The sequence below is a fragment of the Streptantibioticus silvisoli genome (assembly GCF_027947535.2).
Classification (GTDB): domain Bacteria; phylum Actinomycetota; class Actinomycetes; order Streptomycetales; family Streptomycetaceae; genus Streptantibioticus_C; species Streptantibioticus_C silvisoli.
In genome coordinates this window covers 57,672-115,342 of sequence record NZ_JAAGKO020000022.1, presented here as the reverse complement: position 1 = coordinate 115,342, position 57,671 = coordinate 57,672, and the positions used below count along the sequence as shown (strand labels likewise).

Below are 57,671 nucleotides of genomic sequence, written 5' to 3'. Positions count from 1 at the left end.
CTCACCGGCGGCGAGACCGTGTCGCTGGCGCTGTCCGGCTCCGGCGCGGGCGAGGGGCTGATCGGCTTCGAGGGCGCGGGACGCCGCACCACCACGCGGCTGCTGGAGGGCGACCTGCCCAAGTACCGCACGCTGTTCCCCACCGAGTTCGCCTCGGTGGCCGTCATCGAGACCGGGCCGTTCGTCGAGGCCGTCAAGCGCGTCGCGCTGGTCGCCGAGCGCAACACGCCGATCCGGCTGAGCTTCACCTCCGGTGTCCTCACCCTGGAGGCCGGCTCCAGTGACGACGCACAGGCGGTGGAAAGGGTCGACGCCACGCTCGACGGCGACGACATCTCCACCGCGTTCAACCCGACGTTCCTGCTGGACGGGCTGAAGGAGATCGACTCCCCGTTCGCCCAGCTGTCGTTCACCACCGCGACCAAGCCCGCGCTGCTCAACGGCCGTCCGGCGGCCGACGCGGAGGCCGTCGAGGCGTACAAGTACCTGATCATGCCGGTCCGCCTGGCCGGCTGACGCGGTGAGCGGTCCGGAGCGCGGGTAGCCGTGCTCCGGACCCGCCGCGCGACCCGGCCCGTGAGTACTCGCACGGGTACGGGACGTAGGCTCGGGCCCTAGGTCAGGCACAGGCACGCTTCTAACGAAGGATCTGAGATGGAGCTCGGTCTCATCGGCCTCGGCAAGATGGGCGGCAACATGCGCGAGCGCATCCGCCGCGCGGGCCACACGGTCGTGGGTTACGACCGCAACCCCGACCTCGCCGATGTCCACAGCCTCAAGGACCTGGTGGACGCCCTTCCGGCGCCGCGCGTGGTCTGGGTCATGGTCCCGTCCGGCGAGCCGACGCAGGCCACCATCGACGAGCTGGGCGAACTGCTGGACGCCGGCGACCTCGTGGTCGACGGCGGCAACTCCCGCTGGAGCGACGACGAGAAGCACGCCGAACAGCTGGCCGCCAAGAACATCGGCTTCGTCGACTGCGGCGTCTCCGGTGGCGTGTGGGGCCTGCAGAACGGCTACGCGCTGATGTACGGCGGCGACGACGAGCAGGTCGCCAAGGCCCAGCCGATCTTCGACGCGCTCAAGCCCGAGGGCGACTCCGGCGCGGTGCACGCGGGCAAGGTCGGCGCCGGCCACTTCTCCAAGATGGTCCACAACGGCATCGAGTACGCCATGATGCAGGCCTACGCCGAGGGCTGGGAGCTGCTGGAGGCGGTCGGCTCGGTCACCGACGTGCGCGAGATCTTCCGCTCCTGGAAGGAAGGCACGGTCATCCGCTCCTGGCTGCTCGACCTGGCCGTCGACGCCCTGGACAAGGACGAGCACCTCGGCAAGCTGCGCGGCTACGCCGCCGACTCCGGCGAGGGCCGCTGGACCGTCGAGGCGGCCATCGACAACGCCGTGCCGATGCCCGCCATCACCGCCTCCCTCTTCGCGCGCTTCTCCTCCCGCCAGGACGACTCGCCGCAGATGAAGATGATCGCGGCGCTGCGCAACGAGTTCGGCGGCCACGCGGTCACCGCCGCCGAGTAACGCACGACACCAGCAGGGAGGCCGGCGCACCGCGCCAAGCACACGATGCACGTCGCGCACCTGTCGCTCGCCGACTTCCGCTCCTACGCCCGGGTCGAGGTTCCCCTCGACCCGGGCGTCAGCGCGTTCGTGGGCCCCAACGGCCAGGGCAAGACCAACCTGGTCGAGGCGATCGGCTACCTGGCCACCCTCGGCAGCCACCGGGTCGCCAACGACGCCCCGCTGGTCCGGGCCGGCGCCGGCAGCGCGATCGTGCGCGCCGCCGTCGAGCACGGCGAGCGCCGGCAGACCGTCGAGCTGGAGATCAACCCCGGCCGGGCCAACCGCGCCCGGATCAACCGCGCCTCGCCGGTGCGGCCGCGCGACGTGCTGGGGATCGTACGCACCGTGCTGTTCGCCCCGGAGGACCTGGCGCTGGTCAAGGGCGACCCCGGCGAGCGGCGCCGGTTCCTCGACGAGCTGGTCACCGCCCGGTCCCCCCGGATGGCCGGGGTGCGCCAGGAGTACGACCGGGTCCTGCGCCAGCGCAACACCCTGCTGAAGTCCGCCGCCCTGGCCCGGCGGCACGGCGCACGCCGGACGGCGGCCGGTGCCGGCGCGGCGGACGACCTGTCGACGCTGGACGTGTGGGACCAGCACCTGGCCCGCGCCGGCGGCGAACTGCTGGCGCACCGCCTGGACCTGGTGACCAGCCTGGAACCGCTGACCGGCAAGGCCTACGACCAGCTCGCCCCGGGCGGCGGCGGCATCGGCCTGCGGTACCGGCGCGGCGGCGGCGAGGAGTCCGCGGACGCGCTGCCGCGCACCCGGGAGGAGCTGTACGGCGTGCTCCTGGCGGACCTGGCCGGCGCCCGCAGGCAGGAGATCGAACGCGGCGTCACCCTCGTCGGCCCGCACCGCGACGACCTGCTGCTCGACCTCGGCGACCTGCCCGCCAAGGGGTACGCCAGCCACGGCGAGTCCTGGTCCTACGCGCTGGCGCTGCGCCTGGCGTCCTACGAACTGCTGCGGGCCGAGGGCGCGCACGGTGGAGGCGACCCGGTGCTGATCCTGGACGACGTCTTCGCGGAACTCGACGCGACCCGGCGCGAGAAGCTGGCGGAGCTGGTGGCCCCCGGTGAGCAGGTGCTGGTCACCGCCGCGGTGGCCGAGGACGTGCCGCCCGCGCTGGCCGGCGCCCGCTTCTCGGTCAGCGGCGGCACGGTGGAGCGCCGGTGACCGCCGACCGGCCCGCTCCCCCGCCCGGCGACCGGCCCTCCGCCGAACTGTCCGGCGTCGACCTCGCCCGGGTGGCGTTGCGGGCGGCGAAGGAGCAGGCCAGGGCGCGGGGTGCGGCCGCGCAGGACAAGCAGCGCGCCCGCCGGGGCGGTCTGCGCTCCGGTGCCCGTTCCGACGGCCGCGATCCGCTGCCGCTGGGCGCCGCGATCAGCCGGCTGCTGGTGGAGCGCGGCTGGGAGACCCCGGCCGCGGTCAGCGGCGTCATGGGCCGCTGGCCGCAGATCGTCGGCGCCGACGTCGCCAAGCACTGCGACCCGCAGCGGTACGACGAGGACGACAAGACCCTCACCGTCCGCTGCGACTCCACCGCCTGGGCCACCCAACTGCGCCTGATGGCACCGCAGTTGGTCGCCCGCCTCAACGCCGACCTGGGCCACGGCACGGTGCTGCTCATCAAGGTCCTCGGCCCCGGCGGCCCCGAGCGCTCCTACGGCCGCCTCCGCGCCCCCGGCAGCCGCGGCCCCGGCGACACGTACGGGTAGGCCGCTCCTCCCGGCGCCCGGCCCGCAGCCGGCGCGTGTCCGGTCTGCGGCCGGGCCACCAGCGGCCGGGCCTCCGCCAACCGGTCAACCCCCGGCCGGGCCCACGCCGACCTGCCTCCGTCCCCGGCCGACCCGCGGCCGGTTCGCCGGCGGGCCCCGCTCCCGTCCGTCCGCCCCGTCCGCCGCCGCGCGCCGGTGCCCGGGTCGCGAGCAGCGAGCCACCTCACCCGCCGCCGTCTGCTCCCGCTCCCGCCTCGGCGCGCTCCGGGCACCGGCCCGTTCTCCGGCCGGCCCACCCCGCGCTGTCCGGCCGCCGCCGGCGATCCAGGCCCTCCGGCGCCCGCCTCCCCGCGCGGTCCGGCCTCCGCTCGGGTCCGCCCCTACGCGCTCCGGCCCCGCCAGCCGTCCGGCTCCCGCGCGCTCCGGCCCCGCCGGGGTCCACCTCCGCGCGGTCCCCCCACGCGGTCCACCCTCCGCGCGCTCCGGCCCCGCCGGCGCTCCGGCCTCCGCGCGGTCCGGCCCCGCGACGACCGCCGCGAAGGACCGCCGCCGATCCCCGTTCAGGCGGTGAATCCGCCCGTACCCGGCAGTCGTCAACGCGCGTCGCGTCCGTTTCGCGCCGGAATTGCCGGGGTGTGCGGACCGGAAATCGGGAGTGTGACGAACGCGACACCCGGCGGTAGCGGAGGGTTGACCGCTGGAAGCCCTGAGCGCCTGCGTGAGCCGCTTCGGGCCCAGGTCCGCGTATGGGGAGTCGGTGCATGCCCTTGTCGGGCGGCACATCGGAACTGAGGCCCCGGCAAAGCCCCATCGATGTCGTCGCTACCGGTAGACTGAGCAGCAACCCGCCCACTTGCGGAACATGTCAACGACGCAGCCGCTCCGGCACGCCTGGAGTCGGCTCGTGCAGTGCCAGAAAGGGCGCTTCGTGGCCGATTCCGGCAACCCCACCGAGACCCCCACCCCCACCGGTTCCGCCGTGCCGCCGAACGGCGCCTCGTACGACGCCAGCGCGATCACCGTCCTCGAAGGACTGGACGCGGTCCGCAAGCGCCCCGGCATGTACATCGGCTCGACCGGTGAGCGCGGCCTGCACCACCTCGTGTACGAGGTCGTCGACAACTCCGTCGACGAGGCGCTGGCCGGCCACGCGGACACCATCGACGTCCGGCTCCTCGCCGACGGCGGCGTGCGCGTCATCGACAACGGCCGTGGCATCCCGGTCGGCATCGTGGCGTCGGAGGGCAAGCCGGCGGTCGAGGTCGTGCTCACCGTGCTGCACGCCGGCGGCAAGTTCGGCGGTGGCGGCTACGCCGTCTCCGGCGGCCTGCACGGCGTCGGCGTCTCCGTGGTCAACGCGCTGTCCACCAGGGTCTCGGTGGAGGTGCACACCGAGGGGTTCCGCTGGACGCAGGACTACAAGCTCGGCGTCCCCACCGCCCCGCTGGCCAAGAACGAGGCGGTCACCAGGACCGGCACCTCCGTGACGTTCTGGGCCGACGGCGACATCTTCGAGACCACCGACTACTCCTTCGAGACGCTCTCGCGGCGCTTCCAGGAGATGGCGTTCCTCAACAAGGGCCTGACGATCGCCCTGACCGACGAGCGCGTCGACCATGTGGACGAGGAGGGCAAGCCGCTGGCGGTGCGGTACTACTACGAGGGCGGCATCGTCGACTTCGTGAAGTACCTCAACTCCCGCAAGGGCGAGGTCATCCACCCCTCGGTGATCGACATCGAAGCCGAGGACAAGGAGCGCATGCTGTCGGTCGAGATCGCCATGCAGTGGAACACTCAGTACACCGAGGGTGTCTACTCGTTCGCGAACACGATCCACACGCACGAGGGCGGCACCCACGAAGAGGGCTTCCGCGCGGCGATGACCGGCCTGGTCAACCGCTACGCGCGGGAGAAGAAGCTGCTGCGCGAGAAGGACGAGAACCTCAGCGGTGAGGACATCCGCGAGGGTCTGACGGCGATCATCTCGGTCAAGCTGGGCGAGCCGCAGTTCGAGGGCCAGACCAAGACCAAGCTGGGCAACACCGAGGCCAAGACCTTCGTGCAGAAGGTGGTCCACGAGCACCTCACCGACTGGCTGGACCGCAACCCGAACGAGGCGGCGGACATCGTCCGCAAGTCGATCCAGGCGGCCACCGCCCGGGTCGCCGCCCGCAAGGCCCGCGACCTGACCCGCCGCAAGGGCCTGCTGGAGAGCGCGTCGCTGCCCGGCAAGCTCAGCGACTGCCAGTCCAACGACCCGGCCAAGTGCGAGATCTTCATCGTCGAGGGCGACTCGGCCGGCGGCTCCGCCAAGTCCGGCCGCAACCCCGAGTACCAGGCCATCCTGCCGATCCGCGGCAAGATCCTGAACGTGGAGAAGGCCAGGATCGACAAGATCCTGCAGAACAACGAGGTCCAGGCGCTCATCTCGGCCTTCGGCACCGGGGTGCACGAGGACTTCGACATCTCGAAGCTGCGCTATCACAAGATCATCTTGATGGCGGACGCCGACGTCGACGGCCAGCACATCACCACGCTGCTGCTGACCTTCCTGTTCCGCTTCATGCGGCCGCTGGTCGAGGGCGGTCACGTGTACCTGTCGCGCCCGCCGCTGTACAAGATCAAGTGGGGCCGCGACGACTTCGAGTACGCGTACTCCGACCGCGAGCGCGACGCCCTGATCCAGCTGGGCCGGCAGTCCGGCAAGCGGGTCCGCGAGGACTCCATCCAGCGCTTCAAGGGTCTCGGTGAGATGAACGCCGAGGAACTGCGCGTCACCACCATGGACATCGACCACCGTGTCCTCGGCCAGGTCAGCCTGGACGACGCCGCGCAGGCGGACGACCTGTTCTCCGTGCTGATGGGCGAGGACGTCGAGGCCCGGCGCTCGTTCATCCAGCGCAACGCCAAGGACGTCCGCTTCCTCGACATCTGAGTCCGGCCACCCGCGCCGTACTGCGAAAGGACTTCAACCAGCGATGGCCGACGAGACCCCCATCACCCCGGAAGGCTCCGCCACCCCCGTCACGCCCGAGGGCGGCCCCGCCGCCGTCGAGGGCGTCGGGATGCGCGTCGAGCCGGTCGGGCTCGAGACCGAGATGCAGCGCAGCTACCTCGACTACGCGATGAGCGTGATCGTGGCCCGTGCGCTGCCCGACGTGCGCGACGGCCTCAAGCCGGTGCACCGCCGCGTGCTGTACGCGATGTACGACGGCGGCTACCGGCCCGAGAAGGGCTTCTACAAGTGCGCCCGCGTCGTCGGTGACGTGATGGGTACCTACCACCCGCACGGCGACGCCTCCATCTACGACGCCCTGGTCCGCCTCGCGCAGTCCTGGTCGATGCGCATGCCGCTGGTGGACTCCAACGGCAACTTCGGCTCTCCGGGCAACGACCCGGCCGCCGCCATGCGGTACACCGAGTGCAAGATGGCGCCGCTGTCCATGGAGATGGTCCGGGACATCGACGAGGACACCGTCGACTTCCAGGACAACTACGACGGCCGCAACAAGGAACCGACGGTCCTGCCGGCCCGGTTCCCCAACCTGCTGATCAACGGATCGGCCGGCATCGCGGTCGGCATGGCGACCAACATCCCGCCGCACAACCTGCGCGAGGTCGCCGACGGCGCCCAGTGGTTCCTGGCCAACCCGGGCGTGCCCAACGAAGAGCTGCTCGAAGCCCTGATGGACCGCATCAAGGGCCCCGACTTCCCCACCGGCGCCCTGGTGGTGGGCCGCCGCGGCATCGAGGACGCGTACCGCACCGGGCGCGGCTCGATCACCATGCGGGCGGTCGTGGAGGTCGAGGAGATCCAGAACCGGCAGTGCCTGGTGGTCACCGAGCTGCCGTACCAGGTCAACCCGGACAACCTCGCGCAGAAGATCGCCGACCTCGTCAAGGACGGCCGCGTCGGGGGCATCGCCGACGTGCGCGACGAGACCTCCTCGCGCACCGGCCAGCGCCTGGTCATCGTGCTCAAGCGCGACGCGGTCGCCAAGGTCGTGCTGAACAACCTCTACAAGCACACCGACCTGCAGTCCAACTTCTCCGCCAACATGCTGGCCCTGGTCGACGGGGTGCCGCGCACCCTGTCGCTGGATGCCTTCATCCGGCACTGGGTGACCCACCAGATCGAGGTCATCGTCCGGCGCACCCGCTTCCGGCTGCGCAAGGCCGAGGAGCGCGCCCACATCCTGCGCGGCCTGCTGAAGGCCCTGGACGCCATCGACGAGGTCATCGCGCTGATCCGGCGCAGCGACACCGTCGACGTCGCCCGTGAGGGCCTGATGGGCCTGCTGGCGATCGACGAGATCCAGGCCAACGCCATCCTGGAGATGCAGCTGCGGCGCCTGGCGGCCCTGGAGCGGCAGAAGATCGTCCAGGAGCACGACGAACTCCAGACGAAGATCAACGAGTACAACGCGATCCTCGCCTCGCCCGAGCGGCAGCGCGGCATCATCAGCGACGAGCTGAACGCCATCGTGGAGAAGTTCGGCGACGACCGGCGCAGCCAGCTGGTGCCCTTCGACGGTGACATGTCCATCGAGGACCTGATCGCCGAGGAGGACATCGTCGTCACGATCACCCGTGGCGGCTACGTCAAGCGCACCAAGACCGAGCACTACCGGTCGCAGAAGCGCGGCGGCAAGGGCGTGCGCGGCGCGCACCTGAAGCAGGACGACATCGTCGACCACTTCTTCGTCACCACCACGCACAACTGGCTGCTGTTCTTCACCAACAAGGGCCGGGTCTACCGGGCCAAGGCCTACGAGCTGCCGGACGCCGGCCGGGACGCGCGCGGCCAGCACGTGGCCAACCTGCTGGCGTTCCAGCCGGACGAGTCCATCGCCCAGATCATGGCGATCCGCAACTACGAGGCGGCGCCCTACCTGGTGCTGGCCACCAAGTCCGGCCTGGTGAAGAAGACCTCGCTGAAGGACTACGACTCGCCGCGGGCCGGCGGCGTCATCGCGATCAACCTCCGTGAGATGGACGACGGCCGCGAGGACGAGCTGATCGGCGCCGAGCTGGTCTCCGCCGAGGACGACCTGCTGCTGATCAGCCGCAAGGCGCAGTCCATCCGCTTCACCGCCACCGACGACGCGCTGCGCCCGATGGGCCGCGCCACATCGGGAGTGAAGGGGATGAGTTTCCGCGGCAGTGACGAGCTGCTGTCGATGAACGTGGTGCGGGCGGGTACCTTCGTCTTCACCGCCACCGACGGCGGTTACGCCAAGCGGACCCCGGTCGACGAATACCGCGTCCAGGGCCGGGGCGGCCTGGGCATCAAGGCGGCGAAGATCGTGGAGGACCGAGGTTCGCTGGTCGGCGCGCTGGTGGTCGACACGACGGACGAGATCCTCGCGATCACCCTGGGTGGTGGCGTGATCCGGACCCGGGTGAACGAGGTCCGGGAGACGGGTCGTGACACCATGGGTGTTCAACTGATCAACCTGGGCAAGCGCGACGCCGTCGTCGGCATCGCGCGCAACGCCGAAGCCGGTGCCGAAGCCGAGGAAGTCGACGCGGACCTGTCCGCGGAGGGCGCCGCGGACGGTACCGCAGAGGGTGCCGGATCGGTCGTGGGCGCCAGCCCCGCGGCCGACGAATCTGAGGAGTAGAGACCGTGAACGGAGCCACGGGCGCCGCGGGGAGCGGCGCGGGGACCGGGTCCCCCCTGCCGGAGGCCAGGGACGGCCGCCCGCCCCAACCGCACCACCCCGCGCAGGCCTACCAGCCACCGCAGGGAGCCCCGGCGCTGCCGGGGCCCCAGTGGGGCCAGGCCGATGAGGGGTACGGCCCCGGGACCACCCACGGGCAGGGGACGCGCAAGCCGCGTCCGGCGGCCCGTCCCGCGGCGGCCGCGCTGGGGGGCGCGGCGCCGCGTACCCGCATGGCGAGGCTGCGGGTTTCCAAGGCCGACCCCTGGTCGGTCATGAAGGTCAGCTTCGTGCTGTCCCTGGCACTCGGCATCGTCACGATCGTGGCGGTGGCGGTGCTCTGGCTGGTGCTGGACGCCCTGGGCGTCTTCTCCACCGTCAGCGCGACGCTTTCCGACGCCACCGGGGCCGGCGGCCAGGGCGGGTTCGACCTCCAGTCGTTCCTGTCCTTGGGCCGCGTGATGATGTTCACGACGGTGATCGCGGTCATCGACGTGGTGCTCGCGACGGCCCTGGCGACCCTGTCGTCCTTCCTGTACAACCTCTCCACGGGCTTTGTGGGCGGCATCGAGCTGACCCTCGCCGAGGACGAGTAGGGCGGCGCGACAACCGATTTGGGGCAACGGCCCGGGTGCGCTAATCTTTCGATGCAGCGCGGGGCTATAGCTCAGACGGTTAGAGCGCTTCCCTGATAAGGAAGAGGCCACAGGTTCAAGTCCTGTTAGCCCCACCGAACGAAGGCCATCTGCCGACCGGCAGATGGCCTTCGTCGTTTCCGGTGTGTCGCCGCCGCGCGCGCCCTCAGGTTTCCCCGCCGCGACCCGCGCAGTAAGTTGTGCACGCAGGCAGGTTTAAAGGGCCGTCAGTAGGTCACCGTTCGATATCGACCGGTGTGTATCATCGGGCCCATCGGACGACTCCCAACGTAAGAAGGACGAGGTCGCGCGGTGAAGAAGTTTCTCCTGGTCGCACTGGTCGCCGTCGGCGGGCTCCTCGTGTACCGCCAGATCCAGGCGGACCGCGCCGAGCAGGACCTGTGGACGGAGGCGACCGACTCCGTGCCCGCAGGTACCGGCACGAGCGCCTGAACCCCCGTATTTCGGCTGAGGCCCCGATCACCTCGTGATCGGGGCCTCGCTCTCTTCCCGGCGCTTTCCGGCCGTTTCCGGCCGCCGCCGGCCCGGAGCGGGGGACGGCGCGGGGCGCCCGGGCGCGACCGCTCTTGTGCCGGGCGGCGCGGGTCAATAGCTTGGCTAGCTTCGCTTTCCACGGGCGCCCGCCGGGGTGCGCCGGACAGGACACCAGGGGGCCGGAGACGTGTTGCGGCGGCAGCTGGGCGGACGGACGGCCGCTGTGGCGGCCCTGGCGGCCGTACTGACGGTCCCTGCCGGGCCGGCGGCGGCAACGGGCCTCCTGACCGCCCCGGCGGCCCCTGCGGCCTCCTCGGGCCCCTCGGCGCGCTGGGTGCCGGACGGCATACCCGTGCGGGGCGCGTCGTCCGCCGCGGACGCGCCACCGCTGACCGCCGGGCAGGACTACCAGGACACGCTGGCCAAGGGGCAGGTGCGCTTCTACGCGGTCCGGCTGCCGGCCACCGGCACCGCCGCCGCGCCGGCCACCGCGTACCTGTCCGCCTTCGCGGTGCCCGGCGCCGGCAGCCACGTCGGGGTCTTCGACGGCCTCGACCTTCAGTTGCTGGCCGGCAACGGCACGCTGTGCGGCTCCGACCACCCGCGGTTCACCGGCCCGGACACCGCGGCGCCGGTCGGCGGGGTGGTGCGGCGGCCCGGCACCGCCGGCTCGGTCTGCCGGGAGGCCGGCACCTACCTGCTGTCGGTGGCACGGGTGAGCGCCGTCCCCTCCAGCGCCGACGTCTGGCCGCTCGACGTCTCCTACGCCGCCGAACCCGCGCTGACCTCCGCCCCGACCGCCTCCGGGGGCGCGGCGGTGCCCGGTTACGCGCCGGCCACCGCCGCCCCGCCGACCGGCGCCGGCCACCCGGTCGACGGCGCCGCGGGCATGGACGGCACCGGCACCCGGCTGTCCGGCACCGGCGTCTACACCGACCACCTGGTGCCCGGCCAGACCCGCTTCTACCGCGTCCCGGTCGGCTGGGGGCAACGCCTGCTGGCCGACGCCGCGTTCGGCCGCGCCGACGTGACCCGGCCCGGCGGCTTCACGGTCGGCGCGCTGAGCGTCGCGCTGTACAGCCCGGTGCGCGGTGCCGTGGCCCAGGAGACGATGCCCTACACCGGCCAGGCCACCACCTTGGACGCGCAGACCCCGCGCGTCCTGTACGACAACCGGCTGGCCAACGACACCCGCGTCAGCTCGGCGGCCGTCGCCGGCTACTACTACCTCGCCGTCGGCCTGCATCCCGACGTCGCCCGGTGGACCTCCGGCGGCGTGGACGTCACGCTGCGGCTGCGGGTCCTGGGCAGCCAGCAGGCGGCGCCGGACTACGCGGGCGACGCGGCGGCGGCCGGACTGACGGTGCCGCACGCCCCGGGGCCCACCGCGGGCGGTTCCGGGGGTGGCGGCGGCACGGCGCCCGGTACGGCACCGGCGGCGACCGGGGCCGCCGCGGGCGCGACCGGGCCGGCGGCGGCCCGCCCGGTGGCGTACGGCGCCTTCGGGCTCGCGGCGGTGTTCACGGTGTGGCCGACGGTGCTGCTGCTGCGCGGCCGGCGCCGTCCGGTCAGGCCGTGAGCGCCCAGATCCCGATCGCCAGGAACACCGCCGCCGCCAGGTACATCCCGGCGACCAGCCGCAGCGCCGGGCGCGGACGCGAGGCCCTGCGGGCGGCGTGACCCCGCGACCGCGCCCGCGCCGGCGGCGTCACCGGCGTGCCGGGACGGTCCGCGACCGGTGTACCGGCGGGCTCCGGCATCGCCCCGGGCAGCGCCGACAGCGCGGTGTACGGCGCCGTGTGCCCGGTGGCGTGCGGCGCCGCGGCAACGGGGACGGGCAGCGGGACACCGGTCGGCGGCGTCGGCGGCACCGGCGCGGGAGGCGTTCGCGCCGGTGCCGGGGGCGTGAACGGCGGCGCGGCGGCCGGTCCTGCGGGCCGGGGCGGTGCCAGCGGGAACCCGGTCTCGCTGCCCGGTGCGGCAGCCACCGGCCCGGCCGCGCCGACGGAATCCGCCGGACCGGCCGGCCGCCCACCGGTGTCCGGCGATCCGCCGTCGAGGAACTCGCCGTCCTCCAGCGCCTCGTCCCCGGCCGGGCGGCGCCGCAGCCCGGCCGGCGAAACCGCGGGCCCGCGCGGCCCGAACCCGGCGGGCAGCGGTCCGAGCTGGTCGAAGACCTCGATCGGCTCGTCGTCGAACGACGGCTCCGGCAGCAACTCCGCCGCCCGCGCCAGCGCCTTGCGGGCCCCGGTCGCCGACCGGAACCGCAATTCCGGGTTCGGGTGCAGCAGGGTCGCCGCCACCTCCCACAGCGCGTCGGGAACGTTCACCGGCGCGTGCGGCATGCCGCCGAGGGCCGTGAACCGCTCCACCAGCGCCCGGGCGTCCGGCTTGCGCCCGGTCAGCAGGTACAGCGCGACCAGGCCCACCGCGTACAGGTCGGCGGGGAAGTCCGGCTCCGCGCCCAGCAGTTGCTCCGGCGCGAAGTAGCCCGGCGTGCCCACCACGTGGTCGACGCCGGTCAGCCGGGGCTCACCCTTGCGCATGGCTATCCCGAAGTCCGACAGCCGCACGTGCGGACGCCCGGTGCCGGTGGACTCCAGCAGGATGTTGGCCGGCTTCACGTCCCGGTGCACCACGTTCTCGTCGTGCACCGCGGACAGCCCGGACAGCAACTGGTCCAGCAGCGCGCACACATAGCGCGGCGGCAGCGGCCCGTAGTCCCCGATCAGATGGGCCAGCGAACCGCCGCGCACCAACTCCATGGTGAACAGCACCTGTTCGTCGTCGGCCGCCCAACTGCGCGGCGCCAGCACGTGCGGATGGTCGATCCGCAGCGCCTGCTCCCGTACGAACCGGATCAGCGAGTGCGCGTCGCTCTGCCGCAGCACCTTCGCCGCGACATACGCGTGACGCCGGTGGTCCCACGCCCGCCACACCGCCCCCGCCCCGCCCCGGCCGATCGGGTCGACCAGCTCGTAGCGGCCGGCGAACAGCTCACCCATGCAGTGCGCCCCTCGTGCGTCGTCCAACGTCGTCACCGCTCCCGGCCCGCGTGCGGAACGGGAGCGTCAGTCCTGGTGCGCCTCGAAGTGCGCGACGGCCTCGTCGGTCCGCCCGGTGCCGTACACCCGCAGGAACTCTGCCAGTTCGGGATGGTCGGCCGCGAGGGCACCCGCTGCGGCCAGCAGGCCGTCGGCCGACGACAGGGACCGCAGCAACGCCTGGATCTCCCGCGCCACCCGGCGCGGCGGCAGCGGCTGACCCGCGGTGGGGGCCGTCGTGACACTGCCCGTGCCGGCCAGCGCCGAACCCGCCGACGCCCGGATCTCCGCCATGCGCCCGGCCGCCGCCTGCGCCGTGACCCGCCCGTCGGTCACCTCGCCGGCGAGTTCCCGCAACGCCGCCAGCCGGGCCACCACGGCCGGATTGCCGATCTTCGCGCGGTGGCCGCTCATCAGCTGCGACAGCATCGGGGCCGACAGCCCCAGCAGGGCGGCCAGCCGCGCCTGGTTCAGGCCGAGGGCGTCCATCAGGCCGCGGAACAGCTCGCCCAGCGACTCGCCGTACCACCCCTGCTGCTGCGCGCGCGCCCGTCCGGCCGCGTCCTGCGGCGAGGTCTCCATGCCGGCTCCCGTCAGCCCCGTGCGGCCCGCGCCGCTCCCGGCGGCACGCGGCCTGTGACGGCCCCGGGCCCGCCGGGCCGACCCGCACCCGCGGCCCCGCAGCCGCACCCCGCATCCTACGAATCCCGGCGATTCGAGATTCCGCCGATTCCCGGTACGGATCGACCCCTCATAACCGGTACCCTGTTCTGCGGTGCGGACCCGTTCGCACCGAGGGGCCTTAGCTCAGTTGGTAGAGCGCTGTCTTTGCATGGCAGATGTCAGGGGTTCGACTCCCCTAGGCTCCACCCCTTCTTTCTTCGTACCCGGCTCGCTGCCCGGCCGCTCCTTTCGATTCGGCTCGCCGCCGGGTGCATTTCCCGGGGCCCGTCCCTTCGCTGCCCCCGGTCGCGGCTTCCCGGATTTCCCGCTCCCGCGGTTTCGTCGTTCTCCCGCCTCCGGCGCGTCGCGTGCCACCGCGGCCTCTTCCTGCGCACGATGCCCTCTGTCCGCCGCTCGACCGCGGTGTGCGCTGCGTGCGCGGCGGGATGGGCTGCCGGCGTCAGGCGGGGCGCGGGGCGGGCGGACACGGTAGGGGGCTTCCCGGATGGAGCGGCCGGCGGTGAGCGCGGACAATGTGGCCGTGCGATTCGGGATTCTGGGGGAGACGCTGGCGTACGGGCCGGACGGGCGGCCGCTGGCGCTGGGCGGGCCGCGCCGGCGGGCCGTGCTGGCGTTGCTGCTGCTCGACGCGGGCCGGTTCGTTCCGGTGGACCGGCTGGTCGACGCGCTGTACGGGGAGCAGCCGCCGGCCGGGGTGGCCAACGCCGTGCAGTCGCAGGTGTCGCGGTTGCGGGCGGTGCTGGGCGACGTCATCGAGCGGCACCCGGCCGGATACCGGCTTGCCGTCGATCCCGCCGAGGTCGACGTCCACCGCTTCGCCCGGTTGGCCGCCGAAGGCCGCCGGGCGCTCGCGGCGGAAGAGCCGGCCCGTGCCGCCCGGGTGCTGGCGGAGGCGCTGGCGTTGTGGCGTGGGCCGGCGCTGGCCGACGTGCGGGAGGCGCCGTTCGCCGCCGCGCAGGTGACACGGCTGACGGAGGCGCGGGCCGGGGCGCTGGAGAACCGGATGGCGGCCGGGCTGGCGCTGGGTGACCACGCGGCCCTGGTGCCGGAGCTGCGCGAACTCGTCGCGGAGTTCCCGTTGCGCGAACGGCCGCTGGCCCAGTTGATGCGCGCGCTGGCGGGCAGTGGCCGGCAGGTCGAGGCCCTGGAGGTCTACGACAGCGCCCGCCGCGAACTGGCGGAGACGTTGGGGGCCGACCCCGGCCCCGAACTGTCCGGTGCGCAACTGGCGGTGCTGCGAGGTGATGTTTCACGTGAAACATCGACGCCGGTCCCGGGGGGTTCGACGGCGGGTGTTTCACGTGAAACATCGCTCACGCGAACGTCCGGACCTGTTTCACGTGAAACATCGAGCGTCCGGAGCGCTGTTTCACGTGAAACAGCGCTGCCCGCCCAGCTGACCAGTTTCGTCGGCCGGGCGCCGGAGCTCGCCCGGATCGCGGAACGGCTCACCGTCGCGCGACTGGTCACGCTGACCGGCCCCGGGGGTGCCGGGAAGACCCGCCTGTCGATCGAGGCGGCCGCGCGGCACGCCGACGACGTGTGCTTCGTGCCGTTGGCCGGAGTCACCGACGGCGACGATGTGCCGCAGGCGGTGCTCGGTGCGCTGGGGCTGCGCGAGGTCGGCCTGATGCCGTCGGCGGGACCGGTGCAGGAACCGCTGGACCGGATGGTCGCCGCACTGTCCCACCGGTCGATGCTGCTGGTGCTGGACAACTGCGAACACGTCATCGACGCCGCCGCCGCGCTGGCCGCCGGACTCCTCGCCGGGTGCCCGTCCTTGCGGGTGCTGGCGACCAGCCGGGCGGCGCTGGGCATCACCGGCGAGACGCTCTGCCCGGTGCCGATGCTCAGCGTGCCGCCGCCGGAGGCCGGGGACGCCCGGCTGGAGGACTTCCCCGCGGTGCGGTTGTTCGTGGAGCGGGCGGTCGCGGTGCGGCCCGACTTCACCCTGGTGGCCGAGCGCGACGCGGTCCTGCGGATCTGCGCGGCGCTCGACGGGCTGCCGCTGGCCATCGAACTGGCCGCCGCCCGGCTGCGATCGCTGTCGGCCGCGGAGATCGCCGACCGGCTGGGCGCCGCTGCCGCCGAGGGGATCGGCGCCGGGGGCCGTGCCGGCGGCGATCAGCGGTTCCGGCTGCTGTCGCGCGGCAGTCGCGCCGCCCAGCCCCGGCAGCGCACCCTGCGCGGCGTGGTGGACTGGAGCTGGGACCTGCTGACGCCGTCCGAACGGGCGGTGCTGCGCCGGGTCTCCGTCTTCGCCGGTGGCTGGACGCCGGACGCGGCCGAGGCGGTCTGCGCCGACGGCCGGGAGACGGACGGCGAGGGGATCGCGCCGGAGGACGTGCTCGACCTCATCGACTCCCTGGTGGACAAGTCCCTGGTGGTCGCCGACCGGACGCGCCACGGTTCGTCGCGCTACCGGATGCTGGAGACCATCCGCGCCTACGGTGCCGAACGCCTGGAGGAGGCCGGTGAGTCCGCCCGGGTGCGCCGCGGTCACCTCGCCCACTTCCTCGACCTGGCCATCGCCGCCGAACCCCGGCTGCGCCGCGCCGAGCAACTCGACTGGCTCGCCCGGCTGTCCGCCGAGCACGACAACCTCACCGCCGCCCTGCACCGCGCCGTCAGCGACGGCGACCACCCCTCCGCCCTGCGGATGCTGGCCTGCCTCACCACCTACTGGATGCTGCGCGGCATCCGCTACGAGGGCGCCGGCCCGGCCCGGCGGCTGCTGGACGCGGTCGGTACCACGCCGCCGGCGGACCTGGCGGACGAGTACGCCATGTGCGTGATCAACGCAGCCCCGGCGGCGCACGGCGCGCAGGAACTCGCCGGGCACCTGGACAGCGCCCAGCGCATCATCGAGCGGGGCCTGGTGCGCTACCCGGTGCTCTGGCTGCTGTGGGCGGTCATCGCCGGCGTGCCGGACAACGCCACCTACGCCTCGTACCGGCGCGCGATCGACCTGGTGGAAGGCGACGCCTGGTTCGAGGGGCTCCGCCAGGTCGGCGAGGGGTACCAGAACTGGCTGGTGCTGGGCCGGGCCGCCGAGGCCGACCGGGCGTTCACCGCGTCGCTGAAGCAGTTCCGGGCGATCGGCGACCGCTGGGGGACCACCTTGGCGCTGACCCACCTGGCCGGGTTCGTGCTGGCCACCGGTGAGCTGACGCGGGCCGTCGCCCTGGTCGACGAGGCGCTGGTGCTGGCGGATGAGATGGGGGCGACCGAGAACCGGGCCGAGTTGTCGTGCCACCGCGGACAGTGCGGCCTGCTGACCGGTGACCTGGACGCGGCGCGGACCGACTACACGCGGGCGGTGGAGCTCGCGCGGGCGTCCGGCGCGCCGGAGTTCCAGGCCGTCGGGCACCTCGGGCTGGCGGAGTGCGCGCGGCTCGGCGGCGATCCGGCCGCGGCCCGGGAGCTGGCGATGACGGCGATGTCGCAGTGCCTGCCGCAGTGGTTCACCGGTGAGGGCACCCGCGGTGAGGCGATGCTGGCCCTGGGCCGGATCAGCCTGGCCGAGGGCGATCCGGCCGGGGCGCTGGAACGCTTCCGTGCGTCGCTGGCGTCACCGATGAACGCGCGCAGCCGGGTCTTCACCGCCGCCGTCGCCGAAGCGCTCGCCGACCTCGCCCTCCACCGCGCCGACCCCGCACGGGCCGCCGAACTCCTCGGGCTCGCGCGGGCGTTGCGGGGCATGGACGTCCGCGAGGGTCCGGACGCCGACCGGGTGCGCGCCGCCGCCAGGACCGCGCTGGGTGGGACCCGGTTCGGCACAGCCCACGCCCGGGGGGCCGCCCTCGGCGCCGACGCCGCGGTCGAGGCGCTGCGGGTCGCGCTCGGCGAGGACTGACGGCGGCGGGCCGGGCCGGGTGCCGTTGCCGGGCGCGGTGCGCGGGCGGTCAGCGGGCGGTGCGCGCGCGGTCAGCGGGACCGCCCACGCTGACCGGCATGACGACGACACCCGCCCCACCGGTCGACGCACCGGTCACTCCCCCCGGCCCCGGCGACCCCGGCGGCCGGCTGCGCTGGGCCACGCTGGCGGTCTGCGGGCTGGCCTCCATGCTGCTCGGCATCGACAACAGCGTCCTGAACTACGCGATCCCCTCCCTGGTGCGCGACCTCGACCCGTCGGCCACCCAGGTGCTGTGGATCGCCGACATCTACGGCTTCGCGATGGGCGGCCTGCTGCTCGTCATGGGCAACGTCGGCGACCGCTACGGCCGCAAGCGGCTGATGATGGCCGGCGCCGTGCTGTTCGGCGCCGCCTCACTGGTCACCGCCTACGCCGACAGCGCCGCGACGCTCATCGCCGCCCGGGCGGTGCTCGGCGTGGCCGGCGCGATGATCCTGCCCAGCACCCTGTCGCTGGTGCGGCACGCGTTCACCGTGCCGAAGGAGCGCACCCTGGCCATCGGCATCAGCGGTGGCGTGGCCGCCGCCAGCTTCGCCCTGGGCCCGGTGGTCGGCGGCTTCCTGCTGGACCGGTTCTGGTGGGGCTCGGTCTTCCTGGTCAACGTGCCGATCATGGCCGTGGTGCTGGTGTCGGGCCTGGTCGTGCTGCGCGAGTCCCGCAGCCCGCTGCCCGGCCGCCTGGACCGGATCAGCGTGCCGCTGTCGGTGGCCGCGATGCTGGGCCTGATCTACGCGGTCAAGACGCTGGCCCGCAGCGGGGTGCACGACACGTCCGCCTGGCTGGCCGCCGGCGTCGGCCTGCTGTGCGGGACGGTCTTCCTGCGCCGCCAGACCCGGCTGGCCGAACCGCTGCTCGACGTGCGGCTGTTCCGCAACCCGGCGTTCTCCGGGGCGATCAGCTCCAACGTCATCGGCATCTTCGCCTCCACCACGCTGTCGCTGGCCTTCTCGCTCTACCTCCAGGTGGTTCGCGGCTGGTCCCCGCTGCTGTCCGGCCTCGCGCTGCTGCCCGGCCCGTTGTCCGCCGCTGTCGCCGCCCCCGCCGCGGCGGTGCTGATCCCCCGCCTGGGCCGGGCCCGGGTGGTCTCGCTGGGCCTGGCCCTGATGACGGTCAGCTCGGTGGCGCTGGCCACGCTGGGGGTGGGCACGCCGTACTGGCCGGTGATCCTGCCCGGCCTGGTGGTGAACGGCACGGGGATCGTGCTGCTGTTCTCCGTCACCTCCGACACCGTGCTGGCCAGCGTGCCCAGGGGCCGCACCGGCACCGCCGCCGGGATCTCGGAGTCCGCGCAGGAGGTCGGTGGCGCGCTGGGCATCGCCGTCCTGGGCTCGGTGCTCAACGCCTTCTACCGCGGCGCCCTCACCCTGCCCGCCGGACTGCCCGCCGGCGCGGCCCGCACCGCCCGCGACTCGGTCACCGGTGGTGTGCAGGTCGGCTCGCGCCTGCCGGGCCGGGCCGGCGCGCTGCTCGTCAACGGCGCGAAGCACGCGTTCACCCACAGCATGCACGTGACGCTGCTGACCACCGCGGTGCTGCTCGCGGCCGGCGCGGTCGCGGCGCTGTTCACCCTGCGCGGTGTCCCGGCCGAGATCCCCGACCCGGACGCGACGACGGACACGGCCCCTGCCCCGGCCGGTGCGGCGACGCCGCTGCCGCACCCCGCCCGCGGCTGACGCCGGCGTCGTCCGGCGGCGTCACGCGTTGCGCACCGGCGCCGACCCGCCCGGGCCGGACACGCGGGAGGGTCCGGAGCACCTCGCTCCGGACCCTCCCGCCGAACGGTTCGCGTGGATCGGCTGCGGCTCAGGTGTCCGAACCACCGCCGCGACGCCCGTTGTTCCGGCGCCGGTCGGTGGCTCCGTCGCCGTCCTGCTTGGCACGGACCTCCGGGTCGAGGCCGTCGTGGCCGTCGACCACCGAACCCAGCGTGGTGCGGCTGGGGGAGGCGACCGAACCGGGCGCGGCGCGCTCGTCCTCGGCCGTCTCGGTGGCGGACGGCGCCTCGACCAGCCAGTCGGGGTTGGCCTGCCGGCTCCACCAGCGGTAGGCGGCGAAACCGGCGCCGGCGATCGCGCCGAAGACCAGGACACGCTTGGTGACCCGGCCGGCCCGCCCGCGCCGCTGGTGGCGCTTGACCAGCTTCTCCACCTCGGCCGCGGTCACCTGGCCGCGCAGCGCGGCGAACGCGGCGCCCGCCCGGGCCACCGCCTCGTCGCGCACCGGCTCGGCGGCGGCACGGGCGCTCTCCACCGCCTGTTCCACCCGGGGCGCGGTGTAGCGGGCCGCCTTGCGAGCGGCTCGCCGGGTGCGCTGGGCGGCGGCCGCGGTGGAGGCGACCACCTTGGGCGGTACCGCGTCCCGGGCCTGCGCCAGCCGTGGCGCCAGCAGGGCGTCGTACTGGGCGGCTGCGGCGTCCATGGCCTGGTCGGCGGCCGCGGAGACCTTGGGCACGATCAGCCGCCGGGCCTCCTCCGCGTAATGCGTGGCGTACTGGGCGGCGGTGTCCTTCGCCGAGTCGGCATACGGTGCCACCACCTCCGCCGCGTGCCGCACGCTGTCCTTCGTCGTCGTGGCTGCGTGGCGCACGCTGTCCTTGCGGGTCACGAGAACCTCCTCCTCGGTGGCGTACGACGGTGGCGTACGACATATCGTCTTACCGCCCGAATAGAGATCATGCCTGTCGGCACGCCACAAGGCATGCCTGCTCGCGCATCCTGGTCACAAACACCACCGTTGCGGTCGGCATCCGGTCGGGGGACGGCAGGCCCGCCGCAGCGGTCGCCGACCGTGCGAGGATTCGCGGGTCAGTACTGTCTAGGGAAGGTACGTCGTGGCCGAGCACCTCTTCGCCACTCTGAGGACCAACCACGGGGAGATCGCGATCCGGCTGCTGCCGAACCACGCTCCGAAGACCGTGAAGAACTTCGTGGAACTCGCCGAAGGCACGCGTGAGTGGACCGACCCGACCACGGGCAAGCCGAGCAACGCCCGGCTGTTCGACGGCACGGTCTTCCACCGCGTCATCGCCGGTTTCATGCTTCAGGGCGGCGACCCGCTGGGCAACGGCACCGGCGGGCCGGGGTACAAGTTCGCCGACGAGTTCCACCCGGACCTCCAGTTCGACCGGCCCTACCTGCTGGCGATGGCCAACTCCGGCCCGGGCACCAACGGCTCGCAGTTCTTCATCACCGTGGCCCCTTCGACGTGGCTGAACCGCAAGCACACGATCTTCGGCGAGGTCGAGGGCCCGGCGAGCCGGCAGGTCGTGGACGCCATCGCGGCCACCCCGACCAACCCGCGCACCGACCGCCCGGTCAAGGAGGTCGTCATCGAGTCCGTGGCGGTCGAGCGCCGCGAGGGCTGAGCCCCGCGATCCCGCCCTTCCCGGTTCCGGGCCGGCGGGAACTGCGGCACCCCGCCCGTCCGTCGGACGGGTGGGGACAGCGTGCCGCCGGTGCCTCGGGTGCCGTCGGCGCAAGACCTTCCCGGCGGTCCACGATGGACCGGGGGATTCGACAGCGTCCGGGAAACGTTCGGTGAAGAGCCCGGGAAACGTCCGACAGCATCCGACAGCGTCCGAGAAAGAGGAGCCATGGAACAGGTGGTGAGCTGCTACCGGCACCCCGACCGGGAGACCGGCGTCAGCTGCGCGCGCTGCGGGCGGCCGATATGCCCGGACTGCATGGTCAGTGCCTCGGTCGGCTTCCAGTGCCCCAGCTGTCTCAACGAGGGCCGGCAGACCGCGCCGCCCCCGCCGCGCACGGTGGCGGGAGCCGTCCTGGCCAAGCGGCCGCCGCTGGTCACCATCGCCCTCATCCTGGCGAACGTGGCGCTCTTCGCCGCGGTGCACAGCAACGCCGCGCTGGTCCAGCAGCTCGCGCTGAACCCGGCGGAGATCGCCCAGGGCCAGTACTACCGGCTGATCACCGCGGTCTTCCTGCACCAGGCGCTGGCCCACATCGGCATGAACATGCTGTCGCTGTGGTGGATCGGCCCGGCGGTGGAGAACGCGCTGGGCCGCGCCCGGTACCTCGCGCTGTACCTGGTGGCCGGACTGGGCGGCAGCGCGCTGTCGTTCCTGCTGCTGCCGGCGAACGAGTACGGGCTCGGCGCGTCGGGCGCGATCTTCGGTCTGCTGGGCGCGCTGTTCGTCCTGGTGCGCCGGGTCGGCGGCGACCTGCGGCAGGTCGTCATCGTGATCGTGCTGAACCTGGTGCTGACCTTCTCGATCAGCGGCATCGACTGGCGGGCGCACGTCGGCGGTCTGATCACCGGCGCGGCCATCGCGTACGGCATGGTGCACGCGCCGCGGGCCCGCCGGGCGCTGGTGCAGTGGGGGACCTGCGCGGGGATGCTGGTGGTGGTGCTCGTGGTGATCACCGTGGGTGTGGTCGTCCGCTGACGCGGCCCGTCCCGGGCTGGGGATCGAGCCCCGCTGCCCCATGGCGTTCATACGACTTATCCACAGCGTGAAGGCTGCCCTGTGCACAGCGTGACGCCACGCCCGGGATGTCGGTCACTCGGTGCCACCACGGCCGTTTTCCCAGCAAGATCAACGAGTTGACGGACAAACCGAGGGGTTCGGCGGAGCGGCGGGAGTCACGCGGACGGCCGCTCGGCCGAAGTTATCCACAGATCTTCCGACCTTTTCCCCACTGTGGATTCAGCTGTGGATAACTCTGTGGACAACAGAGGCGCCAAGTTGACGCGAGCCCCGCCCGGCAGGCGTCACCGCAGGCCGCGAGGGTACGCCGCAGCACGCGACCCACGCCGGACCGGCACCCGGAAGGACGCCACCGGGGTCCTGGGGCCCGCCGCCGAGGCCTCCCCGGGCCACACCGGGACCGGCGGGAGCACACCGGCACCGGCAGCCAGCCGCTCCGCCGGAACGTCAGCCCTCCCGGCGCACGCGACGGCGCCGGGCATGCGAAGGCGCGTCGGGAAACGTGAAGACTCCTGGCCACGTGAAGACGCCGCCGGGCGCGTGAAAGGGCCCCTGGGAGCGCGAAAGCCGCTGCCGGGCACGCGAAGGCGCCCTGGGAACGTGAGAATCCGGCGCCCGGCGTAGACCCGGACGCCCGGCGAAGACCCCGGCGCCCGGCGAAGAGCCCGGCGAGGCGAAGACCCCGGTGCGTACCGAAGACCCCGCCCCGCGCCCCAGGCCCCCGGCGCGCACAGCGAAGCCCTCCGACACGCACGAGGACGTCCCGAACCGCAACCGGGGTCACCCGAAAGCATGCCGAACACCGGTGCGGTGACTCCGGCGCGCCGGTGCCCGCCCCTGCCTGCGGGCGGACACCGTGGACGGGCCTACGACGCGCGGCGTGCCGCGGTCGGGACGACGACCGGGGAGCCGGCTACTTCCACTGCGTGGAGACGACGAACCCGCCGGCGATGAAGCCGAAGCCGATGACGATGTTCCAGTTGCCGATCGCCTCGATCGGCAGGCTGCCGGTCGTCACGTAGAAGATGACGATCCACGCGAGCCCGACGAGGAAGAGCGCCAGCATGAGGGGCGCGACCCAGTTGCGGCCCGAGCTCATCTTGAACGTGGTGGTCTTCTCCGGCGGCGGGGTGTAGTCCGCCTTCTTGCGAATCCGTGACTTCGGCACGAGGGACTCTCCTGTCGATGCGCTGCGGGACCGGGACGCGCAGGCGGATGTATGGATGTCGCCGGGCGGGGAGCGTACCTGATCGCCCCCGGGCGTCCGTTAGCGTAGTGCTTCCGCGGGTGCGAAGGAGATAAGGGTCCCATGGGAATCTCACGGGATCCGGAACTTTCCTGTCCCGGGGGCCGGTGAACGCGCCACGGGGAGCACGGCGGAAACCCGCGCGCGGCCACCACCACTTCGTTCCCCCAAGGTACTCCCGGCGGCGCCCGTGCGGCGGCCGCTCGTCACACCATGGTCAAGGGATGTCAAGAGCTGCCCAGGTGTCCCTCAAGACCCGGCGGTCTCCCCTTAGTCTGGTGCGGAACAGGAAGGAAGGCACCGTATGTACGCCTGGATCTGGCGGCAACTGCCCGGAAGTGTGTGGGTCAAGGCCCTCCTCTCCCTGGTACTGGTCCTCGCCGTCGTCTTCGTCCTGTTCCAGTGGGTCTTCCCGTGGGCGGAGCCGCTGCTGCCGTTCAACGACGTGACGGTCAACGGCGGGGGGAACGCGGGCTGATGAGTGCGGACACCCCGGGCACACGACGTGCCCGCATCCTCGTCGTCGACAACTACGACAGCTTCGTCTTCAACCTCGTGCAGTACCTCTACCAGCTCGGCGCCGAGTGCGAGGTGCTGCGCAACGACGAGGTCTCCACGGCGCACGCCCAGGACGGCTTCGACGGCGTCCTGCTCTCCCCCGGCCCCGGCACCCCCGAGGAGGCCGGCGTCTGCGTCGACATGGTCAGGCACTGCGCGCGCAGCGGGGTGCCGGTCTTCGGCGTGTGCCTCGGTCTTCAGTCCATCGCGGTGGCCCACGGTGCCGTGGTGAGCCGGGCGCCCGAGCTGCTGCACGGCAAGACCTCCGCCGTCAGCCACAACGGTGCCGGGGTCTTCGCCGGGCTGCCGTCGCCGTACACCGCCACGCGGTACCACTCGCTGGCGGTCGAACGCGACACCGTCCCGGCGGAGCTGGAGGTCACCGCCTGGACCGACAACGGCGTCGTCATGGGACTGCGGCACCGCGACCTGCCGGTCGAGGGGGTGCAGTTCCACCCCGAGTCGGTGCTCACCGAGTGGGGGCACCGCATGCTGGCCAACTGGCTCGCCGCCTGCGGTGACACCGGGGCCGTCGGGCGGTCCGCGGGGCTGGCGCCGGTGGTGGGCAAGGCGTGACCGCGGTACGGCCCGAGAGCTCGGCGGGGGCGGCCGGGCAGCCGGGGTACCGCAACCCCGCCGGCCAGGCGTACCCCGACCCGCTCGGCGACCCGCTGCCGGGCGACCCGTCGGCGGACGGCGCCGCGGGCCACGGGCAGCAGGGCTGGTACCCCCAGCAGGCCGCGCCGCCCGGCCCGCGTGCCCGGTCCGCCGCGCCGGGCCCCGACCACCAGGGGTACGGGCAGCAGCAGGGGTACCCGCCCGCCGGCTACCCGCAGGCGTACCCGCCGCGCGACGCCTACCCGCCCGGCTACGCCCCCCAGCAGCCCGCGCCCGGACAGGCCTCCGGGTACCCGCCGCAGCAGCACCCGCGGACCCAGCAGCCGCACGCCCGGCCCCAGCAGCAGCCGCCGGGCGGTTACGGCTATCCCCAGCAGCCCGCGCCCGGCTACGACACCCCCCAGGCGCCGCAGAACGCCCCTGAGGCGCCCGCGGAGGCCGTCGGGGTGCCGGAGTCCACCGGGCGCCGGCGGGGCCGTCTGGACGCCACTGCGGAGATGCCGGTGCTGGAGGACCCCGCGGCGGGTCCCGGTGCCGGCCCCGAGGAGCGGGACGGCGGCCGCGCGCCCGGTGGCCGGGCCTCCCGCCGCGGCGTCACCCGCGACGCCGACGCGGACACCCGCAACGACGCCCACGGCACCGGACCGGACGCCGCGGAGCCGGCCACCGGCGGCCGCGCGGAGCGCCGCAAGGCCGCCAAGCGCGGCGGCGCGGGCCGCAGACGCCCGCCGGGCGCCGGGTCCTCCGGCGCCGACCTCGTGCTGTCCGGCGGGGAGCCGGCGGCACCGGTCTCCCGGGTGGAGGCACGGCGTGCCGCGAAGGCGGCCAAGGTCAGTCCCGGAGTGATGATCAGTCAGATCGTCGGTGAGCTGTTCATCACGATGGGCGTGCTGATGCTGCTCTTCGTCGTCTACCAGCTCTGGTACACCAACGTGCTGGCCGACGAGCAGACCAGCGGCGCCACCAACAGCCTCCAGCACTCCTGGGCCGCGGACACCAAGACCTCCAGCGACGCCGGCGAGCCCAGCAAGTTCCCGCAGGGCACCAACTTCGCGATCATCTACATCCCGAAGCTCGACGTGAAGGCGCCGATCGCGGAGGGCACCGACAAGACGTCCATCCTCGACAAGGGCGACGTCGGCCACTACGACGGCGCGCAGGAGACCGCGATGCCGTGGGCCGCCAGCGGCAACTTCGCGCTGGCCGGGCACCGCAACACCCACGGTGAGCCGTTCCGTTACATCAACAAGCTGGTGCCGGGCGACAAGGTCGTGGTGGAGACCAAGGGCATGTACTACACGTACGCGGTCACCAGCACGCTGCCGCAGACCTCGCCGGCCAACGTGGGCGTGATCCAACCGGTGCCGGCGCAGTCGGGGTTCACCGGGCCCGGTCGGTACATCACATTGACCACCTGCACGCCGGAGTTCACCAGCGAGTTCCGGCTGATCGTGTGGGGCAAGATGATCGCCGAGCAGCCGCGCACCAAGGGGACGCCCGCCGCACTGCTCGGCGGTTGAGAACGAGTCACGTCACGTCACACAGAACGGGGTGACCGGTGGCGACCACCGAGCACGACCAGAACACCGGCGATTCCGGCGCGGACGCGACACCGCGGGCCGCAGGAGGCCGCGCGCGGGGCCGGATCGCCGCGACGATCAGTCTCCTCGGCGAACTCCTGATCACCGCGGGCCTGGTGCTCGCCCTGTTCGTCGCCTACTCGCTGTGGTGGACGAACGTCATCGCCGACCGCCAGGAGAACCACGAGGCCGCCACGGTCCGCAAGCACTGGGCGCAGGCGCCGAAGGACGTGCCGCCCGGCAAGCTCGACACCAAGGACGGCATCGGCTTCCTGCACGTACCGGCGATGGGCAAGGGCTACGAGCTGCTGGTCAAGCGCGGCACCTCGGTCCCGGTGCTCAACCAGGGCGTGGCCGGCTACTACGTCTCGCCGGAGAAGTCCGCGATGCCGTGGGACACCACCGGCAACTTCACCATCGCCGCGCACCGCGACGGCCACGGCGCCAAGTTCCACAACATCGACAAGATCAAGAAGGGTGACGCGATCGTCTTCGAGACCCGCGACACCTGGTACATCTACAAGGTCTACGACGTGCTCGACCAGACGTCGAAGTTCAACGTGCACGTCATCGACCAGGTCCCGAAGGAGTCCGGCAAGAAGAAGCCGGGCCGCTACATCACGCTGACCACCTGTACGCCGGTGTACACCTCGCTGTACCGGTACGTGGTCTGGGGTGAACTGGTCGGCACCCAGAAGGTGGACGCCAAGCGCACCCCGCCGGCCGCCCTGGGCGGCTGAGGCCCCGCACGCCGGGCCGGACAGCCGGAAGGGCCGCGGACGGGGATTCCCGTCCGCGGCCCTTCGCCGATCAGAGGTGTTCGATCAGACGTACTGGTAGCCGCCGCCCTGCATGGGCGGGACCGGGTTCTTCGGGTCCGGGCCGAAGCGGTTCGGACCGGGGGTGCCGGCCGTGCAGGTGAAGACCAGCAGCACGATCGCGCCGATCAGCGGGATCAGGGCGATGAAGATCCAGCCGGCGGACTTGTCGGTGTCGTGCAGCCGCCGTGCGGAGACGGCCAGCCCCGGGATGAGGTGCACCAGGGCGACGATGACCAGCAGCGCCGGGAAGTGGATCAGCAGGCCGATGACGGTGGCCAGGACGTAGATGATCGCGTAGAAGAGCGCGAAGAACCAGTACTCCGACCGGCGGGCGCGCCCGCTGAAGCCGAAGTAGTTCTTCATGGCAGCCGTGTACCAGCTCATGGTGGTTTTCCTCCCCCTGACATCCGGATTCCCCCCCGGATGTTTGACATGCATATGGTCTGACAAGGCGCACAACATAGGACAGTCGAGGGCCAACGGTCAACGTTTTAACCCACGTTCATCGGACCGGATGTCAAGAGGACGAACCACGGACGAATGTGACGGGTCTTCACATAAGCGAGGGGCGCGAACGGAGAACCGTTCGCGCCCCTCGGCTGTCAGCCGGCGGGGGCTACCCCTGGCCCCCTATGAAGCCGCCCCCGTTGCCGTTTCCCTGGCCGCCGGGCATGTCGACGGTGGTGAGGGTGACGGTCTGGCCCGGCTGGAGCGGCTGCCCCGGCTGCGGGTCGCTGTTGGCGACGTAGGCGTTGCCGTCCGTCGGGCTGCCCGGTGCGACCTGCACGGTGATGTTCTGCTGCCCCAGCTCCTGCTGGACCGCGCTGAGCTTCTGGCCCCGGATGTCACCGGGCACCGTGGTCGGCGCCGCGCTCGGGCCCTGCGACAGGATCAGGGTGACCGACGACCCCTTGGGCGCCTGCGCGTTGCCCGCCGGGTTCTGCGAGACGACCTGGTTGGCCGGCGAGTTCGACGGCGTGAAGGTCGTGGTGAACGTGAAGCCCTTGGCCTGGAGCGCCTGCTCGGCGGCCTGCGCGGTCTGGTTGGTCTCGTCCGGCACCGTCACCTGCTGCGGCGAGGCGGCGTAGGTCAGCACGACCTTGGTGCTCTTCGACACCGACGTGCCGGCCGCCGGGCTCTCCGCGGTGACGCTGTTCTCCGGCTTACCGGAGTTGCCGTCGTCCGGCTTGGTGGTGACGTCGGTGAAACCGCGGTCCGCCAGGTCCTGCTTGGCGGTGTCGACGTCCTTGCCGGTCTCGTCCGGGACGGCGGCCGGCGCGGAGCCCTTGGAGATCGTGACGGTGATGGCCTGGCCCTTGGCGATGTCGCTGTCGGCCTTGGGGTTCTGGCCGCAGACGTGCCCCTTGGGCTGGTTGCAGTACGTGTCGGCGCCGCGGGTGACCTTCAGGTTCGACTGGTCCGCGGTGTCGCGGGCCTGCGAGAGCGTCTCGCCGACCAGGCTGGGCACGGTGGCCTGGCCGTTGGGGCCGGCGAACAGCGCCTTGCCGATGAAGATGGCGCCGATCAGCACCAGCACGGCCGCCACGACCAGCAGGATCGTCGAGGTGTTGCTCTTCTTCTTCGGCTGCTGCCGCCGCCGGCCACCGCTGGAGCGGTCGTCGTCGTGGCCGCCGCCCTCGTGGTAGCCGCCGCCGTAGCCGTCCTGCATCGGCGGCATCATCGTCGTGGCGCCGCCGTCGTGCTGCGGCATGGCCGTGGTGGCGCCGCCGTCGCCGTAGCCGCCGTACCCGTAGGCCGCGGTGCCCATCGCGGCCGCCGCGGCGACCGGCTGGCCGTCGAGGTAGGCCTCGATGTCGGCCCGCATCTCGTCGGCCGACTGGTACCGGTAGTCCCGCTCCTTGGCCAGCGCCTTCAGGACGATCGCGTCCATCTCGGGGGTGACCTCGGGGTCGAAGACGCTCGGCGGCTGCGGGTCCTCCCGCACGTGCTGGTACGCCACGGCCACCGGCGAGTCGCCCACGAACGGCGGGCGCACGGTCAGCAGCTCGTAGATCAGGCAGCCGGTGGAGTACAGGTCGGAGCGCGCGTCGACGGTCTCGCCCTTGGCCTGCTCGGGCGACAGGTACTGCGCGGTACCGATGACCGCGGCCGTCTGCGTCATCGTCATGCCGGAATCACCCATCGCACGGGCGATGCCGAAGTCCATGACCTTGACCTGGCCGGTCCGGGTCAGCATGACGTTGGCCGGCTTGATGTCGCGGTGCACGATGCCGTTGCGGTGCGAGTACTCCAGCGCCTGGAGGATGCCGACGGTCATCTCCAGCGACCGCTCCGGCAGCAGCTTGCGCCCGCTGTGCAGCAGTTCGCGGAGGGTGGAGCCGTCCACGTACTCCATCACGATGTACGGGATCGACACGCTGTCGACGTAGTCCTCGCCGGTGTCGTAGACCGCGACGATGGCGGGATGGTTGAGCGAGGCGGCCGACTGGGCCTCCCGGCGGAACCGGGCCTGGAACGACGGGTCGCGGGCGAGGTCCGTCCGCAGCGTCTTCACAGCGACGGTGCGGCCCAGGCGGGTGTCATGGGCGATGTAGACCTCCGCCATGCCACCCCGGCCGAGCACCGAGCCCAGCTCGTACCGGCCGCCGAGGCGACGCGGCTCTTCCATAGTGGTCCAGCCTCTCCCTCTTCTGGAGATACCCGCCAGGCCATCGAGCTGTCCCGACCTGACGCAACAAGCACTAATCCTGCTCGGGCATACCGTACCGGCCCCGCACCCACCAACCGTGCCGTGCGGCCGAGCCGATACGAGACCGGTACCGTGACGTGCGAAAACGGGCGGTTTACGAAATCTGTACGTGACCGGTTTCACTCACGGCGCGATCCCATCCCCCGTAAGGGTGAGTCGCGTCACTTGTTCAGTACGGCTTCCATCACGGACTTCGCGATCGGCGCCGCCAGCCCGCCGCCGGAGATCTCCTCGCGGTTGGCGTTGCCGTCCTCGACCACGACCGCCACCGCCACCGGGGAGCCCTGGGCGGTCTTGGCGTAGCTGATGAACCACGCGTACGGCAACCCGCTGTTGTTCTCACCGTGCTGCGCGGTACCCGTCTTGCCACCCACGGTGACGCCGGGGATCTGCGCCATGGTTCCGGTACCGCCGCTGACCACCGCCTCCATCATGCCCTGGATCTTCTGGGCGGTCTGCGGAGTCATCGCCTGGTCCAGCTCCTTGGGGGAGTTCTCCTGGACCACGTTCAGGTTCGGAGCGCGCAGCTGGTCGACCATGTACGGCGTCATGAGCTTGCCGTTGTTGGCCACCGCGCCGGCCACCATCGCCATCTGGAGCGGAGTGGCGGCGGTGTTGAACTGGCCGATCGAGGAGAGCGCGACCTGCGAGGAGTTCATGCCGTTGGAGAAGTTGCTGGCCACCGTGCGCACCGGGATGTCCAGCGACTTGTTGAAGCCGAACTTGTCCGCCTGCGCCAGCATCTTCGCCTGGCCGAGCTGCGCGCCCATGTGGCCGAAGACGGTGTTGCAGGACACCTCCAGCGCGACCTTCAGCGTGGCGTTGTGACAGGGCAGCGGGCCCTCGTTGTTCAGCGTCGTCGTGGTGCCCGGCAGGGTGTACGGCAGCGGCGAGTCGGTGGGCTCGTCGATGCTGCTGTACAGCCCGTTGTCCAGCGCGGCCGCCGCGGTGACGATCTTGAACGTGGAGCCCGGCGGGTAGGTCTGCCGCAGCGCCCGGTTCAGCATCGGCTGGTTCTTGTCGGCCTGGAGCGCGCTCCACGCCTTGCTGTCCTTGGCCGAGCCGTCCGCGATGGTCGACGGGTCGTAGCTCGGGGTGCTGGCCAGCGCCAGGATCGCGCCGGTCTGCGGGTTGATCGCCGCGACCGCGCCCTTCTTGTCCCCCAGGCCCTTGAAGGCGGCGTCCTGCGCCTTGGAGTTCAGCGTGGTGACGACGTCGCCGCCCTGCTGCTGCTTGCCGGTGAGCATGTCGATCGTGCGGTTGAAGAACAGCCGGTCGTCGTCACCGGTGAGGATCTTGTCCTCGACGCCCTCCAGCAGCGTGGTGCCGTACACCTGCGAGGCGAAGCCGGTCACCGGCGCCCACTCGGCGCCGTCGGTGTAGGTGCGCTCGTACTGGAAGTCGCTGTCGCCGGTGGTCTTGTGGCCCGTGACGGCCTTGCCGCCCACGATGATGTCGCCGCGCGGCTTGGCGTACTCGTTGATGAGCACCCGGCGGTTGTGCGGGTCGTTCTTGAGCGAGTCGCCGTCGACGAACTGCAGCCAGTTGTCCCGGATGAGCAGGGAGAAGATCAGCAGGCCGCAGAATATGGCGACGCGGCGCAGTGGCTTGTTCACAGGCGGACCACCTGGGTCGGCTCGGAGTCGGGCGAGGGAGCGGGCGCGGGGGCCGGTCGGCGGGCGGTGTCGCTGATGCGCAGCAGGATGGCCACCAGCGCCCAGTTGGCCACCACCGACGAGCCGCCCTGGGCGAGGAACGGCATGGTCATACCGGTCAGCGGGATCAGCCCGGTGACGCCGCCGGCCACCACGAAGACCTGGATGGCCATCGCGCTGGACAGGCCGACCGCCAGCAGCTTGCCGAACGGGTCGCGGGCGGCCAGCGCGGTGCGCATGCCGCGTTCGACCAGCAGGCCGTACAGCAGCAGGACGGCCATCACCCCGGCCAGGCCCAGCTCCTCGCCGACGGTCGCCAGGATGTAGTCGCTCTTGACGCCGATGCCGCCGATCAGCCGGGAGTAGCCCTGGCCCAGGCCGGTGCCGAGCACCCCGCCGGACCCGAACGACCAGCGCACCTGCGCCGCCTCGGACGCCAGGCCCTGGGCCACGCCCTGCATCGGGTCGAGCCACTCGTTGATGCGGACCTTCACGTGCGAGGAGGTCATGCCGACCACCGTGGCGCCGCCGCCGGCCAGCAGCAGGCCGAAGACGATCCAGCTGGTGCGCTCGGTCGCCACGTAGAGCATGACGACGAACAGGCCGAAGTACAGCAGCGTGGAACCCAGGTCGGTCTCGACGATCAGGATGCCCATGCTGACCGCCCAGATCACCAGGATCGGGCCCAGGTCACGGCCGCGCGGCAGGTACATGCCCATGAAGCGGCGGCTGGCCAGCGCCAGCGCGTCCCGCTTGACCATCAGGTAACCGGAGAAGAAGACCGCCAGCACGATCTTGGCGAACTCACCGGGCTGGATGGAGCCGACGCCCGGGATCACGATCCACAGCCGCGAGCCGTTGACCGCCGGGAAGAACATCGGGGCGATCAGCAGCAGCAGCGCGGCGGCACCGGAGATGTAGGTGTACCGGTTCAGGATGCGGTGGTCCTTCAGGAACACGATCACCGCGATGAACAGCAGGACCGCCAGCCCCGACCACAGCAGCTGCCCGGGCGCCCGCGGGCCGCCCAGCGCCGGGGTGGTGACCGACGGCTCCTGGTCCAGCCGGTAGATCAGCACCAGGCCCAGGCCGTTGAGCAGCGTGGCGATCGGCAGCATCAGCGGGTCGGCGTACGGGGCGAACTTGCGCACCACGAGGTGCGCGACGAGGGCGAAGCCGCCCATGCCCAGGCCGTAGCCGAGCATGCCGGCCGGCACCGAGCCGTGCTTGGCGAGCCCGACGTTGGCGTACGCCAGCAGCGGGATCGCCACGGCGAACAGCAGCAGGGCGAGTTCGGTGTTACGCCGGTTGGGCGCTCCGACGGGCGAGATGGTGGTGGTGTTGCTGGCGCTGCTCACGGCAAGCCGCCCCTCCTGCTATTGCTGGCCGCTGCCGCACTGCTGCGCCAGCTTCTGCTGGTCGGCGGAGAGTGTGGGGCCGGGCGACGGGGTGGACTTGGGCTTCGCGGAACTCGCCGCGTCGGTGTGCGGGGTGTTGGACGGCGACGTGCTGGGCTTGCCGGACGGCTTGGCGCTCGCCTTGCCGCCGGGGGTGCCCGCGGCGGCGCCGGACGCACCGCTGGTGCCGGGTTTGCTCTTGGCACTGGCGACGATCTTGCAGACCGAGGCCTGGTTGCCCAGCTCGACGGTCTTGCTGGTCGCCTGGCTCAGGCTGGTCACCGCGATGGTGTTCTTCACCTCGTCGCGCTGGTACGTCGGCAGGTACTTGAGTTCGATCTCCGGGTGGTCCTGGTGGACCTGCGACAGGCTCAGGCCCAGCAGGCTCTGGCTGATGCCCTGGTAGACGGCGACGTGGTCACCGTTGGCGCCCACGTAGAACTGCGTCTGGGTCCAGCGGTAGCCCGCGTACAGCCCGCCGCCGACCACCGCGAGCACGACGACGCTCGCGCCGGTGCGGCGCAGCCAGCGGCGGCGGGGGCGCGGTTTGGCGTGGCCGCCCTCACCGGGCGGCCCGAAACTGCCCAGCGGTGTCGCGCCGGCCGGCTGATGACCGCTGTCCGGCGGCCCGAACGCGCCCTCCGGGGGCTGCGGCGCGGGCTGCTGGGGACGGCCGAGTTCGGCGGCCCGGCCGGCCGGGGTCTGCAGGTGGCGCTGGTCGGCCATGGCGTGCGGGTGCTCGGCGACCGCGCCGACCACCACGGGGTGCTCGTTGTGCATGCCGGCCGCGCCGCCGCCGTCCTCGGTGTCGAAGACGTCGGCGACGATGCAGGTGATGTTGTCGGGGCCGCCGCCGCGCAGCGCGAGCTGGATCAGCTCCTGCACGGTCTCGTAGGGGCCCTGGTAGCCGGCGAGGGTCTCCTCCAGCGTCTGGTCGCTGACCACGCCGGACAGGCCGTCGGAGCAGATCATGTACCGGTCGCCGGCCCGCACCTCGCGGATCGACAGGTCGGGTTCGACCTGGCCGCGGCCGTCCAGCGCCCGCATCAGCAGCGAGCGCTGCGGGTGGGTGCCGGCCTCCTCCTCGGTGATCCGGCCCTCGTCGACCAGCCGCTGCACCCAGGTGTGGTCCTGGGTGATCTGGCTGAGCGCGCCGTCGCGCAGCAGGTAGCCGCGGCTGTCGCCGATGTGCACCAGACCCAGCCGCTGCCCGGTCCACAGCAGGGCGGTGAGCGTGGTGCCCATGCCCTCCAGCTGCGGGTCCTCCTCGACCATGTCGCGCAGCTGGTCGTTGGCCCGCTGCACGGCGTCGCCGAGCGAGGTGAGGATGTCGGAGCCGGGGACGTCGTCGTCCAGCACGACCAGGGTGGAGATGACCTCGGAACTGGCCACCTCACCGGCCGCCTGGCCGCCCATCCCGTCGGCGATGGCGAGCAGCCGGGGGCCGGCGTAGCCGGAGTCCTCGTTGCCCTCCCGGATCATGCCCTTGTGGGATCCGGCGGCGAAGCGCAGGGACAGACTCATGCGCACCTCACCGTCCGGCCCGGGGGACATCCGCACGGTGCCCACCTTCTCGGTCGCGCCTCTTCGCTCCGCTGGCTCATTGTGCGACTACTTCCGCAGCTCGATGACGGTCTTGCCGATGCGGATCGGGGCACCGAGCGGGATGGGCGTCGGCGTGGTGAGCCGCGCCCGTTCCAGGTAGGTGCCGTTGGTGGACCCGAGGTCCTCGACGATCCACTGGCCGTCGCGGTCCGGGTAGATCCTGGCATGGCGGCTGGACGCGAAGTCGTCGTCCAGCACGATGGTCGAGTCGTGCGCCCGGCCCAGGGTGATCGTCTGGCCCTGGAGGGCCACCGTGGTGCCGGTCAGCGACCCCTGGGAGACGACGAGTTTGGTCGGCCCGCCGCGGCGCTGGCGCGGCTGGGCCGGTGCGGCCTGCTGGCGCTGCTGCTGCGGCGCGGCACGGGCCGGCGCCTCCGCGCGCCGTCCGGCGCGCTGGGTCACCTTGGTTCCGAACAGATCACTACGGATGACCTGCACCGCGACGATGACGAACAGCCACAGCACGGCCAGAAAACCCAGCCGCATGACCGTCAGGGTCAGCTCTGACATTGCCCCCGCTTCACCCTTCGGCTTGCCGATACACGATGGTGGTACTGCCCACGACGATGCGTGAGCCGTCGCGGAGCGTAGCGCGCTGGGTGTGCTGCCCGTCCACCACGATGCCGTTGGTCGACCCCAGATCCTGCACTATCGACGGCGTACCGACCCTGATCTCGCAGTGCTTGCGGGAGACCCCCGGGTCGTCGATCCGCACGTCGGCCTCGGTGCTGCGGCCCAGCACCAGCGAGCCGTGCGAGATCTGGTGGCGGCTGCCGTTGATCTCGATCCAGCGCCGGGCGCCGCCGGACGCGTCGCCGGTGCCGGGCAGCCGGGTCACCGGCGCGTAGCCGGGCGGACCGGCGGGCATCGGCGGCGGCGCGGAGGGCTGCGGGGGGTACCCGTAGCCGCCGCCGCGGCCGCTGTCGGGCCGTGAGCCGCCCTGCGGGGCCGGGACGCCGGCCTGGTGCGGCTGGGACTCACTTCCGGCCAGCGTGCGGCTGCGGACCCGGTACAGGCCGGTGTCGAGGTCGTCGGCCTGGTCCAGGTGCACCTGGATCGGGCCCATGAAGCTGTAGCGCTGCTGCTTGCCGTAGTCGCGGACCATGGTCGACAGCGATTCGCCGAGCTGGCTGGAGTACGGGCTGAGCCGGTCGTAGTCCGGGGTGCTCAGCTCGACGACGAAGTCGTTGGGGACGACGGTGCGGTCCCGGTTCCAGATGGTCGCGTTGTTGTCGCACTCGCGCTGGAGCGCGCCCGCGATCTCGACCGGCTGGACCTCGGACTTGAAGACCTTGGCGAAGGTGCCGTTGACGAGACCTTCGAGCTTGTGCTCGAAGCGCTTCAGTACTCCCACGGTGCACCTCCCTCTTCGGTCTCAGCGGTTCGGCCCGGCGTGCGGCCGGTCCGGCCGTCGTGGCGATGCTCGTACTGCTTACTGATCGTATCCACGCGCCGGAAATTCACGTGGTTCCCCTCGGCCGTCGACTACAACAGTGTCGACCCTCACATCCGGAACCCCGGTGACGGGTCACTTCCGGAAGTCCTCCGTCCGCTTGTCGTGCCGTTGTGCCGGGCTCTTCACAGGGATGGTAGATCCGCGTCCTGTCAGTGTCCCGCAACGGCCGGGCGTTCCCCTTCCCCGGGGGTCCCGGGGGGTTTCGCCCACCGCTGTCCGCAGTGTCCCGCCGGCTCCCGCGGCCCGTCCCGGGGCCCCGGATCGAAGGTGATTCCACCCCGTCCCGCGTGCTAGTGTTCTGCATGTCGGAAGGCGCTCCCGCAAGATCCGGAAAGGTGAAAACCTGACCGGGGAGTATGAGAGAATCTACGACAACACCCATGCGCGGGTGGCGGAATAGGCAGACGCGCTGGATTCAGGTTCCAGTGCCCGAAAGGGCGTGGGGGTTCAACTCCCCCCTCGCGCACCAAGGCCCCGCTCCGGATTCGTCCGGAGCGGGGCTCTTTGTTGTTCCGGCGTCGTTGTTCCGCGCCGTGGTTCCTGCGGCGTTGTTCCGGCGGACCGGTTCCCGATTCCCGGTTTCCCGTTCCCGGTTCGTTCCAGTGGTCCTCGTTCGTTCCGGTGGGCCCTCGTTCTCCCGGGCGCCGGCGCCGGAGTGTTCCCCGGGCGCCGGCGCCCGGGTGTCCGGTTTGTGGCGAACGGGAACACCGCGGCGCCGGTGGCCGTTCCATTGGTGGGCGGCCAGAAAACGTCAAGCGGCGTGGCCCGCGCCGGATTGCGCAGGTGTTCCGATGGGCGTCAGCCTCACCAAGGGCGGAAACGTCTCGCTGACCAAGGAAGCTCCCGGCCTGACCGCCGTCAACGTCGGCCTCGGCTGGGACGTGCGCACCACCACGGGGTCGGACTTCGACCTGGACGCGAGTGCGCTGCTGCTGGACGGCACCGGCAAGGTGCTGTCCAACGGCCACTTCGTCTTCTTCAACAACCTCAAGAGCCCCGACGGCTCCGTCCAGCACACCGGTGACAACCTCACCGGTGAGGGCGAGGGCGACGACGAGACGATCCGCGTCGACCTCGCCGGGGTGGACTCCGCCGTCGACCGTGTCGTCTTCCCCGTCTCGATCTACGAGGCCGAGGGACGCGGCCAGAGCTTCGGCCAGGTCCGCAACGCGTTCATCCGGGTCGTCAACCAGGCCGACGGCAACGAGCTGGCCCGCTACGACCTCACGGAGGACGCCTCGACGGAGACCGCGATGGTCTTCGGCGAGCTGTACCGCAGCGGCCCGGAGTGGAAGTTCCGCGCCATAGGCCAGGGGTACGCGTCCGGCCTGGCCGGCATCGCCCGGGACTTCGGGGTGACGCTGTAGGGGTGGCGATGCGGGCGACGCGGGCGACGCGGTCGGCGTGAGGCGGGGCGCGGCGTGTGGCGGTCGGCGTGACCCGGGGCGTGAGGCGGTCGGCGTGGCGCGTGCGCGTGGCGTGGCGTGAGGCGGTCGGGGTGACCGCGTGGACTCACGGATGGGCGTGGTGCGGGCGTGCCCGGTGTTGACGCCTGGGCGCCGCTCGCGTTGACGCCGGGCGCTGTCCGTACCGAAGCGTTGGCATGTCCGGGCTGACGCGCGGGCGCCGCGCGGTCCGGCGATCCGACGGTATGCGTGGCCGGACCGGACGCCAGGCGTGCGGAGAGGTCGGTGTCATGCGTCCGGAGAAGCCCGGGGCCATGCGTACGGGGAAGTGCGTGCCGAGAAGCCCGGTGCACGCGTACGGGGAAGTACGTTCCTAGAGGCCGGCGCCATGCGTGCGGGGAAGTGCGTGCCGGGTGCCGGGAAGGGGGCGCCGTCCACCGGACGGCGCCCCCTTCCGTAGCGTTCCGGGGGTCGGGCTTCGCCCGCTCCCGGCCGGGGATCAGACGGTGACGTTGGCGGCCAGGGCCTTGGCGCGGGCGGTCGCGTCGGTGTGGGCCTGCTCGCGGGAGGCGTCGGCCAGCTCGACGAGGTCGGCCATCGCCGGGTTGGAGCGGGCCATGGTCAGCTCCGGCACGATGAACTCGACCTGGAGGCCGAGGCCGCCGTTGAGCACCTTCTCCAGGTAGTTCTGCACGAACTCGAAGCTCTCGCGCGGGGTGCCGGGGCGGTAGGAGCCGCCGCGGCTGGCCACCACGACCGCCGGGGTGCCGGCGGCGGACGGCGCCTCGCCCATGGTGCGGCCGGCCAGGATGACCTGGTCTATCCAGACCTTCAGGGTCGAGGCGATGGTGAAGTTGTACATCGGGGCGCCGATCAGTACGGCGTCGGCCGACTCCAGCTCGGTGGCCAGCTGCTCGCGCAGCGCCATCGCGGCGGCCTGCTCGGCGGTGCGGTCCTCCGGAGCGGTGAAGGCGGCGCCGGCGGCGAGGCCGGTCAGGTGCGGCAGCGGCTCGGCGGCCAGGTCGCGGTAGATGACGGTGCCGTTGGGGTGCTGGGCCTCCCACTCGGCGCGGAAAGTCGCGGTCACCGCGCGCGAGGTGGACGCATCACCGGTGATGGACGAGTCGATGTGCAGCAGCGTGGCCATGGGGTGCCTCCGGTCAGGGGTGGTATCTCGTGCGGCAGCCGGACGGGGTACGGCCCGCGCGCTACGATCCGTATAGCGACTATGAATACCATACCTACTAACAAAAATGCAGTGCCTCTCGGCCGTGCAGTAACGTGGGCATATGCGCGACTCCCAGGAGTGCAACGCGATCGACGGAGAGATCACCCGCGTCTTCTCGCTGCTCGGCAAGCGGTGGAGCGGTGTGATCATCGCCGTACTGATGAGTCAGGGCCCGCTCTACTTCGCCGAACTGCGCCGGGCCACCCCCGGCATCTCCGAACGCATGCTGTCCGACCGGCTGTCCGAGCTGGCCGCCGCCGGGCTGCTGCTGCGCCGGGTGGACGAGGGGCCGCCGCTGCGGGTCTCCTACCAGCTCACCCCGGCCGGCCACGCCCTGCTGCCCGCGATGAACGAACTCGCCGCCTGGGCCGCCCGGTGGATGCCGGAGTCCGGTCCCTGCCCCAACACCCCGCGCGAGCCGAACACCCCCCAGGGGGCCACGGCCGGCTGACGGGCGGCGCCGGCCACGGCCGGTCCTGGGGGCGGTCAGGTGGACTGGTCGTCGAGGATGGACACCTCGTTGAAGCGGACCAGGTAGGTGGCGAACCGGTCCAGGTCGTCCTCGGCCCAGTCCGACAGCCGGCGCTGGAAGGCCGCCTGGCGCCGGGCGGTGGCGGCCGCCAGCACCTCGTCACCGGCCGGGGTCGGGTGCAGCGCCTGCACTCGCTGGTCGTCGGGGTCCGGCCGCCGCTCCACGAAGCCGAGGTGCTCCAGCGCGGCCACCTGGCGGCTCACCGTGGACTTGTCCAGCATGTAGTGCGCGGCGAGATCGGTCGCGCGGCAGCCACGCTGTTCGGCGAGGTGGGCGAGCAACGTGAAGGACACCAGGGAGAGCTCCGGATGCATCCGGGCCGCCGCCGCCCGGGCTCGGCGGGAGAAAGCGGTCAACTCGCGCTGGATCGTCTCAACGGTCTCTTCCCGCTCGTTACGGGGCGCTGGCACGGTGTTCCCCTTTCGGTGGGTTGCACCGTACAACGCGCGGGGCCGTTGTGGCCCCTGGGACGCGAGGGGTTGTCGGCGCCCGGCGTGCGCCGGTGGAGGTGGTGCGCCGGGCGCGCGGCACCGCCGGGGGAGCCGCGCGCCGGCGGGCGGATCAGCCCTTGGGCAGCGGGAGTTCGAACCACACCACCTTGCCCACCGCCTGCCGGCTGGTGCCCCAGCGCCGGGAGAGGTTGCTGACCAGCGCGAGGCCGCGGCCGTGCTCGTCGTCCTGGTCGGCGCGGCGCAGCTGCGGCAGGTTGTGGTCGTCGTCGCTGACCTCGACCAGCAGCGCGCCGACCCGCATCAGCCGCAGGGTGACCTCCTGCGACGCCACCCGCAGGGCGTTGGTCACCAGCTCGCTGACCAGCAGCTCCGCCAGGTCGGTCAGCTGTTCGAGACCCCATTCGGCCAGCTGCCGCCGGGTGTGGGCGCGGGCGACGCGCACCTCCGCGTCGCTGATGTCCAGCCGCCACTCGGCGACGTCGCGCCGGTCGATCCCGTCGAACCGGGCGACCAGCAGCGCGACGTCGTCGGTGCGCTCCTCGTAGTGCACCCGCGACAGGATCTGGCCGCAGACGTCCTCGGGCGTGTGCTCGGGTTCGATGACGTTGGCGCACAGCGCGGCGAGGCCGGCGTCTATGCCCTGCCCGCGCACCTCGACCAGGCCGTCGGTGCACAGCACCAGCCAGCTGCCGTCCGGCACCTCGATCTCCACCGTCTCGAACGGGATGCCGCCCACCCCGATCGGGGCGCCCTCGGGGATGCGCAGCAGCTCGCTGCGCCCGTCGGGGCGGGCCAGCACCGGCGGGATGTGGCCGGCGTTGGCCAGCGTCAGGGTGCGGTGGATCGGGTCGTAGACCGCGTAGACGCAGGTGGCCAGGTGGTCGGGGCCCAGCTTGTGCGCGAGGTTGTCCAGGTGCCGCAGCAGCTGCGCGGGCGGCAGGTCGAGCGCCGCCATCGTCTGCACCGCGGTGCGGAACTGGCCCATCACCGCCGCGCTCAGCAGGCCGTGGCCCATCACGTCGCCGACGATCAACGCGACCCGCCCGCCCGGCAGTTGGATCGCGTCGAACCAGTCGCCGCCGACCTGCGCCTGCCGGTCGCCCGGCCGGTAGTGGTGGGCGACGCGCACGCCGGGCATCGGCGGCGGCGCTGCCGGCAGCATGCTGCGTTGCAGCGTGGTCGCCGCCCGGGCCTCGAACTGGTGCAGCCGCGCGTTGTCCAGGTGGAGGGCACCGCGCGCGGCCACCTCCACCGCCGTCGCGACGTCCTTGGTGGTGAACGGCCGCCGCAGGGGTTCGCGCACGAAGCACATCCGGCCCAGCACCAGGCCGCGCGCGGTCAGGGGGGTGATCAGCAGCGAACGCCCCGGCAGCAGCTGTCCGAGCCCCGGGACGCCGAGGTCGGCGGCCAGGTCGTCGGCGAGCGCCGCGTCCACCGTCGGCAGCAGTAACGGTTCTGTGAGCCCGGGGGAGCGTCCGGCGGCCAGGGTGAACAGTTCGCCCTCCGGCAGCACCCGGTCCCACGGGCTGTTCGGCAGCCGGTTGGCCACCGCCAGCCGCCGCACGGTCAGCCGGGCCGGGCGGCCGCCGTTGCCGGGCGTGAGGCCGTTGCCGTTGGTGACGCCGGCGCCGACCGTCAGGCCGCTGCCCGGGGCCAGCCCGTCGCCGGGTACCGGGGTGCCGGTGAGGCCGCCGCCGTCGAACAGCGCGTCGGCCGCGGCGCCGGAGAAGACGTCGTCGACGATGAGCACGGTGGCGAAGTCGGCGAACCGCGGCACCGCGACCCGGCACAGCTCCGCCGCGGTAGTCTCCAGCGACAGCGTGGTGCCGACCCGGGTGCCGGTCTCGCGCAGCAGGTCCAGCTGCTGGTTGACCAGGTGGCCGGGGACGGCGGAGGAGTGGGAGGCGTATTCGGCGTAGTCCGGCTCGCCGGCCTCGGAGCCGGCGTACCCGGACCGCGCCGCCGGCCCGATCCCGCCCGGCGGCACCGGCACCGAACCCGGAGCCGCGCACGCCGCACCCTCCTCCCCGGAACCGGTCACGGTCCCGGTGAGCACCTCTTGCGCCGTGCCGCTGTCGGCGGGCGCGTCCTGAGTGCTGTCCGGCGCGGTGGCCTGAGCGGTGTGCGGGGCGGTGGCCTGAGCGGTGAGCGGGGCGGCGTCCGGCGCGGTCTGCTGGGCGTCGGCGGGGTGGCCGGGGGCTTCGGGGCCGGGGGTGTGCGGCGTGCCGGGGGCTTCGGCGCCGGGGGCGTTCGCGGTGCCGGCGTCGGGGGTGCCGGGGGTGCCGGGGGTGGCGTTTTCCGGTGGGGTGGGGGGCTGGTCGGTGCCGGGCGGGAGTTCCTGCCGCGGTACGGCTACCGGCAGTACCGGTTCCGGGCGTGGTGCCGTGGTCGCGCCGGACACCGGTTCGGCCGGGCCGTACGGTTCGAACGCCTCGTACGGCAGAACCGGCAGCGGCGCGGCGCCCTCGACCTCGACGGCGGGGTAGCCCAGCCGCCGGACCAGCCGCATCAGTTGCTCCAGGCGGCCGCGGCCGACCCGGGGCAGCACGGTGCGCAGCCGTTCCGCGAGCACGTGGTTGATCCGGTCGGCGCCGGGCAGCCGGGCGGCGACCGGCGTCTGCGGATCGGCGGGCGGTCCGAGCCGGGGCAGCACCCGGATGCCGTCCGGCCCGGCGGCGCCCACCAGCGCGTACGGGAGCATGCGGTCGCCGATCGCGATCCGCAGCGCGCCGGAGCGCAACGAGGTGGCGTTGGCCGCCAGTACCAGCAGGCCGCGGCCGGGGCTCTCGTCGATCCGGTACGACCACAGCATCACCTGGCGGTGCATGTCGTCCCGGCCGGTGATCGGGAACTCACCGGCCCAGCTGGCGACGGTCAGGCCGTCCAGCAGGCCGAAGACGTCGTTCTGCCGGCCGTCGCGCCCCGGGGTCGGCGTGGACAGCAGACCGGTCGCGGAATGGCCGAAAACCGCCTCCCAGCGGTGCCCGAACAACTCCTCGGCGCCCCGGTTCCAGTGCGCCACCCGGCCCTCGGTGTCCACCGACACCACCGCCAGCCGCAGCAGCGCCGCGATCCCGGTGGGCGCCGACGCCGGCTTCGGCCAGCGGACCGGTGCGGTGGGCGGGGCCGGTGCCTTCAGGGACAGCTTGGCCAGTGTGCCGACCGGGAGCGGCGGGGCGGCGGCCACGGCCGTCGTCGCCCCGGGTGAGGCGGGGCCGCCCCCGGAGGCCGGTTCGGCCGGGGCGGGAAGCTGGGTCATGTCGTCCAACGTGGAGCACCTGCGGTTCTCATCAGATCTCGTCCGAGGCGGCCGGAGGTAGTAGCCGAAGAATACGTCCAGGGACCAGGCAAGCACGAATCGTCACATGAGGGTGGGAAAACGCGGAGATTGACCACCTCTGGCGGGAAGTTGGGGCGCGTGGGGCGCGAGTGGCGCATGGGGAGGACGAGCGTGCGCCCCCCACGCCCTCGTAGGCTGGACGGGTGACGAACCTGGACGGTACGCCGTCGGCCGAGCAGCAGCCGGCCGGAGGACAAGCCGAGCAACCCCACGCCGAGGACCGCCTGGAGAAGGCGGTCCGCGTCGCCGAGCAGGCGTTGATCGAGTTCGAGATCGCGGTGGAGACCTTCCGGGTGGAGGTGGAGAACTTCTCCCGCCTGCACCACCAGCGCCTCGGACCGATGTACACGCGCCTGGACGAACTCGACGCGCTGATCGCCGAGGCGGTCGCCGCGCACAGCGGTGAGCGCGCCGACATCGAGGCCGCCTGGGCGGCCCGCGCCTTGGTCATGCCCATGCCTGGAGTTGAGGAGCTCTTCGAGGGGATGCTCGGCTCGGACGGCGTGCGCCCGGTCGAGGAGGCCGACGTGCCGCGCCGGGTCCGCCCCGGCGAGGAGGCCCGCCGGCTGTACCGCGACCTGGTCCGCAAGGCGCACCCCGACCTCGCCCAGGGCGAGGAGGACGAGATCCGGCGCGGCGAGTTCATCTCCCGGGTCAACGAGGCGTACGCCCAGGGCGACGAGGACGGGCTGCGGGCGCTGGCCGAGGAGTGGGCGGCCGGTCCGGCCCCCGAACCGGCGCCGCTGAGCAAGGCCGAGGAGCTGTACGCCCGCCTGGAGTGGATGGCGTCGCGGAAGGAGGCGCTGGCGGTGGTGGCCGGCGAGCTGGAGAACAGCGCCATCGGCCAGATGCTCAAGCTCGCCCCCGACGACCCCGACACGCTGCTGGAGGAGATCGCCGAGCAGCTGCTGGCCCAGGTCTCCGAACGCGAACGCCGCCTGCGCGCACTGCTGCACCCGGCCGCCGGCTGAGACGGTACGTTCGCCGCTGATCCGCACCCCGCACCCCGCATCTTTCACCCCCCTTTCTCGCTCGTTTCACCCGTTCGTGCCCCCGCACACTTCACCGGAGAGGCCTTCCATGTCGTTCGCCCCGATGCCCTCGATCGATGTCACCGCCCTGCCCGCCGACGGATTCCTGCTCGACGTCCGGGAGAGCGACGAGTGGCAGGCCGGCCACGCCCCGGCGGCCACCCACATCGCGATGAGCGAGATCACCGCCCGGCACGCCGAGGTGCCGACCGACTCCCGCGTCCATGTCATCTGCAAGGCCGGCGGCCGCTCCGCGCAGGTCACCCAGTTCCTGATCGACCAGGGCGTGGACGCCGTCAACGTCGACGGCGGCATGCTCGCCTGGCAGGCCTGCGGCCACCCCATGGTCAGCGAGAACGGTACGGCGGCCGGCGTCCTCTGACCGCCCGCCACTCACCACCCGGCGGCCACCGCCCGGCCCGCCCGCACCGGCGCGACACCGCGCCGGGCACTCCGCGGACCGTATCCCACTCGTCACGGGTCGCGTTGCCGCCGAGTGCGGGCCCGAGTGCGGGTCCGAGTGCGGGTCCGGGGGCGGATCGGGTCCCGGGGCCGGGGGCGCGTCGGGGCCGGGCATGCCGGGATCGGGTGCTCGTGGGCCCCCGGGCCCGGGGGCCCCGGCCCGCCAACGGCCGTTCGTGGCGCGGCTATCGGCGGTGGCTGCTTCGGCCCTGGGCCGGGCCGCGTCGGGACCGGGCTCGTCCGGGGGCGGCTTCCCGTAACTCCCGGGCCACCGCGGCTCGCCGCACGCCGTCGGCAATACGGTTGCCGACGGACAGCCGCTCCAGGCCCCGGGCCGGGCACCTGACGGCCCCTTCCCGTGGCGCTGCGCCCCCGGCCCGCCGCCGGCACGTCCGCCGCGCGGGCCGCCCGCGGACGGGCCGGCGAAGTGGGTGCCCCCAGTCGTCGAACGAACCCCTCAGGCGTCGAAGTCCAGCTCGACCTTCTCCGTGACGGGGTGGGACTGGCAGGCCAGCACGTAGCCGGCGTCCAGTTCCTCCGGCTCCAGGGCGAAGTTGCGGTCCATGCGCACCTCGCCGGCGACCAGCTTGGCGCGGCAGGTGCCGCAGACGCCGCCCTTGCAGGCGTACGGGGCGTCGGCGCGGTTGCGCAGCACGGTCTCCAGCAGCGACTCCCCGTCGCGGGAGGCCCAGCTGCCGCCGCGGCCGTCCAGCGTGGCGTGCACGGTCCCGGTCACCCCGGAACGCTCCCCGGCCACCGCGGTCGCGGGGACGCCGGTGCCGTCGTCGACGTGGAAGATCTCCTGGTGGACGCGGGAGCGGTCGACGCCGAGGTCGCTCAGCGCGTGTTCGGCACCGGAGACCAGCCCGTAGGGCCCGCACAGGAACCAGGCGTCGACCCGGCCGACCGGCAGCAGGGCGGGCAGCAGCGCGGTCAGCCGCTCACCGTCCAGCCGCCCGGACGGCAGACCGGCCTGCTGCTCCTCGCGGGAGAGCACCTGGACCAGCTGGAACCGCCCCGGATACCGGTCCTTGAGGTCGGCCACCTCTTCGAGGAACATCGTGGACGCCGCCGTGCGGTCGCTGCGCACCAGGCAGAACCGCGCCGCCAGCCGGCTCGCCAGCACCGTGGCCGCGATCGACAGCACCGGGGTGATCCCGCTGCCGCCCACCACCGCCGCGAAGTGCCCGCCGTCCCCCGCCGCCAGCCCGGCCAGGCCGAACCGCCCCGCCGGGGCCATGACCTCGATCTCGTCGCCGGCCAGCAACTCCTTGAGCGCGTACGGGGAGAACGCGCCGCCCTCCACCAGCCGCACCCCGACCCGCAGCGCCGCCGGGCCGCCGCCCGCCGGCCAGCCGCCGTCGCCGTCCGGGGCCGGATCGCAGACCGAGTAGGTCCTGCGTATCTCCGCACCGCCGTCCGGGCCGGTGAACCGGCGCAGCGTCACGTGCTGTCCCGGTGTGAATCTGTAGGTCTCCCGCAACGCGGGCGGCACCTCGAAGGTGAGCGCGACCGCGTCGTCGGTGATCCGGTCCACGCCGGCCACCCGGAGCCGGTGGAACGCGCTGTGGCGAGCCGCCGTCATATCGGTCTCACAACTCCTTGAAATGGTCGAACGGTTCACGGCAGCTCTCGCACCGCCGCAGCGACTTGCACGCGGTGGAGGAGAAGCGGTTGAGCAACGTGGTGTCCAGTGAACCGCAGTGCGGACAGCGCACCGACAGCTCCAGCGACACCGGGCCCCGGTCGCCGGCCCGGCCGGTCGCGCCCGGCCGCGGCGGGGCTATGCCCGCTTCGGCCAGCTTGCGGCGGCCCTCGGCGCTGATCGCGTCCGTGGACCAGGCCGGCGCCAGCACGGTGCGCACCGCGACCTCGGCCATCCCCTGCTCGCGCAGCCGGTCGGTGATGTCGGAGGCCATGGTGGCCACCGCGGGACAGCCGGTGTACGTCGGCGTCAGCTCCACGTCCACCCGTCCCGGCCCCAGCAGGCGCAGCCCCCGCAGCACCCCCAGCTCGTCCAGGCTCAGCATCGGCAGCTCCGGATCCGGCACCGCCCCCGCTATCCGGCGCAACCGCGCCTCCAACACGCTGAAGCCGTCCGGCGCGGCGAGGCCGTCGGACGTGGCGGGGTCGTCGGACGTGGCGGGGTCGTCGGACGCAGTGGCGTCCGGCGTGGCGGTGTTGCCCGGTGCGGTGGTGGTGTCCGGCGCGGTGGTCTCCGGTGCCGTGGTGGCGTCCGGCGTGGCCGTCTCGTCCGGTGCCGGGCCGGCCGCGTCGGTCGCCGGGGCGGGGGCGTGGCGGGCGGTCACCAGGTCGCTCCGGGGTGGGCGCGGTGCAGGTGCTGCATCTCGGCGATCATGCGGCCGAACGCCTCGGTGTGGATGCCGTGCCGCCCGCCGCCGGCCGTCCAGCCGGACCGGTCCGGGCCGTCCGGCAGGGTCAGCGTCGCCTGCCGCACCACGGCGGAGACCGACGCCAGCCACGGTTCGCGCAGCGCGGCGGTGTCCACCGGCAACCCCTCGACCGGGTCGAAGAGTTCACCGGTGTACCGCCACAGGTCGGTCAGCGCGGCCTGCATGCGGCGGCTGCTCTCGGCGGTGCCGTCGCCCAGCCGCAGCGTCCACTGCACGGCGTGGTCGCGGTGGTAGGCGACCTCCTTGACCGCCTTCGCGGCTAGCGGCGCCAACTCGCCCTCCGCCGAGGCGAGTTCGGTGTACAGCAGCTCCTGGTAGCTGGAGAAGTACAGCTGCCGTGCGATGGTCGACGCGAAGTCGCCGTTGGGGCGCTCCACCAACTGGGCGTTGCGGAAGGCGCGTTCCTCACGCAGGTAGGCGAGTTCGTCCTCGTCGCCGGCCAGCGAGTACAGGAAGCGTGCCTGGCCGAGCAGGTCGAGCGCGATGTTGGCGAGCGCGACCTCCTCCTCCAGCATCGGCGCGTGGCCGGCCCATTCGCCGAGCCGGTGGGAGAGCACCAGCGCGTCGTCGCCGAGGGCCACCGCCGCGTCGGCGGCCCGGCCGGTCAGGAACACCGGGGTGCTCACAGGTGCTTCACCCCTTCCGGGATCTCGTAGAACGTCGGATGCCGGTACGCCTTGTCGGCGGCCGGGTCGAAGAACGGGTCCTTCTCGTCCGGCGAGGAGGCGATCACCGCGGTGGCGGGCACCACCCAGATGGACACGCCCTCGCCGCGCCGGGTGTACAGGTCGCGGGCGTTGCGCAGCGCCATCGTGGCGTCGGGCGCGTGCAGGCTGCCCGCGTGGGTGTGACTCAGGCCCCGCCTGCTGCGGACGAAGACCTCCCACAGCGGGCCCTCAGTGCTGGTCGCGCCGTTCATCCCGCCATCGCTCCTTCTCCGGTCGCGGTGCCGGACACCGCGTCGTCACTGGTCCGTGCGCTGTGCTTGGCCGCGTGGGCGGCGGCCGCCTCGCGCACCCAGGCGCCGTTCTCGTGGGCGGTGCGCCGCTGGTCGAGCCGCTGCTCGTTGCACGGTCCGTTGCCCCGCAGGACCTGCTGGAACTCCGACCAGTCGATCTCGCCGAAGTCGTGCGTGCCGCGCTCCTCGTTCCACCGCAGGTCGGGGTCGGGCAGCGCCAGGCCGAGCGACTCGGCCTGCGGTACGCATATGTCCACGAACCGCTGGCGCAGTTCGTCGTTGGAGTGCCGCTTGATGCGCCAGGCCATCGACTGCTCGGAGTGCGAGGACTCGTCGTCCGGCGGGCCGAACATCATCAGCGACGGCCACCACCAGCGGTCCACCGCGTCCTGCGCCATGGCGTGCTGGGCGGGGGTGCCGTGCGAGAGGGCGTGCAGCAACTCGTAGCCCTGGCGCTGGTGGAAGGACTCCTCCTTGCAGATGCGGACCATGGCGCGCGCGTACGGTCCGTACGAGCAGCGGCACAGCGGCACCTGGTTGGTGATCGCGGCGCCGTCCACCAGCCAGCCGATGGCGCCGACGTCGGCCCAGGTCAGCGTGGGGTAGTTGAAGATCGAGCTGTAGCGCTGGCGGCCGGCGTGCAGCTTGTCGAGCAGTTCGCCGCGGTCGACGTCGAGGGTCTCGGCCGCGCCGTAGAGGTACAGGCCGTGGCCGGCCTCGTCCTGCACCTTGGCCATCAGGATGGCCTTGCGGCGCAGGCTGGGCGCGCGGGTGATCCAGTTGGCCTCCGGCTGCATGCCGATGATCTCGGAGTGCGCGTGCTGGGCGATCTGCCGTACCAGCGTCGCCCGGTAGGCGTCCGGCATCCAGTCGCGCGGTTCGATGCGTCCCTCCGCGGACACCACCGCGTCGAAGTCCGCTTGCTGATCGACGGTGTCCGTCGCCTGTGCCGTGGTCACCGCGGCCTCCCCTGCTCCTGAACCCTGCTCCCGACCGATCGTTCGGTTCAATGTTCTGCCGCTCGGGCGGGGGTGTCAAGGCCGGGGCTGCGGCCTGTGGATAACCTCGTACCGCTGTCTTCACGGCGCCCGCATGAGTAGCGTTCCGCGTGCGCACGGACCGGCCTTCGCGGACGGGGCCCGCGAAGAACAGGCGGGCCCGGGCAGTGGCCCCCGGGGAATCCCGGAAACCCGGGAGGATCCCAGTACGAGGAACGGGGAAACGACATGGAGCCACCCGAGGACCGGGCGGCGCACGGGACGCCACCGTCCGCCACCCCGCCGGTACCGGGACCGGACGGCGACCGGCGACCGGACGCCGGCCGACCCGACGCCCCTGCCGCCGGCGGTGAGGCCGGGCACCCGCGGTCCGGCCCGCCGCTGCCGCACGAGCGCCCGCCGCTGGACGAACGGCCCCGGCCGCAGGAGCGCCCCCAGCCGCACGAGGACCCCCAGCCGGGCGGCACGCCGCTGACCTGGGGAGTCCCGCTGCCGCAGGAGCGCCCGGCGCCCGGCGCCACGGACCCGCGCACCGGTGAGGACGCCCCCGCCGGCGACCGCATACCCGGCGGTGCCGACGCCCGCGGTGCCGACGCCCGCGGTGCCGACGCCCGCGGTACCTCCGTCCCCGGTGCCGGCGGGACGGTCACCGGCGCCGGCGGCACCCTCACCGGTGAGGACAGCACCGGCATCCCCGCCTCCGTCCCCGGCGCCTCCGCCTCCGCCTCCGGCAGCGTCCTCGCCGGTGAGGACGGGACCGGCCCCGACCCCGACAGCACCGGTGACTACGAAGCCGGCGCCCTGGGGAGCCTGTCGTTGCCGGGGCGGCTGGTCGTCGCGCTCGCGGTGGCCGTCATCGCGGTGGGCGCGGTCTTCCACATCGGGATGGTCTTCCTGCACGTCGCGCCCACCAACACCGTCTCCACGGAGCACGCGCAGGCGGTCAGCGACTACATCTACCCGGAGTTCGAGCAGAACTGGAAACTGTTCGCGCCGGACCCGGTGCAGATCAACACCGACGTCGAGGCGCGGGCCGCGATCAGCACGCCGGCCGGCGGCACGAGCACCACCGGCTGGGTCGACCTGACCGCGATCGACATCGCGAAGATCAGGCACGACCCCATACCGAGCCACACCGTGCAGAACGAACTGCGCCGCGCCTGGGACTTCTACGCCTCGGCGCACGACAGCCAGGACCGGCCGATCGGCCTGCGCGGCACGCTGTCCCAGCAGTACCTGCTGCGCATCGTGGCCCAGCGCTTCGGGCAGCACCTCAACGGCGGCACCGTGCAGCGGTTCCAGGTGCGGGTGGCGACCACGCCGGTCGCCTCGCCGAACTGGAGCGCGCAGAAGACCGCCACCGGCACCAGCTACCGCCTCCTGTCGTGGTGGACCGTCACTCCCGAGGACTTCACGTGAGCCACCCGTCCCCCGCGTCCCGTCCCGCCGCGACCGCCGACGGGCTCCCGCCCTCGCCGTTCGCGGGGCTGCCCGGTGCTCTCGACCGCTTCATCGCCCGCGGCCTGGCGAAGGTCACCGGCACCACGGTCGCGCCGTACCAGACGGCCGTCATACGCATCGGCTTCGCGCTGACCGAGCTGCTCTTCCTGCTGCGCGAGTGGCCGCACCGCGACGAGCTGTACGGGCCGGGCTCGCCGTGGAGCTGGTCGATGGCCAAGGCGCTGATCGGCACCAACCACGCGTTCACCGTGCTGATGTGGTCCGACAGCCGGCTGTGGTTCGAGATCGTCTACACCGGCGCGATCCTGTCCGCGCTGTCGCTGTTGCTGGGCTGGCGGACCCGCACCTCCGCGCTGTTCTTCATGATCGGCGTGCTGTCGTTGCAGAACCGCAGCGTCTTCGAGGGCGACGGCGGCGACAACGTGCTGCACATCATGGCCATCTACCTCGTCTTCGCCCGCTGCGGGCAGGTCTGGTCGCTCGACTCGCGCCGCGCGCGCCGGCGGGCCGCCGAGGGCCGGCCGGGGGCGACGGACCGGACGGGCCTGGTGCTGTGGGCGGCCGGCGCGGTCTGCCTGGTGGCGGTCACCGCGACCGGACTGGTCAGCGGCTTCTGGGCGGTGGCCTTCTGGGTGGCGCTGGCCGCGCAGGCCCTGTGGTGGCTGCTGGGCCGGTACGCCGCCGGCGAGCCGCGCACCGTCGCGGACATGGTCGCCAACCTGATGCACGCCGGCGCGATGCTGGTGATCGTCGTGGAGGTCTGCTTCATCTACGCGGACGCCGGCTGGTTCAAGATCCAGGGGTCGCACTGGCAGGACGGCACTGCGCTGTACTACCCGCTGCACATCAACGACTTCACGCCCTGGCCGGCGTTCTCCCACCTGCTGGCGGCCAGCGGCCTGGTGGTCATGGTGATCACCTACGGCACGGTGATCGTGCAGGTCGCCTTCCCGTTCACGCTGCTGAACCGCAAGGCGAAGAACGTGCTGCTGGTGCTGATGATGTGCGAGCACGCGGGCATCGCGGTGACGCTGGGCCTGCCGTTCTTCTCGCTGGCGATGATCTCCGCCGACGCGGTGTTCCTGCCGACGTCCTTCCTGCTGTGGTTCGCCTCCCGGGCCACCGGCCTGCTGTCGGGTTCCGGGCGGCGCGGTCGCGTACCCGCGCAGCGTCGGGAGCCGGAGGCCGCCGCGTCTACCCTCTTGGGGTGAGCATCAGCGAGTTTCCGGTGGACGGTGAGCCGTTCCAGTACGACGAGGCGCCCGTGCACGACGACGCGGGCGCCCGGATCGGCGTCGGCCCGCACCCGCGGCCGTGGCCGGACGACCCGCGCCACGACCCGGAACTGCTGGCCCACGGCGACCGGCGCAACGTCGTCGACGCCTACCGTTACTGGACCCGCGAGGCGATCGTCGCCGACCTCGACACCCGGCGCCACGACTTCCACGTGGCCGTCGAGAACTGGGGCCACGACTTCAACATCGGTTCCGTCGTGCGGACCGCCAACGCCTTCGCGGCCAAGGAGGTCCACATCGTCGGCCGCCGCCGCTGGAACCGGCGCGGCGCGATGGTCACCGACCGCTACCAGCACCTGCGGCACCACGAAAGCATCGGCACGCTCGGCGAGTGGGCCGCCGCGACCGGACTGCCGGTCATCGGCATCGACAACCTGCCCGGCTCGGTCCCGCTGGAGACCGCCGACATCCCCCGCCACTGCGTGCTGCTCTTCGGCCAGGAGGGCCCCGGGCTCACCGACGAGGCGCGCTCCCACGTCTCGACCGTCTGCTCCATCGCGCAGTTCGGCTCCACCCGGTCGATCAACGCCGGTGCCGCCGCCGCGATCGCCATGCACGCCTGGATCCGCCGCCACGCCACGATCGCCTGACGATCCGCCGCCACGCCACGATCGCCTGATCATCCGCCTCCTGACGATCCGCCCGACGACCCGAGGAGCGCCATGACGTCACCGGGGGCCGGCCGGCCCGTCACCCGCCACCAGGCCGAGGTACGCGGCACCCGGCTGAGCTGGACCGAGCAGGGCAGCGGTCCGCTCGCGGTCTTCGCGCACGGCCTGACCGGCAGCGGCCACGCGATGGAGGACGCCGGGATGCTCGACTGGTCCCCGGTCGTCCGCGCCGGCCGCCGGCTCGTCCGCTACGACGCCCGCGGCCACGGCCGCTCGGCCGGCGAAGCGCTGCCCGAGGTGTACGCCTGGCCCCGCCTCGCGGACGACCTCATCGCCCTGACCGACCGGCTCTCCGGTGGCGGACCGGTGGCCGGCATCGGCTGCTCCATGGGCACCGCGACCCTGCTGTACGCGGCCCTGAAGGCGCCGGACCGCTTCGAGCGGCTGGTCCTGACCGCGCCGCCGACCGGGTGGGCCACCCGTGCCGAACAGGCCCACCTCTACCGTGAGGCGGCCGACTTCGCGGAACGTGTCGGCCCGGAGTCCTTCCAGCGGCTGGCGGCGCTGCGCCCGGTCCCGGCGGTGTTCGCCGGCCTGTCCGGCTACCCGCCGGCGCCGCAGGTCTCCCCCGCCCTGCTGGCCACCGTGCTGCGCGGCGCGGCCGCCACCGACCTGCCCGCCGTCGACCTGCTGCGCGCGCTGGACCTGCCGGTACTCGTGCTGGCCTGGGCCGACGACCCCGGCCACCCGGTCTCCACCGCCGAGACGCTCGCCGCCACCCTGCCCGACGCCCGCCTGGAGGTCGCCTCCACCCCGGCCGACCTGCGCACCTGGGGCGACCGCGCGGCGGCCTTCCTGACGGAGGGGGATCGCTGAGGGGCGTGTTTGGGGCGGGGGTGCGCGTGCGTAACGACGGGGCGCCCGTGCGGGGGCGGCGGGCCGTGTACGTAACGAAGGGGTGCGTGTACGGGACGGATCGGTGCGTGTACGTCACGACGGGACGCGGGCATACCGGCGGGACAGGTACCGGATGGATCGATATGTGTACGTAACGACGGGGACGCGTGTACTGGGCGGCGGGGCGCGTGCGTACCGGAGCGGTGCGTGTACCGGGCGGCGCGGCGGGCGCGGCGGGCGTGCCGGCGGGGAGCGGTGAAGCGGACGTACCGGTGGGGAGTGGTGATTTCGTCAGATCATCATCCGTATAAGGGGTAATAGATGGCATTTCGGGCAAGTAGCCGATAGGCCAGAACCCACCCCTGGAGGTACGCATGCCTGAGATGAAGACCCCGTACCAGCCCGGCACCCCCTGCTGGATCGACCTCGTCGTGCCCGACCAGCAGGGCGCTCTGGACTTCTACGCGCGCTTCCTGGGGTGGTCGGGCGAGATAGGACCGCCGGAGACCGGCGGGTACTCGGTCTGCATGATGCAGGGCAAGCCGGTGGCCGGTGTCATGTCCGCGAAGGCCATGGGCGACGAGCCGGCACCGCCCACGATGTGGACCACGTACTTCGCGTCCGACGACGCCGACGCCACCGAACGCGCCATCGGCCAGGCCGGCGGCGCCGTCCTCGTACCGGCGATGGACGTGATGTCCCTCGGCCGCATGCTGATCGCCGCCGACCCCACCGGTGCGGTCTTCGGGGTCTGGCAGCCCAAGGAGTTCCACGGCGTCGGCCTGGCCAACGAGAACGGCACGCTGGTGTGGAACGAGCTGAACACCACCGACAAGGACGCCGCCTCCGCCTTCTACGCGGCTGCCCTGGGCCTCGAGACCGCGCCGATGGAGGGTGCTAAGGACTACTTCTCGCTCCAGGCGGGCGGCCGCACGGTCGGCGGACTCCAGGAGACCGACCGCCCCAACACGTCCTCGCACTGGCTGGTCTACTTCTCCGTCGAGGACGCCGACCGCGCCGTCGCCGAGCTGACCGAGTGCGGGGGCGAGGTCGTCCATCCGCCGTTCGACATGGAGGCCGGCCGGATGGCGCTGGTCAAGGACTCCCAGGGTGCCGACTTCGCGATCATCGCCGTCCGCGCACCGGGCACCGCGTGATCCGCCCGCGGCCCTGAGCGCGGATTCCTCGCGGAGGCCAGGTGCCCGATGGCGCCGGGGCGGGGCATCCCGGCGCGGAGGCCGTGCACCCCGTTCCCCCGCGAGGGGGGAAGAGCCCGAAGGCGCCCGCCGGCGGTCCTGCCGCCTTCGGGCGCCTTCCGGCCGGACGGGGGCTCACCACCCCGGGAGCCCCCGTGCCGTCAGCGGGGCGCGCGGCCCGTCGAGCGGGGCGTCACGCCGGGCGGCGCACCTCCACCGTGCGGAAGCGGTTCGCCACGAAGGCGCCGTCGCACAGGGCGGCGTTGGCCGCCGGGTTGCCGCCGGAGCCGTGGAAGTCGCCGAAAGCGGCGGTCTGGTTGACGTAGACGCCGCCGGTGAGGTTCAGCGACAGCTGCGCGCACTCCTCCTCGCAGACCTCCTCCAGGGCGCGTTCGACGGCGGCGGAGGTGGTGTACCCGCCGACCGTCATCGCGCCCTGCTCGCGGACCGTGCGGCGCAGCAGGTCGAGCGCGGCGTCGGTGGAGTCGACGGCGACCGCGAACGACACCGGGCCGAAGCACTCCGACAGGTACGCCGCCTCGCTGTCCGGCGCGGAACCGTCGAGCGCGACCATGACGGGGGTGCGGACCACGGCGTCGGGGAAGTCGGGGTGGCGCACCTCCCGGGAGGCCAGTACGACCTTGCCGAGCGCCGCCGCGCCGTCGAGGCGCTCGCGTACCTGCGGGTTGACCAGCGCGCCGAGCAGGGCGTTGGCCCGCGCGTCGTCGCCGAGCAGGCCCTCGACGGCCGCCGCGAGGTCGGTGGTGACCTCGTCGTAGCTCTTGTGGCCGGCGTCGGTGTCGATGCCGGTGCGGGGGATCAGCAGGTTCTGCGGGGTGGTGCACATCTGGCCGCTGTACAGCGACAGGGCGAAGGCCAGGTTGGCCAGCATGCCCCGGTAGTCGCCGGTGGAGTCGATGACCACCGTGTTGACGCCGGCCTTCTCGGTGAAGACCTGGGCCTGCCGTGCGTTGGTCTCCAGCCAGTCGCCGAACGCGGTGGAGCCGGTGTAGTCCACGATGCGGATCTCCGGCCGCACCGCCAGCATCTTGGCCAGGCCCTCGCCGGGGCGCTCGGCGGCCAGGCACACCAGGTCGGGGGCGAAGCCCGCCTCGGCCAGCGTCTCGCGGGCGATGCGCACGGTCAGCGCCAGCGGCAGCACCGCGCGCGGGTGCGGCTTGACCAGTACCGCGTTGCCGGTGGCGAGCGAGGCGAACAGGCCGGGGAAGCCGTTCCACGTCGGGAAGGTGTTGCAGCCCACGAGCAGGGCGATGCCGCGCGGCACGGCCTTGAACGTGGTGGTCAGCCGCAGCGGATCACGCTTGCCCTGCGGCTTGACCCAGGACGCGGTGCCCGGCACCCGGGTCTGCTCCTCGTACGCGTAGGCCACCGCCTCCAGGCCGCGGTCCTGCGCGTGCGGGCCGCCGGCCTGGAAGGACATCGCGAACGCCTGGCCGGTGGTGTGCATGACCAGGTGGGCGTACTCGTGGCTGCGGGCGTTGATCCGGGCGAGGATCTCCAGGCAGACCGCCGCGCGCGCCTCGGGGCCGGCGTCGCGCCACGACGGCATCGCGGCGCGCATCGCGGGCAGCAGCACGTCGATGTCGGGGTGCGGGTAGCTGACGCCCAGGTCGATGCCGTAGGGGGAGCGCTCGCCGCCGGTCCAGTCGTCGGTACCGGGCTGCTCGGCGCCGTCCGGGCCCAGCTCGAAGCGGCGGCCCAGGACGGCCTCGAAGGCGGCCTTCCCCTCGGCCGGCCCCAGTCCGGAACCGTCGCCGTACGCCTTGGGGTGCTCGGGGTGCGGCGACCAGTATTCACGGGTACGGATGGCCTGGAGTGCCTTGTCCAGCGTGGCTCGGTGCCGCTCGATCAGCGGCGCGGCGGAAGGCTCAGCGGTCATGCGGGCCACTCCTCGGTGAGTGGGTACGGGCGGTGGTCGCGACGCGAACGGGGTGTCGCGCCGCGGTGTCTCGCCCATAGTCTTGACCGAATGGTCGGTCGGGGCAAGGGGTGCCTTCACGCCTGTGGACAACTCGGGGCACCCTCCTGTGGACAACGCGGCGTGCCGGCCGGTGTGCCGCCCCGGTGCGCCGGACGCCCCGCCGCTGACCGGCCGACGCAGTGACACGGAGTGACATGGACGCGATTCGGGGAGTGCAACGATGAACGCACCACACGCGGCCGGCGCCGCGGCCACCGCCACCGTGGCGGTCATCGGTACCGGCACCATGGGTCAGGGGATCGCGCAGGTCGCCCTGGTCGCGGGGCATCCGGTACTGCTGCACGACGCCGTGCCCGGCCGGGCCGCCGAGGCCGTCGGCGTGATCGGCGCCCGGCTGGACCGCCTGGTCGACAAGGGCCGGATGACCGCGGCGGCCCGTGACGCGGCGCGTGCGGCGGTACACGCGGTGGACGACCTGTCCGCGCTGGCCCCGGCCGTCCTGGTCGTCGAGGCCGTCGCGGAACTGCTGGACGTCAAGCGGGCGCTCTTCGCCGGCCTGGAGGCCGTCGTGGCCGACGACTGCGTGCTGGCTACCAACACCTCGTCGCTGTCGGTCACCGCCGTCGCCGGCGCCCTGCGCCGCCCGGAACGCCTGGTCGGCCTGCACTTCTTCAACCCCGCGCCGCTGCTGCCGCTGGTCGAGGTGGTCTCCGGGTTCGCCACCGACCCGGCGGTCGCCGACTTCGCGTTCGCCACCGCCGCGGCCTGGGGCAAGACCCCGGTGCGCTGCACGGACACCCCCGGCTTCGTCGTCAACCGCGTCGCCCGCCCGTTCTACGCCGAGGGCTTCCGCCTGCTGGAGGAACGCGCCGCCGACCCGGCCACGATCGACGCCGTGCTGCGCGAGGCCGGCGGCTTCCGCATGGGCCCGTTCGAACTCACCGACCTCATCGGCCAGGACGTCAACGAGGCCGTCACCCGTTCGGTGTGGGAGGCGTTCTTCCACGACCCGAAGTTCACCCCGTCGCTGGCCCAGCGGCGCCTGGTGGAGTCCGGCCTGCACGGCCGCAAGTCGGGGCGCGGCTGGTACCGGTACGGCGACGGTGCGACACCGCCGCAGCCGCACACCGCGCCGGACACCGCCGCGCCGAAATCCGTCACCATCACGCACGGATCACCGCTGGCCGCCGCCCTGGCGCCGCTGGCCGAGGCCGCCGGGATCACGGTGGAGACCGGCACCGGCGCGTCGTGGGCCGACCTCACGCTGCCGGGCGGCGCCGGCCTGCGCCTCGCCGACGGGTCACTCGCCGCCGAGCACGGCCGCGACGCCGTCCAGGTCGACCTGGTGCTGGACTGGGCCACCTGCACCCGCGTCGCCCTGGCGCCGGCCCCCACCGCGGCGCCGGAAGCGGTCGCCGAGGCGGTCGGGCTGTTCCAGTCGCTGGGCAAGCGGGTCAGCGTCGTGCGGGACACCCCCGGCATGATCGTCACGCGTACCGTCGCCATGCTGGCCGACCTCGCCGCCGACGCCGTCGACCGGGGCGTGGCCTCCGCGGCGGACGTCGACACCGCGATGCGACTGGGCGTCAACTACCCGGTGGGGCCGGTGGAATGGGGCGAGCGGC

At 72.8% G+C, this 57,671-nt stretch carries 46 protein-coding genes, 3 tRNA genes and 1 pseudogene (2 of these 50 cut by a window edge); 30 read left to right on the top strand and 20 right to left on the bottom strand.

The window, feature by feature from the left end; all coding sequences use genetic code 11:
- The 10 genes and pseudogenes from dnaN to POF43_RS16640 form a co-directional block, all read left to right on the top strand.
- Positions 1-516: the 3' portion of a DNA polymerase III subunit beta gene (dnaN, locus tag POF43_RS16685; RefSeq protein ID WP_271312680.1), read on the top strand. 615 nt of this gene lie to the left of the window's left edge; the window shows 516 of its 1,131 coding nt (coding positions 616-1,131); its start codon lies off the left edge, out of view; its stop codon occupies positions 514-516.
- A 123-nt stretch (positions 517-639) separates the two neighbouring features.
- A pseudogene (gene gnd / locus POF43_RS16680) lies at positions 640-1,533 on the top strand (phosphogluconate dehydrogenase (NAD(+)-dependent, decarboxylating)); the annotation flags it as partial.
- 45 nt (positions 1,534-1,578) lie between these two features.
- Positions 1,579-2,751 (top strand): DNA replication/repair protein RecF, encoded by a 1,173-nt coding sequence (gene recF / locus POF43_RS16675; RefSeq protein WP_271322756.1) that lies wholly within the window; start codon positions 1,579-1,581, stop codon positions 2,749-2,751.
- Positions 2,748-3,293, top strand: a complete 546-nt coding sequence (locus POF43_RS16670; RefSeq protein ID WP_271312678.1) for a DciA family protein — start codon at positions 2,748-2,750, stop codon at positions 3,291-3,293. The genes recF and POF43_RS16670 overlap by 4 nt, the downstream gene beginning before the upstream one ends.
- A 904-nt stretch (positions 3,294-4,197) precedes the next feature.
- Positions 4,198-6,228, top strand: a complete 2,031-nt coding sequence (gene gyrB / locus POF43_RS16665; RefSeq protein ID WP_271312677.1) for a DNA topoisomerase (ATP-hydrolyzing) subunit B — start codon at positions 4,198-4,200, stop codon at positions 6,226-6,228.
- A 43-nt stretch (positions 6,229-6,271) separates the two neighbouring features.
- A complete protein-coding gene (gene gyrA, locus POF43_RS16660) occupies positions 6,272-8,917 on the top strand; it encodes a DNA gyrase subunit A (protein WP_271312676.1) in 2,646 nt (881 codons plus the stop codon).
- A 5-nt stretch (positions 8,918-8,922) separates the two neighbouring features.
- Positions 8,923-9,552: a DUF3566 domain-containing protein gene (locus POF43_RS16655; protein ID WP_372516042.1), complete on the top strand. Its 630-nt coding sequence runs from the start codon at positions 8,923-8,925 to the stop codon at positions 9,550-9,552.
- A gap of 60 nt (positions 9,553-9,612) precedes the next feature.
- A tRNA-Ile gene (locus POF43_RS16650) sits at positions 9,613-9,686 on the top strand.
- A 217-nt stretch (positions 9,687-9,903) separates the two neighbouring features.
- Positions 9,904-10,044, top strand: a complete 141-nt coding sequence (locus POF43_RS16645; protein WP_271312675.1) for a DLW-39 family protein — start codon at positions 9,904-9,906, stop codon at positions 10,042-10,044.
- 394 nt (positions 10,045-10,438) lie between these two features.
- A complete protein-coding gene (locus POF43_RS16640) occupies positions 10,439-11,665 on the top strand; it encodes a hypothetical protein (protein WP_271322755.1) in 1,227 nt (408 codons plus the stop codon).
- On the opposite strand, the gene POF43_RS16635 is transcribed toward POF43_RS16640, so the two are convergent.
- Positions 11,655-13,091: a serine/threonine-protein kinase gene (locus POF43_RS16635; RefSeq protein ID WP_271322754.1), complete on the bottom strand. Its 1,437-nt coding sequence runs from the start codon at positions 13,089-13,091 to the stop codon at positions 11,655-11,657. The genes POF43_RS16640 and POF43_RS16635 overlap by 11 nt on opposite strands.
- Positions 13,092-13,157: 66 nt before the next feature.
- Positions 13,158-13,712, bottom strand: a complete 555-nt coding sequence (locus tag POF43_RS16630; protein WP_271312673.1) for a helix-turn-helix domain-containing protein — start codon at positions 13,710-13,712, stop codon at positions 13,158-13,160.
- Positions 13,713-13,926: 214 nt separating this feature from the next.
- Between POF43_RS16630 and POF43_RS16625 the strand changes: the two genes are divergently transcribed.
- From POF43_RS16625 to POF43_RS16615, 3 genes are all read left to right on the top strand, one after another.
- Positions 13,927-13,999: transfer RNA gene (locus POF43_RS16625), tRNA-Ala, on the top strand.
- Between the two features lie 335 nt (positions 14,000-14,334).
- Complete coding sequence (locus POF43_RS16620; RefSeq protein ID WP_271324193.1) at positions 14,335-17,670, top strand: AfsR/SARP family transcriptional regulator; 3,336 nt, start codon at positions 14,335-14,337, stop codon at positions 17,668-17,670.
- Positions 17,671-17,768: 98 nt separating this feature from the next.
- Positions 17,769-19,406: an MFS transporter gene (locus POF43_RS16615; protein WP_271324192.1), complete on the top strand. Its 1,638-nt coding sequence runs from the start codon at positions 17,769-17,771 to the stop codon at positions 19,404-19,406.
- 130 nt (positions 19,407-19,536) lie between these two features.
- Here POF43_RS16615 and POF43_RS16610 read toward each other — a convergent pair whose 3' ends face one another.
- Positions 19,537-20,337, bottom strand: a complete 801-nt coding sequence (locus POF43_RS16610; RefSeq protein ID WP_271312670.1) for a DUF5324 family protein — start codon at positions 20,335-20,337, stop codon at positions 19,537-19,539.
- 226 nt (positions 20,338-20,563) lie between these two features.
- Between POF43_RS16610 and POF43_RS16605 the strand changes: the two genes are divergently transcribed.
- Positions 20,564-21,097, top strand: coding sequence for a peptidylprolyl isomerase (locus POF43_RS16605; RefSeq protein ID WP_271312669.1), 534 nt, complete (start codon positions 20,564-20,566; stop codon positions 21,095-21,097).
- Between the two features lie 228 nt (positions 21,098-21,325).
- Positions 21,326-22,135, top strand: a complete 810-nt coding sequence (locus tag POF43_RS16600; protein WP_271312668.1) for a rhomboid family intramembrane serine protease — start codon at positions 21,326-21,328, stop codon at positions 22,133-22,135.
- 955 nt (positions 22,136-23,090) lie between these two features.
- Here the strand turns inward: POF43_RS16600 and crgA are convergent.
- Entirely contained in the window at positions 23,091-23,345 is a 255-nt protein-coding gene (gene crgA / locus POF43_RS16595; protein WP_271312667.1) for a cell division protein CrgA, read from the bottom strand.
- Between the two features lie 382 nt (positions 23,346-23,727).
- Between crgA and POF43_RS16590 the strand changes: the two genes are divergently transcribed.
- Genes POF43_RS16590 through POF43_RS16575 form a run of 4 tightly spaced genes read left to right on the top strand, consistent with a single transcriptional unit; the run spans position 23,728 to position 26,919 of the window.
- Positions 23,728-23,901, top strand: a complete 174-nt coding sequence (locus tag POF43_RS16590; protein ID WP_271312666.1) for a hypothetical protein — start codon at positions 23,728-23,730, stop codon at positions 23,899-23,901.
- Positions 23,901-24,557, top strand: a complete 657-nt coding sequence (locus POF43_RS16585; protein WP_271312665.1) for an aminodeoxychorismate/anthranilate synthase component II — start codon at positions 23,901-23,903, stop codon at positions 24,555-24,557. Before POF43_RS16590 ends, POF43_RS16585 begins: the two co-directional genes overlap by 1 nt.
- On the top strand, positions 24,554-26,119 hold the full coding sequence (locus POF43_RS16580) for a class E sortase (protein WP_271322832.1): 1,566 nt from the start codon (positions 24,554-24,556) through the stop codon (positions 26,117-26,119). The genes POF43_RS16585 and POF43_RS16580 overlap by 4 nt, the downstream gene beginning before the upstream one ends.
- 38 nt (positions 26,120-26,157) lie before the next feature.
- On the top strand, positions 26,158-26,919 hold the full coding sequence (locus POF43_RS16575; protein WP_271314686.1) for a class E sortase: 762 nt from the start codon (positions 26,158-26,160) through the stop codon (positions 26,917-26,919).
- 84 nt (positions 26,920-27,003) lie between these two features.
- Here POF43_RS16575 and POF43_RS16570 read toward each other — a convergent pair whose 3' ends face one another.
- The 7 genes from POF43_RS16570 to POF43_RS16540 form a co-directional block, all read right to left on the bottom strand.
- Positions 27,004-27,384 carry a DUF805 domain-containing protein gene (locus tag POF43_RS16570; protein WP_271314685.1) on the bottom strand — a complete coding sequence of 127 codons (381 nt, stop codon included), beginning with the start codon at positions 27,382-27,384 and terminating at the stop codon, positions 27,004-27,006.
- Between the two features lie 232 nt (positions 27,385-27,616).
- Entirely contained in the window at positions 27,617-29,629 is a 2,013-nt protein-coding gene (pknB, locus tag POF43_RS16565; RefSeq protein ID WP_271314684.1) for a Stk1 family PASTA domain-containing Ser/Thr kinase, read from the bottom strand.
- Positions 29,630-29,871: 242 nt separating this feature from the next.
- Positions 29,872-31,326, bottom strand: a complete 1,455-nt coding sequence (locus tag POF43_RS16560; protein ID WP_271314683.1) for a peptidoglycan D,D-transpeptidase FtsI family protein — start codon at positions 31,324-31,326, stop codon at positions 29,872-29,874.
- Positions 31,323-32,723 carry an FtsW/RodA/SpoVE family cell cycle protein gene (locus POF43_RS16555; protein WP_271314682.1) on the bottom strand — a complete coding sequence of 467 codons (1,401 nt, stop codon included), beginning with the start codon at positions 32,721-32,723 and terminating at the stop codon, positions 31,323-31,325. Before POF43_RS16555 ends, POF43_RS16560 begins: the two co-directional genes overlap by 4 nt.
- An 18-nt stretch (positions 32,724-32,741) precedes the next feature.
- Positions 32,742-34,286, bottom strand: coding sequence for a PP2C family protein-serine/threonine phosphatase (locus POF43_RS16550; protein WP_271314681.1), 1,545 nt, complete (start codon positions 34,284-34,286; stop codon positions 32,742-32,744).
- Between the two features lie 87 nt (positions 34,287-34,373).
- Positions 34,374-34,877 (bottom strand): FHA domain-containing protein FhaB/FipA, encoded by a 504-nt coding sequence (locus tag POF43_RS16545; RefSeq protein ID WP_271314680.1) that lies wholly within the window; start codon positions 34,875-34,877, stop codon positions 34,374-34,376.
- A 10-nt stretch (positions 34,878-34,887) separates the two neighbouring features.
- On the bottom strand, positions 34,888-35,721 hold the full coding sequence (locus POF43_RS16540; protein ID WP_271314679.1) for an FHA domain-containing protein: 834 nt from the start codon (positions 35,719-35,721) through the stop codon (positions 34,888-34,890).
- 484 nt (positions 35,722-36,205) lie between these two features.
- Here POF43_RS16540 and POF43_RS16535 point away from each other — a divergent pair.
- Together POF43_RS16535 and POF43_RS16530 are read left to right on the top strand one after the other, a co-directional pair.
- Positions 36,206-36,292 (top strand) — tRNA-Leu (locus POF43_RS16535).
- Between the two features lie 322 nt (positions 36,293-36,614).
- The gene (locus POF43_RS16530) at positions 36,615-37,190 is read left to right on the top strand and encodes a TerD family protein (protein WP_271314678.1); all 576 of its coding nucleotides are present in this window, start codon (positions 36,615-36,617) and stop codon (positions 37,188-37,190) included.
- Positions 37,191-37,728: 538 nt separating this feature from the next.
- Here the strand turns inward: POF43_RS16530 and POF43_RS16525 are convergent.
- On the bottom strand, positions 37,729-38,376 hold the full coding sequence (locus POF43_RS16525) for an FMN-dependent NADH-azoreductase (protein ID WP_271322833.1): 648 nt from the start codon (positions 38,374-38,376) through the stop codon (positions 37,729-37,731).
- A 142-nt stretch (positions 38,377-38,518) separates the two neighbouring features.
- On the opposite strand from POF43_RS16525, the gene POF43_RS16520 reads away from it, so the two are divergent.
- A complete protein-coding gene (locus POF43_RS16520) occupies positions 38,519-38,908 on the top strand; it encodes a winged helix-turn-helix transcriptional regulator (RefSeq protein ID WP_271322834.1) in 390 nt (129 codons plus the stop codon).
- Between the two features lie 35 nt (positions 38,909-38,943).
- Here the strand turns inward: POF43_RS16520 and POF43_RS16515 are convergent, their stop codons facing one another.
- Together POF43_RS16515 and POF43_RS16510 are read right to left on the bottom strand one after the other, a co-directional pair.
- A complete protein-coding gene (locus POF43_RS16515) occupies positions 38,944-39,399 on the bottom strand; it encodes a MarR family winged helix-turn-helix transcriptional regulator (protein WP_271317767.1) in 456 nt (151 codons plus the stop codon).
- Positions 39,400-39,550: 151 nt separating this feature from the next.
- Positions 39,551-42,700 (bottom strand): SpoIIE family protein phosphatase, encoded by a 3,150-nt coding sequence (locus tag POF43_RS16510; protein ID WP_282704616.1) that lies wholly within the window; start codon positions 42,698-42,700, stop codon positions 39,551-39,553.
- Positions 42,701-42,933: 233 nt separating this feature from the next.
- Between POF43_RS16510 and POF43_RS16505 the strand changes: the two genes are divergently transcribed.
- Together POF43_RS16505 and POF43_RS16500 are read left to right on the top strand one after the other, a co-directional pair.
- Positions 42,934-43,752, top strand: coding sequence for a hypothetical protein (locus POF43_RS16505; RefSeq protein WP_308217743.1), 819 nt, complete (start codon positions 42,934-42,936; stop codon positions 43,750-43,752).
- A gap of 109 nt (positions 43,753-43,861) precedes the next feature.
- Positions 43,862-44,194 (top strand): rhodanese-like domain-containing protein, encoded by a 333-nt coding sequence (locus POF43_RS16500; protein ID WP_271318311.1) that lies wholly within the window; start codon positions 43,862-43,864, stop codon positions 44,192-44,194.
- A gap of 537 nt (positions 44,195-44,731) precedes the next feature.
- On the opposite strand, the gene POF43_RS16495 is transcribed toward POF43_RS16500, so the two are convergent.
- From POF43_RS16495 to paaA, 5 genes are all read right to left on the bottom strand, one after another.
- A complete protein-coding gene (locus POF43_RS16495; RefSeq protein ID WP_271325774.1) occupies positions 44,732-45,859 on the bottom strand; it encodes a 2Fe-2S iron-sulfur cluster-binding protein in 1,128 nt (375 codons plus the stop codon).
- A gap of 7 nt (positions 45,860-45,866) precedes the next feature.
- Entirely contained in the window at positions 45,867-46,361 is a 495-nt protein-coding gene (gene paaD / locus POF43_RS16490; protein WP_271318506.1) for a 1,2-phenylacetyl-CoA epoxidase subunit PaaD, read from the bottom strand.
- 218 nt (positions 46,362-46,579) lie between these two features.
- Positions 46,580-47,314 carry a 1,2-phenylacetyl-CoA epoxidase subunit PaaC gene (paaC, locus tag POF43_RS16485; protein WP_271324760.1) on the bottom strand — a complete coding sequence of 245 codons (735 nt, stop codon included), beginning with the start codon at positions 47,312-47,314 and terminating at the stop codon, positions 46,580-46,582.
- The gene (gene paaB, locus POF43_RS16480; RefSeq protein ID WP_271314810.1) at positions 47,311-47,607 is read right to left on the bottom strand and encodes a 1,2-phenylacetyl-CoA epoxidase subunit PaaB; all 297 of its coding nucleotides are present in this window, start codon (positions 47,605-47,607) and stop codon (positions 47,311-47,313) included. The genes paaC and paaB overlap by 4 nt, the downstream gene beginning before the upstream one ends.
- Positions 47,604-48,605: a 1,2-phenylacetyl-CoA epoxidase subunit PaaA gene (gene paaA / locus POF43_RS16475; protein WP_271324761.1), complete on the bottom strand. Its 1,002-nt coding sequence runs from the start codon at positions 48,603-48,605 to the stop codon at positions 47,604-47,606. Before paaA ends, paaB begins: the two co-directional genes overlap by 4 nt.
- Positions 48,606-48,872: 267 nt before the next feature.
- Here paaA and POF43_RS16470 point away from each other — a divergent pair, with 267 nt between their 5' ends.
- The 5 genes from POF43_RS16470 (at position 48,873) to POF43_RS16450 (ending at position 54,065) form a co-directional block, all read left to right on the top strand.
- Entirely contained in the window at positions 48,873-50,063 is a 1,191-nt protein-coding gene (locus tag POF43_RS16470; protein ID WP_271324762.1) for a DUF5819 family protein, read from the top strand.
- 68 nt (positions 50,064-50,131) lie between these two features.
- The gene (locus tag POF43_RS16465) at positions 50,132-51,316 is read left to right on the top strand and encodes an HTTM domain-containing protein (protein ID WP_271324764.1); all 1,185 of its coding nucleotides are present in this window, start codon (positions 50,132-50,134) and stop codon (positions 51,314-51,316) included.
- Entirely contained in the window at positions 51,313-51,990 is a 678-nt protein-coding gene (locus POF43_RS16460) for a TrmH family RNA methyltransferase (RefSeq protein ID WP_372516038.1), read from the top strand. Before POF43_RS16465 ends, POF43_RS16460 begins: the two co-directional genes overlap by 4 nt.
- Before the next feature lie 72 nt (positions 51,991-52,062).
- Complete coding sequence (locus POF43_RS16455; protein WP_271324763.1) at positions 52,063-52,887, top strand: alpha/beta fold hydrolase; 825 nt, start codon at positions 52,063-52,065, stop codon at positions 52,885-52,887.
- 395 nt (positions 52,888-53,282) lie between these two features.
- Complete coding sequence (locus tag POF43_RS16450) at positions 53,283-54,065, top strand: VOC family protein (protein ID WP_271314806.1); 783 nt, start codon at positions 53,283-53,285, stop codon at positions 54,063-54,065.
- Positions 54,066-54,297: 232 nt separating this feature from the next.
- Here the strand turns inward: POF43_RS16450 and paaN are convergent, their stop codons facing one another.
- Positions 54,298-56,004, bottom strand: a complete 1,707-nt coding sequence (gene paaN / locus POF43_RS16445; RefSeq protein ID WP_271324887.1) for a phenylacetic acid degradation protein PaaN — start codon at positions 56,002-56,004, stop codon at positions 54,298-54,300.
- 262 nt (positions 56,005-56,266) lie between these two features.
- On the opposite strand from paaN, the gene POF43_RS16440 reads away from it, so the two are divergent.
- On the top strand, positions 56,267-57,671 hold the 5' portion of the coding sequence (locus tag POF43_RS16440) for a 3-hydroxyacyl-CoA dehydrogenase (RefSeq protein ID WP_271314804.1). Its footprint extends 131 nt past the window's final position; 1,405 of the gene's 1,536 nt are visible here — the first part of the coding sequence; its start codon is at positions 56,267-56,269; its stop codon lies off the right edge, out of view.

Excerpts from the sequence above, each read along its gene's own strand:
- recF (WP_271322756.1), top strand. The coding sequence starts at position 1,579 with ATGCACGTCGCGCACCTGTCGCTCGCCGACTTCCGCTCCTACGCCCGG.
- gyrA (WP_271312676.1), top strand. The coding sequence starts at position 6,272 with ATGGCCGACGAGACCCCCATCACCCCGGAAGGCTCCGCCACCCCCGTC.
- POF43_RS16635 (WP_271322754.1), bottom strand. The coding sequence starts at position 13,091 with ATGGGTGAGCTGTTCGCCGGCCGCTACGAGCTGGTCGACCCGATCGGC.
- POF43_RS16630 (WP_271312673.1), bottom strand. The coding sequence starts at position 13,712 with ATGGAGACCTCGCCGCAGGACGCGGCCGGACGGGCGCGCGCGCAGCAG.
- POF43_RS16615 (WP_271324192.1), top strand. The coding sequence starts at position 17,769 with ATGACGACGACACCCGCCCCACCGGTCGACGCACCGGTCACTCCCCCC.
- POF43_RS16600 (WP_271312668.1), top strand. The coding sequence starts at position 21,326 with ATGGAACAGGTGGTGAGCTGCTACCGGCACCCCGACCGGGAGACCGGC.
- POF43_RS16590 (WP_271312666.1), top strand. The coding sequence starts at position 23,728 with ATGTACGCCTGGATCTGGCGGCAACTGCCCGGAAGTGTGTGGGTCAAG.
- POF43_RS16585 (WP_271312665.1), top strand. The coding sequence starts at position 23,901 with ATGAGTGCGGACACCCCGGGCACACGACGTGCCCGCATCCTCGTCGTC.
- POF43_RS16570 (WP_271314685.1), bottom strand. The coding sequence starts at position 27,384 with ATGAGCTGGTACACGGCTGCCATGAAGAACTACTTCGGCTTCAGCGGG.
- pknB (WP_271314684.1), bottom strand. The coding sequence starts at position 29,629 with ATGGAAGAGCCGCGTCGCCTCGGCGGCCGGTACGAGCTGGGCTCGGTG.
- POF43_RS16550 (WP_271314681.1), bottom strand. The coding sequence starts at position 34,286 with ATGAGTCTGTCCCTGCGCTTCGCCGCCGGATCCCACAAGGGCATGATC.
- POF43_RS16545 (WP_271314680.1), bottom strand. The coding sequence starts at position 34,877 with ATGTCAGAGCTGACCCTGACGGTCATGCGGCTGGGTTTTCTGGCCGTG.
- POF43_RS16530 (WP_271314678.1), top strand. The coding sequence starts at position 36,615 with ATGGGCGTCAGCCTCACCAAGGGCGGAAACGTCTCGCTGACCAAGGAA.
- POF43_RS16525 (WP_271322833.1), bottom strand. The coding sequence starts at position 38,376 with ATGGCCACGCTGCTGCACATCGACTCGTCCATCACCGGTGATGCGTCC.
- POF43_RS16520 (WP_271322834.1), top strand. The coding sequence starts at position 38,519 with ATGCGCGACTCCCAGGAGTGCAACGCGATCGACGGAGAGATCACCCGC.
- POF43_RS16510 (WP_282704616.1), bottom strand. The coding sequence starts at position 42,700 with ATGACCCAGCTTCCCGCCCCGGCCGAACCGGCCTCCGGGGGCGGCCCC.
- POF43_RS16500 (WP_271318311.1), top strand. The coding sequence starts at position 43,862 with ATGTCGTTCGCCCCGATGCCCTCGATCGATGTCACCGCCCTGCCCGCC.
- POF43_RS16495 (WP_271325774.1), bottom strand. The coding sequence starts at position 45,859 with ATGACGGCGGCTCGCCACAGCGCGTTCCACCGGCTCCGGGTGGCCGGC.
- paaB (WP_271314810.1), bottom strand. The coding sequence starts at position 47,607 with ATGAACGGCGCGACCAGCACTGAGGGCCCGCTGTGGGAGGTCTTCGTC.
- POF43_RS16470 (WP_271324762.1), top strand. The coding sequence starts at position 48,873 with ATGGAGCCACCCGAGGACCGGGCGGCGCACGGGACGCCACCGTCCGCC.
- POF43_RS16455 (WP_271324763.1), top strand. The coding sequence starts at position 52,063 with ATGACGTCACCGGGGGCCGGCCGGCCCGTCACCCGCCACCAGGCCGAG.
- POF43_RS16450 (WP_271314806.1), top strand. The coding sequence starts at position 53,283 with ATGCCTGAGATGAAGACCCCGTACCAGCCCGGCACCCCCTGCTGGATC.
- paaN (WP_271324887.1), bottom strand. The coding sequence starts at position 56,004 with ATGACCGCTGAGCCTTCCGCCGCGCCGCTGATCGAGCGGCACCGAGCC.